At 69.1% G+C, this 56103-nt stretch carries 53 protein-coding genes, 1 tRNA gene and 1 pseudogene (2 of these 55 only partly in view); 24 read left to right on the forward strand and 31 right to left on the reverse strand.

The features are described 5' to 3' along the window. Together ACMGER_RS01465 and ACMGER_RS01470 are read left to right on the forward strand one after the other, a co-directional pair. Positions 1-935, forward strand: partial view of an ABC transporter permease gene (locus ACMGER_RS01465; RefSeq protein WP_436810350.1) — the 3' portion only. It extends 301 nt beyond the left edge of the window; 935 of the gene's 1236 nt are visible here — the last part of the coding sequence; its start codon lies beyond the left edge, outside the window; the stop codon is at positions 933-935. Positions 936-968: 33 nt separating this feature from the next. Further along, positions 969-2210, forward strand: a complete 1242-nt coding sequence (locus ACMGER_RS01470; protein ID WP_436810351.1) for a cytochrome P450 — start codon at positions 969-971, stop codon at positions 2208-2210. A gap of 651 nt (positions 2211-2861) precedes the next feature. Here ACMGER_RS01470 and ACMGER_RS01475 read toward each other — a convergent pair. After that, entirely contained in the window at positions 2862-3674 is an 813-nt protein-coding gene (locus ACMGER_RS01475) for a ThuA domain-containing protein (protein ID WP_436810352.1), read from the reverse strand. A gap of 91 nt (positions 3675-3765) precedes the next feature. On the opposite strand from ACMGER_RS01475, the gene msrB reads away from it, so the two are divergent. Then, a complete protein-coding gene (msrB, locus tag ACMGER_RS01480; RefSeq protein ID WP_436810353.1) occupies positions 3766-4245 on the forward strand; it encodes a peptide-methionine (R)-S-oxide reductase MsrB in 480 nt (159 codons plus the stop codon). A 43-nt stretch (positions 4246-4288) separates the two neighbouring features. Here the strand turns inward: msrB and ACMGER_RS01485 are convergent, their stop codons facing one another. From ACMGER_RS01485 to ACMGER_RS01495, 3 genes are all read right to left on the reverse strand, one after another. Beyond that, the gene (locus tag ACMGER_RS01485; protein WP_436810354.1) at positions 4289-5830 is read right to left on the reverse strand and encodes an asparagine synthetase B family protein; all 1542 of its coding nucleotides are present in this window, start codon (positions 5828-5830) and stop codon (positions 4289-4291) included. A gap of 35 nt (positions 5831-5865) precedes the next feature. Further along, on the reverse strand, positions 5866-6012 hold the full coding sequence (locus ACMGER_RS01490) for a hypothetical protein (RefSeq protein ID WP_436810355.1): 147 nt from the start codon (positions 6010-6012) through the stop codon (positions 5866-5868). A 185-nt stretch (positions 6013-6197) separates the two neighbouring features. Beyond that, the gene (locus ACMGER_RS01495; RefSeq protein ID WP_436810356.1) at positions 6198-6761 is read right to left on the reverse strand and encodes a CHAP domain-containing protein; all 564 of its coding nucleotides are present in this window, start codon (positions 6759-6761) and stop codon (positions 6198-6200) included. 349 nt (positions 6762-7110) lie between these two features. Here ACMGER_RS01495 and ACMGER_RS01500 point away from each other — a divergent pair, with 349 nt between their 5' ends. Beyond that, complete coding sequence (locus ACMGER_RS01500; RefSeq protein WP_436810357.1) at positions 7111-7662, forward strand: hypothetical protein; 552 nt, start codon at positions 7111-7113, stop codon at positions 7660-7662. Between the two features lie 4 nt (positions 7663-7666). Here ACMGER_RS01500 and ACMGER_RS01505 read toward each other — a convergent pair whose 3' ends face one another. From ACMGER_RS01505 to ACMGER_RS01520, 4 genes and pseudogenes are all read right to left on the reverse strand, one after another. Beyond that, positions 7667-8404, reverse strand: a complete 738-nt coding sequence (locus ACMGER_RS01505; protein WP_436810358.1) for an extensin-like domain-containing protein — start codon at positions 8402-8404, stop codon at positions 7667-7669. Beyond that, a complete protein-coding gene (locus ACMGER_RS01510; protein WP_436810359.1) occupies positions 8401-9162 on the reverse strand; it encodes an NUDIX hydrolase in 762 nt (253 codons plus the stop codon). The genes ACMGER_RS01505 and ACMGER_RS01510 overlap by 4 nt, the downstream gene beginning before the upstream one ends. 78 nt (positions 9163-9240) lie before the next feature. Further along, a pseudogene (locus tag ACMGER_RS01515) lies at positions 9241-10806 on the reverse strand (hypothetical protein); the annotation flags it as partial. Positions 10807-10925: 119 nt separating this feature from the next. Beyond that, positions 10926-11001, reverse strand: a tRNA-Ala gene (locus ACMGER_RS01520). A 239-nt stretch (positions 11002-11240) separates the two neighbouring features. On the opposite strand from ACMGER_RS01520, the gene ACMGER_RS01525 reads away from it, so the two are divergent. Both ACMGER_RS01525 and ACMGER_RS01530 read left to right on the forward strand, forming a co-directional pair. Beyond that, a complete protein-coding gene (locus ACMGER_RS01525; protein ID WP_436810360.1) occupies positions 11241-12341 on the forward strand; it encodes a DUF2171 domain-containing protein in 1101 nt (366 codons plus the stop codon). 135 nt (positions 12342-12476) lie between these two features. Then, positions 12477-13463 carry an NADP-dependent oxidoreductase gene (locus tag ACMGER_RS01530; RefSeq protein ID WP_436810361.1) on the forward strand — a complete coding sequence of 329 codons (987 nt, stop codon included), beginning with the start codon at positions 12477-12479 and terminating at the stop codon, positions 13461-13463. Positions 13464-14041: 578 nt separating this feature from the next. Here ACMGER_RS01530 and ypfJ read toward each other — a convergent pair. After that, positions 14042-14947, reverse strand: a complete 906-nt coding sequence (gene ypfJ / locus ACMGER_RS01535; RefSeq protein ID WP_436810362.1) for a KPN_02809 family neutral zinc metallopeptidase — start codon at positions 14945-14947, stop codon at positions 14042-14044. A 133-nt stretch (positions 14948-15080) separates the two neighbouring features. Between ypfJ and ACMGER_RS01540 the strand changes: the two genes are divergently transcribed. Genes ACMGER_RS01540 through ACMGER_RS01550 form a run of 3 tightly spaced genes read left to right on the forward strand, consistent with a single transcriptional unit; the run spans position 15081 to position 17714 of the window. After that, entirely contained in the window at positions 15081-16229 is a 1149-nt protein-coding gene (locus tag ACMGER_RS01540; RefSeq protein WP_436810363.1) for a patatin-like phospholipase family protein, read from the forward strand. A gap of 14 nt (positions 16230-16243) precedes the next feature. After that, on the forward strand, positions 16244-17029 hold the full coding sequence (locus tag ACMGER_RS01545; RefSeq protein WP_436810364.1) for a 3-hydroxybutyrate dehydrogenase: 786 nt from the start codon (positions 16244-16246) through the stop codon (positions 17027-17029). Between the two features lie 43 nt (positions 17030-17072). Next, positions 17073-17714, forward strand: a complete 642-nt coding sequence (locus ACMGER_RS01550) for a DUF4893 domain-containing protein (RefSeq protein ID WP_436810365.1) — start codon at positions 17073-17075, stop codon at positions 17712-17714. Positions 17715-17826: 112 nt separating this feature from the next. Here ACMGER_RS01550 and ACMGER_RS01555 read toward each other — a convergent pair whose 3' ends face one another. Both ACMGER_RS01555 and ACMGER_RS01560 read right to left on the reverse strand, forming a co-directional pair. Further along, positions 17827-18105, reverse strand: a complete 279-nt coding sequence (locus ACMGER_RS01555; protein ID WP_436810366.1) for a hypothetical protein — start codon at positions 18103-18105, stop codon at positions 17827-17829. Positions 18106-18234: 129 nt separating this feature from the next. After that, positions 18235-18963: a Bax inhibitor-1/YccA family protein gene (locus ACMGER_RS01560; RefSeq protein WP_436810367.1), complete on the reverse strand. Its 729-nt coding sequence runs from the start codon at positions 18961-18963 to the stop codon at positions 18235-18237. Positions 18964-19081: 118 nt separating this feature from the next. On the opposite strand from ACMGER_RS01560, the gene thpR reads away from it, so the two are divergent. After that, the gene (gene thpR / locus ACMGER_RS01565) at positions 19082-19618 is read left to right on the forward strand and encodes an RNA 2',3'-cyclic phosphodiesterase (protein ID WP_436810368.1); all 537 of its coding nucleotides are present in this window, start codon (positions 19082-19084) and stop codon (positions 19616-19618) included. Here thpR and ACMGER_RS01570 read toward each other — a convergent pair. The 6 genes from ACMGER_RS01570 to gspL form a co-directional block, all read right to left on the reverse strand. Next, positions 19615-20145, reverse strand: a complete 531-nt coding sequence (locus ACMGER_RS01570) for a superoxide dismutase family protein (RefSeq protein ID WP_436810369.1) — start codon at positions 20143-20145, stop codon at positions 19615-19617. The genes thpR and ACMGER_RS01570 overlap by 4 nt on opposite strands. Positions 20146-20511: 366 nt before the next feature. Continuing rightward, on the reverse strand, positions 20512-22779 hold the full coding sequence (locus ACMGER_RS01575; RefSeq protein WP_436810370.1) for an EAL domain-containing protein: 2268 nt from the start codon (positions 22777-22779) through the stop codon (positions 20512-20514). 169 nt (positions 22780-22948) lie between these two features. Then, positions 22949-24172: a type II secretion system F family protein gene (locus tag ACMGER_RS01580; RefSeq protein ID WP_436810371.1), complete on the reverse strand. Its 1224-nt coding sequence runs from the start codon at positions 24170-24172 to the stop codon at positions 22949-22951. Between the two features lie 125 nt (positions 24173-24297). After that, complete coding sequence (gene gspE, locus ACMGER_RS01585; protein WP_436810372.1) at positions 24298-25776, reverse strand: type II secretion system ATPase GspE; 1479 nt, start codon at positions 25774-25776, stop codon at positions 24298-24300. After that, positions 25773-26264: a type II secretion system protein M gene (locus ACMGER_RS01590; protein WP_436810373.1), complete on the reverse strand. Its 492-nt coding sequence runs from the start codon at positions 26262-26264 to the stop codon at positions 25773-25775. Before ACMGER_RS01590 ends, gspE begins: the two co-directional genes overlap by 4 nt. After that, a complete protein-coding gene (gene gspL, locus ACMGER_RS01595) occupies positions 26261-27412 on the reverse strand; it encodes a type II secretion system protein GspL (RefSeq protein ID WP_436810374.1) in 1152 nt (383 codons plus the stop codon). The genes ACMGER_RS01590 and gspL overlap by 4 nt, the downstream gene beginning before the upstream one ends. Before the next feature lie 10 nt (positions 27413-27422). Here gspL and gspG point away from each other — a divergent pair, with 10 nt between their 5' ends. The 5 genes from gspG to gspD are packed head-to-tail and all read left to right on the forward strand — an operon-like array spanning position 27423 to position 31642. After that, positions 27423-27911: a type II secretion system major pseudopilin GspG gene (gene gspG, locus ACMGER_RS01600; protein ID WP_436810375.1), complete on the forward strand. Its 489-nt coding sequence runs from the start codon at positions 27423-27425 to the stop codon at positions 27909-27911. 59 nt (positions 27912-27970) lie between these two features. After that, a complete protein-coding gene (locus ACMGER_RS01605; protein ID WP_436810376.1) occupies positions 27971-28402 on the forward strand; it encodes a prepilin-type N-terminal cleavage/methylation domain-containing protein in 432 nt (143 codons plus the stop codon). Next, positions 28399-28779 carry a type II secretion system minor pseudopilin GspI gene (gspI, locus tag ACMGER_RS01610; RefSeq protein WP_436810377.1) on the forward strand — a complete coding sequence of 127 codons (381 nt, stop codon included), beginning with the start codon at positions 28399-28401 and terminating at the stop codon, positions 28777-28779. Before ACMGER_RS01605 ends, gspI begins: the two co-directional genes overlap by 4 nt. Next, positions 28776-29558 (forward strand): type II secretion system protein N, encoded by a 783-nt coding sequence (locus ACMGER_RS01615; RefSeq protein WP_436810378.1) that lies wholly within the window; start codon positions 28776-28778, stop codon positions 29556-29558. The genes gspI and ACMGER_RS01615 overlap by 4 nt, the downstream gene beginning before the upstream one ends. Before the next feature lie 14 nt (positions 29559-29572). Next, positions 29573-31642: a type II secretion system secretin GspD gene (gene gspD / locus ACMGER_RS01620; protein WP_436810379.1), complete on the forward strand. Its 2070-nt coding sequence runs from the start codon at positions 29573-29575 to the stop codon at positions 31640-31642. Here the strand turns inward: gspD and ACMGER_RS01625 are convergent. The 3 genes from ACMGER_RS01625 to ACMGER_RS01635 are packed head-to-tail and all read right to left on the reverse strand — an operon-like array spanning position 31636 to position 33034. Then, positions 31636-32067 (reverse strand): hypothetical protein, encoded by a 432-nt coding sequence (locus tag ACMGER_RS01625; RefSeq protein WP_436810380.1) that lies wholly within the window; start codon positions 32065-32067, stop codon positions 31636-31638. The genes gspD and ACMGER_RS01625 overlap by 7 nt on opposite strands. Continuing rightward, complete coding sequence (locus ACMGER_RS01630) at positions 32058-32513, reverse strand: hypothetical protein (RefSeq protein ID WP_436810381.1); 456 nt, start codon at positions 32511-32513, stop codon at positions 32058-32060. Before ACMGER_RS01630 ends, ACMGER_RS01625 begins: the two co-directional genes overlap by 10 nt. Further along, positions 32510-33034 carry a hypothetical protein gene (locus ACMGER_RS01635; protein WP_436810382.1) on the reverse strand — a complete coding sequence of 175 codons (525 nt, stop codon included), beginning with the start codon at positions 33032-33034 and terminating at the stop codon, positions 32510-32512. Before ACMGER_RS01635 ends, ACMGER_RS01630 begins: the two co-directional genes overlap by 4 nt. A 181-nt stretch (positions 33035-33215) precedes the next feature. On the opposite strand from ACMGER_RS01635, the gene ACMGER_RS01640 reads away from it, so the two are divergent. Beyond that, complete coding sequence (locus ACMGER_RS01640; RefSeq protein ID WP_436810383.1) at positions 33216-35696, forward strand: PhoX family protein; 2481 nt, start codon at positions 33216-33218, stop codon at positions 35694-35696. 184 nt (positions 35697-35880) lie between these two features. Here ACMGER_RS01640 and ACMGER_RS01645 read toward each other — a convergent pair whose 3' ends face one another. From ACMGER_RS01645 to ACMGER_RS01655, 3 genes are read right to left on the reverse strand one after another with little or no spacing between them, the layout of a single operon-like run. Next, positions 35881-36252 carry a hypothetical protein gene (locus ACMGER_RS01645; RefSeq protein ID WP_436810384.1) on the reverse strand — a complete coding sequence of 124 codons (372 nt, stop codon included), beginning with the start codon at positions 36250-36252 and terminating at the stop codon, positions 35881-35883. After that, positions 36249-37034, reverse strand: a complete 786-nt coding sequence (locus ACMGER_RS01650) for a LytR/AlgR family response regulator transcription factor (protein ID WP_436810385.1) — start codon at positions 37032-37034, stop codon at positions 36249-36251. The genes ACMGER_RS01645 and ACMGER_RS01650 overlap by 4 nt, the downstream gene beginning before the upstream one ends. Then, positions 37031-38131, reverse strand: a complete 1101-nt coding sequence (locus ACMGER_RS01655) for a sensor histidine kinase (protein ID WP_436810386.1) — start codon at positions 38129-38131, stop codon at positions 37031-37033. Before ACMGER_RS01655 ends, ACMGER_RS01650 begins: the two co-directional genes overlap by 4 nt. Before the next feature lie 163 nt (positions 38132-38294). Between ACMGER_RS01655 and ACMGER_RS01660 the strand changes: the two genes are divergently transcribed. Together ACMGER_RS01660 and ACMGER_RS01665 are read left to right on the forward strand one after the other, a co-directional pair. Beyond that, positions 38295-38699, forward strand: a complete 405-nt coding sequence (locus tag ACMGER_RS01660) for a hypothetical protein (protein WP_436810387.1) — start codon at positions 38295-38297, stop codon at positions 38697-38699. 106 nt (positions 38700-38805) lie between these two features. After that, entirely contained in the window at positions 38806-41622 is a 2817-nt protein-coding gene (locus tag ACMGER_RS01665; RefSeq protein WP_436810388.1) for a TonB-dependent receptor, read from the forward strand. A 50-nt stretch (positions 41623-41672) separates the two neighbouring features. Here the strand turns inward: ACMGER_RS01665 and ACMGER_RS01670 are convergent, their stop codons facing one another. From ACMGER_RS01670 to ACMGER_RS01680, 3 genes are all read right to left on the reverse strand, one after another. Next, complete coding sequence (locus tag ACMGER_RS01670; protein WP_436810389.1) at positions 41673-43109, reverse strand: amino acid permease; 1437 nt, start codon at positions 43107-43109, stop codon at positions 41673-41675. Positions 43110-43186: 77 nt separating this feature from the next. Continuing rightward, entirely contained in the window at positions 43187-43837 is a 651-nt protein-coding gene (locus ACMGER_RS01675) for a GntR family transcriptional regulator (RefSeq protein WP_436810390.1), read from the reverse strand. Between the two features lie 12 nt (positions 43838-43849). Further along, the gene (locus ACMGER_RS01680; RefSeq protein WP_436810391.1) at positions 43850-44458 is read right to left on the reverse strand and encodes a TetR/AcrR family transcriptional regulator; all 609 of its coding nucleotides are present in this window, start codon (positions 44456-44458) and stop codon (positions 43850-43852) included. A 188-nt stretch (positions 44459-44646) separates the two neighbouring features. On the opposite strand from ACMGER_RS01680, the gene ACMGER_RS01685 reads away from it, so the two are divergent. Both ACMGER_RS01685 and ACMGER_RS01690 read left to right on the forward strand, forming a co-directional pair. After that, a complete protein-coding gene (locus tag ACMGER_RS01685; RefSeq protein WP_436810392.1) occupies positions 44647-45501 on the forward strand; it encodes a metal-dependent hydrolase in 855 nt (284 codons plus the stop codon). Next, on the forward strand, positions 45498-45917 hold the full coding sequence (locus tag ACMGER_RS01690) for a DUF2147 domain-containing protein (RefSeq protein ID WP_436810393.1): 420 nt from the start codon (positions 45498-45500) through the stop codon (positions 45915-45917). The genes ACMGER_RS01685 and ACMGER_RS01690 overlap by 4 nt, the downstream gene beginning before the upstream one ends. Before the next feature lie 122 nt (positions 45918-46039). Here ACMGER_RS01690 and ACMGER_RS01695 read toward each other — a convergent pair whose 3' ends face one another. Beyond that, a complete protein-coding gene (locus tag ACMGER_RS01695) occupies positions 46040-46963 on the reverse strand; it encodes a cation diffusion facilitator family transporter (protein WP_436810394.1) in 924 nt (307 codons plus the stop codon). Between the two features lie 181 nt (positions 46964-47144). Between ACMGER_RS01695 and paoA the strand changes: the two genes are divergently transcribed. The 4 genes from paoA (at position 47145) to dinB (ending at position 52265) form a co-directional block, all read left to right on the forward strand. Then, on the forward strand, positions 47145-47789 hold the full coding sequence (gene paoA, locus ACMGER_RS01700) for an aldehyde dehydrogenase iron-sulfur subunit PaoA (RefSeq protein WP_436810395.1): 645 nt from the start codon (positions 47145-47147) through the stop codon (positions 47787-47789). Beyond that, positions 47786-48736, forward strand: coding sequence for an FAD binding domain-containing protein (locus tag ACMGER_RS01705; protein ID WP_436810396.1), 951 nt, complete (start codon positions 47786-47788; stop codon positions 48734-48736). The genes paoA and ACMGER_RS01705 overlap by 4 nt, the downstream gene beginning before the upstream one ends. 3 nt (positions 48737-48739) lie before the next feature. After that, a complete protein-coding gene (gene paoC / locus ACMGER_RS01710) occupies positions 48740-50950 on the forward strand; it encodes an aldehyde oxidoreductase molybdenum-binding subunit PaoC (RefSeq protein ID WP_436810397.1) in 2211 nt (736 codons plus the stop codon). Between the two features lie 184 nt (positions 50951-51134). After that, entirely contained in the window at positions 51135-52265 is a 1131-nt protein-coding gene (gene dinB / locus ACMGER_RS01715; RefSeq protein ID WP_436810398.1) for a DNA polymerase IV, read from the forward strand. 49 nt (positions 52266-52314) lie between these two features. Here the strand turns inward: dinB and ACMGER_RS01720 are convergent, their stop codons facing one another. The 4 genes in view from ACMGER_RS01720 to ACMGER_RS01735 are tightly spaced (at most 1 nt apart) and all read right to left on the reverse strand, a layout consistent with a single transcriptional unit that may run on beyond the window. Continuing rightward, positions 52315-53004: a TetR/AcrR family transcriptional regulator gene (locus ACMGER_RS01720; protein ID WP_436810399.1), complete on the reverse strand. Its 690-nt coding sequence runs from the start codon at positions 53002-53004 to the stop codon at positions 52315-52317. Position 53005: 1 nt separating this feature from the next. Next, positions 53006-54139 (reverse strand): hypothetical protein, encoded by a 1134-nt coding sequence (locus ACMGER_RS01725; RefSeq protein ID WP_436810400.1) that lies wholly within the window; start codon positions 54137-54139, stop codon positions 53006-53008. Continuing rightward, the gene (locus tag ACMGER_RS01730; protein ID WP_436810401.1) at positions 54136-55278 is read right to left on the reverse strand and encodes a DSD1 family PLP-dependent enzyme; all 1143 of its coding nucleotides are present in this window, start codon (positions 55276-55278) and stop codon (positions 54136-54138) included. Before ACMGER_RS01730 ends, ACMGER_RS01725 begins: the two co-directional genes overlap by 4 nt. Further along, a protein-coding gene (locus tag ACMGER_RS01735) for a D-arabinono-1,4-lactone oxidase (protein ID WP_436810402.1) crosses the window boundary here: on the reverse strand, positions 55278-56103 show its 3' portion. It continues 428 nt past the right edge of the window; the window shows 826 of its 1254 coding nt (coding positions 429-1254); the start codon falls outside the window, past its right edge — the gene reads right to left on this strand; its stop codon occupies positions 55278-55280. The genes ACMGER_RS01730 and ACMGER_RS01735 overlap by 1 nt, the downstream gene beginning before the upstream one ends.

Here is a 56103-nt window from a genome sequence, read left to right on the forward strand (position 1 = left end):
CCGACCCGGAGGCGCAGGCGCGGGCGCTGTTCGAGCGCAAGGACATCGAAGCCTCGGCCGTGCTGTTCGGCCCGCTCGAACGTCCGATCGTGCTCTACGGCAACCGCGAGGGGCGCCGCGCCGACTATCTCGCCCGTCTGGCCGAGGAAGGCCTGCGCGATGCGCTGGTCCCCGGCAAGCTCTCCTCCGCCACCAAGCGGCCGGTGAAGCGCGTCACCGCCACCGCTTCCGGGCATGGGCAGGCGGCCTTCTTCACCGTGTTCGGCATCTTCTTCCTGACGCTGCTGCTGGCGGGTCAGGCGGTCGGCACCATGGCGGAGGAGCGGTCGAACAAGGTGATCGAGGTGCTCGCCGCGGCGGTGCCGCTTGAAAGCGTGTTCCTGGGCAAGCTGATCGGCATGTTCGGCGTCGCGGTGCTGTTCGTCGGCTTCTGGGGCACCATCCTCGGCAATCTCGCGTCGCTGCTGCCCGGCGGGATCGGCCGCGCGTTCGCGGAGATCGGCCCGGCGGTCGGCCTGCCCGCCTTCCCGCTGCTGTTCTTCGCCTATTTCACCATGTCCTACATGCTGCAGGGCGCGGTGTTCCTGAGCGTCGGCGCGCAGGCCTCGACGCCGCGGGAGATCCAGCTGCTGTCGCTGCCGATCACCATCTTCCAGGTGGCGATGTTCGGCTGGGCGCAGGCCGCCGCCTCCAACCCCGACAGCTGGATCGCGCGGGGCGCCGAGATCTTCCCCTTCAGCTCGCCGCTGGCGATGGGCGCGCGGGCAGCGAACAAGCCCGAGCTGTGGCCGCATCTGCTGGCGCTCGGCTGGCAGGCGCTGTGGGTGGCGATCACCATCTGGGTCGGCGCGCAGCTGTTCCGTCGCGGCGTGCTGCAATCGGGCAGCCCGAAGCTGTTCCGGCGACGAACCGCTGTTGACACAGGTGTCAGTTAAGGCATTCTCCGCTCCGGACTAAGGAGAGGCAGGATGGCGACGCTCGCGCAGGATGCGGTCCACACGCCGGAGGTCGATCCGCTCGACGTCAGCCGGCCCGAGCTCTACCGCGACGACGTCTGGCAGGCACCCTTTGCCGAGATCCGGCGCCGCGGCGGCATCCACAGGACCGAGCACAGCGGTTTCGGCCCCTATTGGTCGGTCGCGACCTACAAGCCGATCGTGCACATCGAGTCGCTGCCCGAGCTGTTCTCGTCGGAGGCGGGCGGGATCACCATCGCCGACTTCGATCCCAACTCGGACGTGAAGATGCCGATGTTCATCGCGCGCGACCGTCCGGTGCACACCGCGCAGCGCCGCACCGTCGCGCCGGCCTTCACGCCGTCGGAGATGGTGCGGATGACCGACGACATCCGCCGCCGAACCGCCGAGATCCTCGACGCATTGCCGATCGGCGAGACGTTCGACTGGGTCGACCGCGTGTCGATCGAGCTCACCACGCAGATGCTGGCGATCCTGTTCGATTTCCCGTGGGAGGACCGGCGCAAGCTCACCTTCTGGTCCGACTGGGCCGGCGATATCGAGATCGTCAAGAACGACGAACTCAGGCAGCAGCGGCTGCAGCACATGTTCGAATGCGGCGCCTATTTCCAGAACCTGTGGAACCAGAAGGTCGGCAAGGAGCCGACCCCCGACCTCATCAGCATGATGGTCCATTCGGACGCGATGGCACACATGGACCAATATGAGTTCATCGGGAACCTCATCCTGCTGATCGTCGGCGGCAACGACACCACGCGCAACTCGATGTCGGCCTATGCCTACGGCCTCAGCCTCTTCCCCGACGAGCGTGCCAAGCTGGAGGCCGATCCGTCGCTGATCCAGAACGCGACGCAGGAGATCATCCGCTGGCAGACCCCGCTCGCGCACATGCGGCGGACCGCGACGCAGGATGCGGAGGTCGAGGGACACAGGATCCGCGAGGGCGACAAGATCGCGCTCTGGTACATCTCCGCCAACCGCGACGAGAGCGTGTTCGGCGAGGACGCCGACCGGATCGTGGTCGACCGCCCCAACGCGCGGCGCCATCTCGCCTTCGGCCACGGCATCCACCGCTGCGTCGGCGCGCGGCTCGCGGAGCTCCAGATCAGCGTGCTGCTGGAGGAGATGGCCAAGCGACGCCTGCGCGCCAACCTGCTCGACGAGCCGGTGCGGGTCTCCGCCTGTTTCGTCCACGGCTATCGCAAGATGCCGGTGGAGCTGAGCCGCTACTGAGGCCATTGCTCCCGGCAAAGGCTGGAGCCCTGCATCAGGCAGTTCGCGAATGGCCTCGGCCTCGCCCGGAACGCCAGGACGGATCGACATTCAGCAATTTAGCCCCTCCCCTTCAGGGGAGGGGTTGGGGTGGGGGCTCGCCCCAAGCAATAGAGCCTGCCGAACTCCCCCACCCCCAACCCCTCCCCTGAAGGGGAGGGGCTACGGTAGACTCTCGCACCGCCTGATTGTCGATCCGCCCTTGGTCATGTCGTATTCGACACCGAACGACCTCGGCGTTGAACGCCGACGCCCCGCCGCCCTTGCAATGTAGGACTTCGCCTGCTTCGCTCGCGCGCTCCGATGCGCACAGGCGTCGGTGCGCTCTTTGATCCCGTTGATCCCCCCGTGCCGCGTCCATGGCGCGTCCACGCCGCGCACGTGTCGCGTCAGCGCCGCGTCCACGCCGCTTCCGTGGCGCGTTCTTGGCGCGTCCCTGTCGCATCCGTGCCGCGTCGCTGCCGCGTTCGAGCGGCCTTCCCAGCGTGCCGGCTCGCAAGCCCGCGACCTGGGTCAATTTAGTCAACTTTTCTGGTCCGCCTCGAACCGGCAAGCGCCGCGACGTGCGATCCTTTTACCGTGCCGTCGCAGAAACCTGAATGACAAGGCGATCTAGCGTTTCGCCACCCAGCGCAGCGCATTGGCGATGATGCGCCGGAAGTTCGGGTCGTCATAGGCTTCGGGCATATGCCCGAGCGCGGCATAGACGACCCGGCCCCGTCCCACCTGCCGTGCCCAGATCACCGGATGGAGCTTGCCCATCGCCTTGCCCTGGGGCGGTCGGTAGCTGCCCTCGTCGATCGTGGCGAGCAGCGTGAGGCCCGCACCGCCGGGCACGCGGTCGAACGAATACCATTCGTCGTTCGGCGTCCAGGGCAGGCGGACCCCCGCCATCACCGGATGGCCGGGTGCGAGGACCGAGATGCTTGCACGCTGGATATGGTCCGCACCGCCCGGATGGCCGGTGAAGCGCGCGCCGATCACCTCGTCGATCCACCACGGCCAGGCATGGCTGCCGTCGCCCGCCGCATGGAGCGCGACGACGCCCCCGCCGGCCTCGATCCACCGCTGGAGCGCCGCTTGCTGCGCCGGCATGGCGAAGTCCCCGCTGACGCTGTTCAGCACCACCACCGAGAAGCGCGCGAGCTGGGCGTCGTTCAGAACCGCGGCGTTCTCGGTCGCATAGCTGCGCCGGCGGGCGGCCGCGGCAAGCTCGCTCAGTACGGCGTTCGAATGCGGCAGATGCTCGAGATGGCGCCAGCCGTTGGTCTTGGACAGGATCAGCACGCCGTCGCGAAGCCCGCGCGGCAGTTCGGGCGGCACGCTGTCGACGACGGGTGCAGGCAGGTGCGGATCGCGCGGCTGCTGCGCCGCTCCCACCACCATCAGTCCTGCGAGCAGCATCGCCAGCTTGCCAATCGCCATAGCCCCTCTCCATATTGGTTGCGGTCCCATATGGACCGGACCGGCGCTTCAGGCGAGCCCTCGCCTGCTTGCGTCCTGCTGGAGAGTTCCGATGCACACCGATCGGCGGACCTTCTTCGTCGGCCTGACCGGCCTCACCGCCGCCGCCCTGTGGCCGGGAAGCGCGGTCGCGGCCTATGAGGTTCAGCTCTCCGACGCCGAATGGCGCAAGCGGCTGTCGCCCCAAGCCTACGCCGTGCTGCGCAAGGCGAGCACCGAATATCCCTTCACCAGCCCGCTCAACGAGGAGCACCGCTCCGGCGTCTTCTCCTGCGGCGGCTGCAAGCTGCCGCTGTTCACCTCCAAGACCAAGTTCGACAGCGGCACCGGCTGGCCGAGCTTCTGGGCGCCGCTCCGGGGCGCCGTAGCGCTGAGCCGCGACACCACGCTCGGCATGGTGCGCACCGAAGTCCATTGCCGCCGCTGCGGCGGTCATCTGGGGCATGTGTTCGACGACGGGCCGAAGCCGACCGGCAAGCGCTATTGCATGAACGGTGCGGCGCTGGTCTTCACATTGCGGAACTTCGGGTGAGAGCGACGCCGGATCGACGACGCTCCAGGCTCCAATCGGCCGCCTATTGGAAGAAACAGAAGACCTTGAGAACGCGGAACAGCGCGTTGAAGCTGTCGTGGTCCAGCACGCCGATGTCACCAGCCAGCGCCGCCAGGATGGCTTCGTCCCGGATTTCCGGATGGCGTGACAGCGACGATCGCCTGACGAGATCGATGAGATAGTCCCGGTTCTCGCTTATCCCGCGCCGCGCTACCGGATCGAATCTCTCCTTGACGTAATCCGTCTCAAAGACCGGCTCTCCGAGCACCCGGGTCAGCGTCTTCCGAAGCAGCTGGCGATCGCGCCGATAGCTGCGCGGCAGCCGGGAGATGAAACGAGCCAGCGCGATGTTGTGATAGGGATAGATCGGCCACAACCCATATCGCAGCAATCGCTGCGATTGGCTGGCGGCACTCTGCCAGCATGTCTCCTGCAGCCACGCACGCGGGTACGAGAGACCAGCCGCGCCGGCCAACTCCAGCCCCTTGGCGGTGAGAAAAGGGCATGGAGTCGCGCCACCCCCGGCCACCCCGCCATCCTCTCCTTCATAGGTCAGGTAGAGCTCGTCTCCGCCGAAGCCGGAAACCAGCGCATCGATCCCCGCCGCCCGCAACATCCCGAAGATCGCTTCGAATATCTCGGGATAGTTCTCATCCTCCGGCCAGACGCCGTACCGGACGCGGCGCAGGCTCGTGGGCGAGAACGGAGCGAATCGTTCAGCGGGGACCGACAGATCGTCGAAGCCGCCCCGATCGCGAAGCAGCCGCCGGCGCGCTCGCTGAGCCTCACCCATCGTGCCGTCGAATTGCGCGCCAATGCTCATCAACCCGGGCCCGGTCACGGCTGCGGCGGCCATCGAGACAAGGCCCGAATCCATGCCCCCGCTCAACTCGAGCGCCGTGCGAGATCGGTCGAGCGGGCGCACCTCGATCAGCGACTTGACCGTTTCGAACAACCTTGCCTGGATATCCGTCTCCGGCAATATCTCATGTGGGCCATCGTGCGTTATGGCTTCGGGCAGCTCGACCTCGACGCCTTGCGCCGTCACGGTGAGCGTCGCTCCGGCAGTGGCACGATGGACGCCGGCGACCACTGTCGCCGGCCCGTAAGTCGGTACGCCGGCGATCTGCGCCAAGGCGATGTCCCAGACGATCTCGGCCGTGCGGCCGTCGAGCAGCCGAGCATAGTCCCAGTCGATCGAGACACCGTCACCGTCTGCAATCAGATAAACCGGGACGGATATGACGGGCGACGCGCGATACCGCACCGCCCGGTTTCGGCGATCGACCGTCAGGACCGCGAAATCCAAGAGATGCCGTTCGAACGCGTCGAGCTCGGTCTGGAGCGCGGAGTCGGAAAGCTCCACCTCGACATGCACGCCCGACGGCTCATCCGAAAACCGTTCGTACGATATGATCGCCACGCGCTCGTCGCTTTCGAGCACGATCGTGCGAAGCAGCCGGTGCCGAACGGGAAAAATCGACGATCGGCCAAAAAAAATCCCCCCATCGACCACGTCGGTGGGGGTATCGAGATCATCGAATGTCAGTTCGCTTTGGAACAAGGCGATTTTCCGGTTCGCCTATGCCCGCAGCTGCATCAGTTGAAACCAAAAACCCTGTCGTCGCCCTCGTTCACCTTTATGGTGAGGGGACGGGCGTCGCCATGTGAGGTTCCGGGAACCAGCACCGAGTCGAGCTCCTCGAGCCGCAACCGCAACCGCTTCGATTTGGCTGATTTGGTCATGTCACTCTCCTGATGCTGACGATGCCTGCCAGCTATCGATAGCTCGCTAGTCGTCAGTGCGAAGACGCTAACCCGATCGGGGTATCAGCGCAACGGTATCGGATGGATACGGGCGGAAATAGGGGACGGATCGCCGCATCGCGCCGCGGAGCATCGGCGCCACCGTCGGAATCGGGCGGAGAAGTTCAGTTCGCCGGCGTAAGCGTCGCGACGCTTTCGAGCTTGAACGCAGCCGCTGCCGCCGCGGCGGTCATCACCGGCGCCTGGTCGCCGATAGGCTGCTCGATCTCAGGCTCACGGTCCGGATAGATGAAGCCGTGGGTCGGATAGGTGGAGGTGCCGAGCCCGCCGTTCGGCGCGTACCACACCTTGACGCGGCTCCAGTCGCCGGCTTCGGACACGTCGACCGCGCGGACATCGGTCTCGACACCGCCGCGGCGCGACCAATTGGCGTGCGTCAGCAGCACCTCGCGATCGCTCACCACCTTGGAGACGGTGGCGACATGGCCGAGCCGCATCCGCCTGGTCGGCGCGAAGGCGAGCACCGCACCTTTCTTCGGCGCCGAACCACGCTCGTAGCGGCCTGCGGCCTGGTTCCACCAAGTGAGCGCGTTGCCATGGATGTTCACGCCGGAGATCATGCGGGCGTAGGGAACACACTGCCAGAACTTGGCCTGGGCCGGAGCGGCGGTCATCAGCAGGCCGGCAGCCACGAGCGCGACACGCGCCGCAATACCGCGAATGTGCATGAAGACCCCCCGGCCTGAAACGATCCCAACTGAGGGGTAGTATGCAGGCGCGGACGGGCGCGGGAACCCCGTCGGCGTCGAACCGGTGAGATGGCGGGACGAATTGAGTGGAACTTTCGCCTCACTCCAATCTCGCCGCGCCCGCATCTCTCACAAGGGGCCACATGTTGTTGCCTTCGTGCATCACTCCACGAAATCCTGTGGATAGCCGACTCGGTTCGTCGCAGCTTTGTTGCAGTGCAACGGCGTTCATGTTTCCATAGGTGAACGGCGGACGACGAATGGTTAAGGGGTTGGTTAACCGTCCGGGTGCATCGTCCTGTCGTGTTTGGCGGGTGGGGTGACGACGATGACTTCCAAGATGAAACCGGCCGAAGGCGCGATGACGCTGGCGGAGATGAAGGAGTTCGCTGGGTTCAGCGCGGCGACGCAGCGTTACATCCGGCGTGCGCTCGACATTGGGCTCGATCGCGAGGACGCGCTGGCGCGCTGGTCGCGCGACGTGGTCGAGGCGGCGAGTATCCGGGCGCAGGCGCGGATGTACGATCGGCTTCCGGAAATCCGCGCGCTGATGCCCGACGACAGCGGGCTCGAGGCGATCGAGCCGTTCCTGGCGCCGCTGATCACGGTGTCCGCATTCGATCTGGGACAAGGGCGGCTGCCGACCTTCTCGGCCTACCGCTTCCTCTACGAGCGGCTGATCGGCGCCGAGGTGCGGCCGTGGCTGCCGGCGGCGTTCTGCGCCGCGTCGGCGCTGCCGACGCTGCACCCGGACCTTCGCCGCAAGCTGCTCCAGTCGATCAGCGAGGCGGCGGCGACGGCGTCGGGCTGGTCGACCCGCAAGCCGGCCTTCTTCCCCTATTGGGTCGAGAAGGTCGACACGGCGGCGCTGCCGAACTGAGCGGCTAGCGGCACGCCCGTCGCCCCATCGCGCCGCGCCTCGCCTGGTCGAGGTGGAGATGGTCGCGATGGGCGGCGTTGTAGTCGGGCGACAGCACTGTCGCGAACAGCTCGCACGCCCCGTCGCGAACCTCGTGCAGGAATCGAGATTTCTCTCCCCCGCCCGCCCAGTCCTTCAGCACGCTGACTCGCGTGCCGTCGGCGAGCACGAAGCCGGCAACGTCGAGCGCGTTGGCGCGGGCGTGCTCGCTCCAGTCGCCGGTGCTGCGGCCGTACATGCGGCGGCAGTTGTAGCTGCCGAGATGCTCAATCCGCACCACGCGCGACTGGAAACGGCGCTGTGCGGCGGGCTGAAGCACGTTCCATTCGAACATCGCCAGCCCCGCCGCCACCGGACAGGACACGCCGAGCCGCTCGGGCGAGAAGGCGATCTGCTGCGATCCGCCGTCCGGCCGAACGCCGTCGCTGTAGCCGCACTCCCCGTCCGCTATCGGCGCCAGCGGCGTGAAGCGCACGCCGGCCTTGTCGAGCAGCGCCCGGCATTCGGCGAAATCGTCGCCGAGCGCGGCCAGCTTGTCTCCGGTGAAGATGCCCGGCGTCTCCGCAAGGTCGAGCTTCGTCCAGGGCAGGTCCTGCGGACGCGCCCTCATCAGCGCGTAAAGCGCGAACACGAGGACAAGCAGCACGGAGGCATTCTTGACCGTCCACCACAGCTTCCACAGCGGCTTCCGGAACTTGTTCATGCGCGCCGGGCGCGGGTCAGCCGCTCGGCGGTGACCGGATAGCCGAGATCGTCCGGGATGCAGAGATGCTCGGCGCCGTCCCGTACCTCGACGTGCGGGGTGATCGTCCGCACCGGATGCGCACGGGCATCGGCGACCGCATCGTCGAAGCTGCCGAACAGCGCGAGCCGCTCGAGGTTGCGGCGGGTAGGGAAGATGATCGTCGCGCCGCCGGCGTCGGCGTCCTCCAGCACATCGCGAGCCGTGGCCCAGAACAGGCGGGTGTTCTCGGTCGCGTCGACGCTCGGCTCCGCGCCCTCGGGCGCGCGGGCCAGATAGAAGCGCGTGTCGAAGATGCGATGCGTGACGCCGAGCGGCAGCCATCGCGCGAACGGCACCAGCCGCTCGAGCGCGAGCCCTGCTCCTGCCCTTTCGAGCACCTCGCCGAAAGCCGTCCCGCCGTGAAGCGCCGTTCGCATCTCCAGCAGCGCAGCTCCGTCCGGCACCGGTTCGAGCGCCGGCGCGATCCCCGCTTCCTCGATCGCCTCGCGCACCGCCGCGATCCGTGCCGCGGCGTCTTCGGGATCATCGGCACCGACGACCTCCGCCAGCGCCCGGTCGCCGGGGTCGACCCGTCCGCCCGGAAATACCAGCGCCCCGCCGGCGAAGGACATCGCCGCCGACCGCTCCAGCATCAGCAGCTCGGGCGCGCCGTCGCGGCGGTCGCGCATCACGACGACGGTGGCGGCGGGGATGATCGTTTCGGGCTGATCGGCCATGCCCCTCGATCTAGGGCGGCCATCGACCAGCGGCAATCAGCGCACCGGTGGTGCCGGCGCGACCACCGGCTCGGCCGGCGCGGCCTCCGCCTGGACCGGCAACGGCACCTTCACGGGCGCGGCCGTACCGAACTGCCTGATCTCGATCGCAACCTCTCCGCCCGGATTTTCGCGCAACGGAAGCGTCATCGCGATGCGGCCGTCGTCCGCCGTCGTCCAGGCGATCGACAGCGGCGGCGAACCGCCCGACCGCAGGGCAATGCTCTCGACGCAGGCAGGAGCAGGCCCGCTCAGCATCACCTTGTTGTCGCGCCCCACCACCAGCGGCGCGCCGTCTCCGGCGCTCCATCCGGTGTCGCCGGGGAATTGAAGATCGAATTGCGGCCCGTCGAACGAATCGAACCCCCAGAAGCCGTGAAGGCTGGCAGTGACCGCGCCCTTCGGCGCGCCGGCAGGAATCGCCTTTGCCCAGACATAGCCGCCGAGGTCCGGACGCGCCTTGACCGGTAGATCGACGGTGCGGCCCGAAGCGGCGGCGAACCGCACCTTCATGTCGCGCGCATAGCCGGTCGAATAGATCAGCGGCGCGCCTTCGACGGGAAGGACCATGTTCGGCCGGGTGGCGCAGATCGGACGTTCGGCCGCGTTGTGCAGCTGCGGCGGGCGATCCGGCCCGATCGCGGGCATCGAGACGACCATCACCGACTTGGGCTTGGCGAACGACGGCGCCGCGTTGAGGAGCAGCGAGACGCGATCGCCCTGCCGCAGGCTCAGCGTCGGGAGATAGCCGAACTGCGGATTGCTGAACGCGCCGAACACCCGGGCGATGTCGCGGACGACGCCGATGTAGGGGCTGTAATAGCCGAGACCGCCCTCGCGCGTGTAGCTGAGCTGCAGGGCGAGATCGGTCGGCGCGCCGACCAGCGTCTCGCTCAGCGAGCTGGTGTGGACGTCGGCGAGGATCAGCGAATCGCGGTTTTCCAACAGGCAGGCCGCCTGCTGCTCGATCACCTGGGCGAGGCAGTCGGCGTTGAGCTTCATCGACAGGCTGCGCGCGAGCCTGGGAGCGATGCTCCTCAGATATTCGGGATGCGTATCCTCCTGCGCGCGGATCGCCGCCATGAAGACGTTGAGGCGCGAGCGGTCGAGCGACGCCTGGTTGAGGTCCTGCGTCGCCCGGACGAACTCGCCGGGTCGTCCGCGCACCGCATCGGTGATGGTGTCGGATGCTCCACCGGTCTCCGGGACCAGGAACAGGACCAGCTGCCTCGCCCCCTCCGGCACCGTCAGGGCAAGCCGCTTGTCCCTGGCCTTGCGCTTCCAGGTCTCGGCGGTGTCGATCCAGCCCTTGGGCGGCGGATTGGTCGCGCCGCTGAGAAAGGCGGACAGCAGCAGGAAGCGGGCGCGCTGGTCCTCCGGCAGGTCGGCGGCGATCGTCAGCTTGTCCCCTTCCGCCAGGCTAGGCACCTCCCCGATCGGCAGCGTGACGCCGTCGCGTGTGACGGAAATGCTGAGCGCCGGCCCCGGCAGGTCGAACGGTGCCGGGTCCGCGGCGGGCAACGGCGACAGGGCAAGAGGCGCCAACAGCAACGCGGCGGTGATGGCGAAGCCCTTGGGCATCGACCGTCTTCTACGCAAAACCATGCAGTTTTAATGCTCGATCGCCGCTCAGGATCAAGCCCGCCGTGCCCAGACGTGCCGATGCGCGGTCGGGAGCGGGTCAGATGGCAGGGATAAAATCGTGGAAATTCAATCGGGAGCGATGGTGGAGCTGAGGGGAATCGAACCCCTGACCTCTGCAGTGCGATTGCAGCGCTCTCCCATCTGAGCTACAGCCCCGCACTCCCGGCCCCGCCCGGCCGCGGGCCGTCGGGAGGCGCTCCCTTAGCGGCATGGTTCGGGCGATGCAACGCCCATCATTCACGCTTTTCTCGACGCCCTCCCGCCCCGTTTCGTCGACCCGCACGCTCCCGAAGGCGGAACATTCGCTTCCGTCGTTCTTTGATTCCGACGGAGGAGCGGCCGCCTCGTGCGCGGCGCGCATCCCAAGGCACCGGTTCCAAGGAAGGATGCAGGACATGGTGGACGATCGTTTCCGCAACGACGATTTCACGAGGGGCTACAATCGCCGCGAAGACCAGGATTACGGCCGCGACTACGGCTCCGGCCGCGACTACAGCTATTCCAGCGCGCGCAATTACGAGGCTGCCGGCATGATCGGCGACGACCGCAACTTCCGCAGCGGCGGCACCGGCTATGGCGGCGGCTATAGCGCGCCTTACGAACGGCCGAGCAATTATGGCGGGCGCGAGAGCTATGGCCGCGACTATGGCGGGCGGGACTATTATGGCGGTCGCGACGTCGGCGGCGGCTGGGACCTTGGCTATCGCGGCCAGGGCTATGGCCAGCAGAGCTTCGGCGGCGACTATCGCGGCAGCTACGCCCACGACGGTCGTCGCTTCGCCGAAACCGGGCGCGGCTATGAGCGCGACGATCGCGGTTCCCGCGGGGATCGGGACGATTGGCGTCGCCGGGGCTATCGCGACTCACCCGAGGGCTACAACTACGACGACCGCGGCTTCATGGCGCGTGCCGGCGACGAGATCCGCTCCTGGTTCGGCGACGAGGATGCCGAACGCCGGCGCGAGCTCGACCAGCGGTACGACGAGCGCATGGGCTATGGTATGCGCGGGCAGAATTGGGGGAGCTACGGCCATCCCGACCGCGACTATCATAGCTGGCGTCGCTCGCAGATCGATGCGCTCGACCGCGACTATGACGAATATCGCCGGGAGAACGCGCGCCGGTTCGAGAGCGAGTTCGGCACCTGGCGCTCACGGCGGCAAACGCAGCGCAGCGCGTTGCAGCGGGTCGAGGAGCATATGGAGGTGGTCGGCTCCGACGGCGAGCATGTCGGCACCGTGGACCGCGTCCGCGGCGATCGCATCATCCTGACCAAGAGCGATGCCGATGCAGGCGGCCGCCACCACTCGATCCCGTCGAGCTGGATCCAGTCGGTCGACGACAAGGTGACGATCATCAAGTCCGCGGAGGAAGCGAAGACGCAATGGCGCGACGAGGAACGATCGAGCGCCTTCTTCGGATCGGAGCGCGAGCGCGATCGTGACAGCGACGAGGGCAAGACCGACCTCAACCGGAGCTTCTCCGGCACCTATTGAGCCGGCCGGGCGTCCGCCCGACGGTGCGATCGAAACGCCCGGGCCGTGGCGCCCGGGCGTTTTCGCATCAAGGGCTTGCAGAGCAAGCGCGTCGATCATACCCATACTTCGAAAAAATTGAATGGGAGAGTGACGATGCCCCGTGCCTGGACCCTCGAACGCCGCCCTCAGGGTCTGCCGCAAGCCGGCGACTTCGCGCTCAGGGAGATCGATCCGCCTGCACTCGGTGAGGGCGAGATCCGCGTGCGCAACCTGTGGCTGTCGGTCGACCCGTACATGCGCGGCCGGATGAGCGACGCGAAGAGCTATGCCGCGCCCTATGCGCTCGGCGAACCGATGACCGGCGGCGCGGTCGGCGAGATAGTCGAGAGCCGCGCCGAAGGCTTCGCGCCGGGCGATCTCGTCCAGCACATGCGCGGCTGGCGCGAGGAGGCGGCGCTGCCCGCGGGCGAAGCGCAGAAGCTGCCGACGCTCGACGTGCCGCCGCAGGCGTTCCTCGGGCAGCTCGGGATGCCGGGCATGACCGCCTATTTCGGCCTGCTCGACGTGGCGGACGCCAAGCCGGGCGAGACGGTGTTCGTCTCCGCCGCGGCGGGCGCAGTCGGATCGACCGTCGTCCAGATCGCCAAGGCCAAGGGGATGACGGTGATCGGCTCGGCGGGCGGGGCGGAGAAATGCGACTGGGTGCGCTCGCTCGGCGCCGACCAGGTGATCGACTACAAGGCCGGGCCGGTGCTGGACGGGCTGCGCGCGGCGGCGAGCGACGGCATCGACGTCTATTTCGACAATGTCGGCGCGGACCATCTCGATGCCGCGCTCGCCGCCGCGCGGCTCCATGCCCGCTTCGCGATCTGCGGGATGATCGATATCTACAACAGCGCCGAGCCGACGAGGCTGCGCCACCTCGCCCGCGTGATCGCCGCGCGCATCCGCATCGCCGGCTTCCTGGTCTTCGACCATATGCACCGCGCGGACGAGTTCTACCGCGACATGGGAGCGATGCTCGCCACCGGACAGCTCAAGCGCGAGGAGACGGTGGTGGACGGGATCGAGGCGATGCCCGGTGCCTTCCTCGGCCTGTTCAGCGGTGCCAACACCGGCAAGATGCTGGTGCGCCTCTGAGAGGCGACGACAGGCGACGGAAACCCGCGGAAATCCGTCGAAGGTCACGAAAGTCACGGGTAGATCGGCCGCGATCCGGACGGGCGGCTCCGGTATCGGATCGCCCGAAAATGTTGACTAAATTGACTCGGGGCAGTGTTTGCGAGCCCGACGCTCGGAAAGCGGCGCGGACGCGGCAGGTAGGCGACGCCGATGCAGCGGGGACGCGGCAGTGACGCGACAGCGGCGCGCCAGGGATGCGGCAGCGGTGTGACGCGGGATGGAATCGACGGGATCAAAGAGCGGACCGGCGCCTTGCGCGGCTCGGGCCAGACGAGCCAAGCAGGCGAAATCCTACATTGCAAGAGAGCGAGAGGCGGCCATCCGGGTTCCGGATCAAGCCTGGCGTATCGAGCGCGCCGTCTAGCGGCCCAAGTTACGGGAACAAAGCTCCTCCCCGGCACGGAGAGGGGGACCAAGACGAGTAGCGGCTTGGTGGAGGGGGCCCTCGTCCTGGCGATTCGCTTGCGGCCCGCCCCCTCCACCACTGCCTTCGGCAGCGGTCCCCCTCCCCGTACCGGGGAGGAGCTTTGTTCCCCCTAGTCGATCGACCCGCTGAACGTGTCGCACTGTGCCGGGTCGCCGGTCTCCAGCCCGTGGCGGAGCCAGCGCATACGTTCGTCCGAGCTGCCGTGAGTGAAGCTGTCGGGCACCACCGTCCCCTGCGCCTGCCGCTGGAGCGTGTCGTCGCCGATCGCGCGGGCGGCGGTCATGCCCTCCTCGATGTCGCCGGGCTCCAGGCGGCCGCTCTGCTTGGCCCAGACGCCGGCGTAGCAATCCGCCTGCAGCTCGAGCCGCACCGAGAGCTGGTTGCCCTGCACGCGCCCGGCACGCTGCTGCGCCTGCTGCACCTGCTGCGAGGTGCCCGTCAGCGTCTGGATGTGATGACCGACCTCGTGCGCGATCACATAGGCCTCGGCGAAATCGCCCTTGGCGCCGAAGCGGTTCTGGAGCTCGTCGAAGAAGCTGGTGTCGAGGTACACGCCCTGATCGGGCGGGCAGTAGAAGGGACCCGCCGCCGAGCTTGCCGCTCCGCAACCCGACTGGGTTCCGCCCTGATAGAAATTGAGCGTCGGCGGCTGGTAGCGCTGCCCGCTCGCGGCGAAGAGCTTGCCCCACACCTGCTCGGTGCTGGCGAGCACGCGGCAGGAGAACAGCCGCTCGGCCGTATTGCAGACCTTGGCGCCGGTACCGCCTGCGGTCGACGGGCCCTGCTGCGTCGGTGCGAGCGAGCTTCCGCCACCGCTGAGCAAGCCGCCGCCTCCCCCGCTCATCATCAGATAGACGACGCCGACGACCACCAGCAGGCCGATCGTGCCGCAGCCCATGCGCCGTCCCAGCAGCAACGGCAGCAGGCCGAGGAGCGGAAAGCCGCCGCCTCCGCCCCTGCCGCCGGACCCCAGATCACGGACGTTTTCGCTAGGATCGAGATCGTCGAGCCGCATCGCCCGGCCTCCCCTGATTGCCTGTGGCCAATGAATGCGCCGGGATGGCCGCGGTTGCAATCGCTTCCCTTCGCCGCAAACGCGACCGGATTTCATTTGCCCCGACTCGCTGCACTGCGGCATGAGGATGGCGATGGCCGATGCCGAGTCCCAGGCGAAACGCCCGACCCGCTCGCGGGCGGCGCTGCCGTTGCCGGAATGCGTGGCACTGGTGCTCCAGGGCGGCGGCGCGCTCGGCAGCTATCAGGCCGGCGTGATCGAGGCGCTGGGCGAGGCCGACGTCGAGATCGACTGGGTCGCCGGCATCTCGATCGGCGCGGTCAACGCCGCGATCGTCGCCGGCAATCCGCCCGAGCGGCGGCTCGAGCGCCTCCAGGCCTTTTGGGACACCGCGACCTCGGCGTTGCCGAGCTTCCCCATCTATCCGCAGGACCAGGTCCGCGAGTTCGTCCACGAATGGTCGGCGGGCGCGGTGATGCTGATGGGCGTGCCGGGCTTCTTCGCGCCGCGCCCCGTCCCGCCGATGTTCGCGACGCCAGGCACACCGGAGGCGCTCAGCTTCTACGATTCGGCGCCGCTCGCGAAGACGCTCGACGCGCTGGTCGACTGGGACCTGCTCAACACCGGGCCGGTGCGGCTGTCGGTCGGCGCCGTCGACGTCGAGAGCGGCAACTTCCGCTATTTCGACACCACCACCGACCGCATCGACGCGCGCCATGTCATGGCATCCGGCGCGCTGCCGCCGGGCCTGCCGCCGGTCGAGATCGACGGGCGCTGGTATTGGGACGGCGGACTGGTCTCCAACACGCCGCTGACGCATGTGCTGGACCACCAGAGCTGCGACACGCTGGTGTTCCAGGTCGACCTGTTCTCCGCGACGGCGGAGATGCCGCGCACCATCCTCGACGTCGCGGCGCGCGAGAAGGAGATCCGCTTCTCCAGCCGCACCCGCGCCATTTCCGACGAGCGGCTGAAGCTGCGCAAGGAGCGCGAGGCGATCCGCAAGATGCTCGCCAAGCTGCCCCCGGACCTGTGCGAGATGCCGGAGATCCGCAGGCTCGCCGACGAGGCCGACGAATGGCCGGTCAACGTCGTCCACCTGATCTACCGCGCCAATGCCTGGGAAGGCGGCGCGCGCGATTTCGAATTCTCGGCGCGAACGATGCGCGAGCATTGGACCGCCGGCCGCGCCGCGGTGAACGAGTCGATCGCCAACGCGCAGTTGGTCGCCAGCAACATCCTCGACGGCAGGACCGCCGCTTTCGACCTCACCCGCCGCTAAGCCAGGAGTATCGCATGTTCCTCAAGGGCAAGACCGCTCTCGTCACCGGTTCCACCTCGGGCATCGGCCTCGCCTATGCCAAGGCGTTCGCGGCGGAGGGCGCGGCGGTGGTGATCAACGGCTTCGGCGACGCCGCGGCGATCGAGGCCGAACGCGCCAAGCTCGCCGAGGCGAGCGGCGCGGGCGCGCTCTACGACGCCGCCGACATGACCCAGCCCGACCAGATCGCGGCGATGGTCCGGCGCTGCCACGACGAGCTCGGCGGCCCCGACATCGTCGTGATCAACGCCGGCATCCAGCACGTCTCGCCGATCGAGGACTTCCCGATCGACAAATGGGATGCGATCATCGCGATCAACCTGTCCTCCGCCTTCCACGTCATGCGCGCCGCGGTGCCGCACATGAAGGAGCGGAAATGGGGCCGCATCATCTCGACCGCCTCGGCGCACAGCCTGGTCGCCAGCCCCAACAAGTCGGCCTATGTCGCCGCCAAGCACGGCATCGCCGGCCTCACCAAGACAGTGGCGCTGGAGACGGCGACGTTCGGGATCACGGTCAACGCGATCTCGCCGGGCTATGTCTGGACCCCGCTGGTCGAGAACCAGATCCCCGACACGATGAAGACGCGCGGCCTGACGCGCGAGCAGGTGATCAAAGACGTGCTGCTCGAGGCGCAGCCGACCAAGGAGTTCGTCCAGCCCGATCAGGTCGCCGCGCTCGCGCTGTTCCTGTGCCGCGACGAGGCGGCGCAGATCACCGGCGCCAACCTCACCGTCGACGGCGGCTGGACCGCCGAATAGAGGCGCTTGGCAGCGGCGCCGCGGACGGGCACAGTCGCTCCCGATGCGCAGCCTCCCCGCCCTGCTCGCCTGTTCGCTGCTCGCCGCCTGCGCGGGCAAGGCGGAGGAGGTCTGCACGACCGCCGAGCCGATCCATGCGAACTGGCGCACGGTCGCCACCGATGCCGACCGCGACCGGCTGCGGCGCTGGCGCGATGCGTGGATCGAGGCGCTCGCCAAGGTCCGCGGCGCCGGCAAGGGTGCGGAGATCGCCGCCGGCGGCGCGCTGTTCGAGCCCGACCTGGCGCTCACCGGGGCGATGCCGCCGGCAGGGGACTATCGATGCCGCACGTTCAAGCTTGGCGCCAGGGCCGGATCCGCTGCCGCGGAATTCACGGCCTATCCCTGGTCGCAATGCCGGATCGAGGCGGAGGGCGAAGTTCTGAGCTTCCGCAAGAGCGACGGTCCGCAGCGCCCGATCGGCCGCATCTATCGCGACGGCAACGCGCGCGCGATCTTCCTCGGTACGCTGATGCTTGGCGACGAAACGGTGCAAATCCAATATGGCCGCGACGATGCACGCGACATGGTTGGTGTGGTCGAGCGCATCGGCGACCGCCGCTGGCGGGTCGCCCTGCCCTATCCGGCTTATGAATCGATCCTGGACGTCGTGGAGCTGGTGCCAGCCAGGTTAGGTTCGGATTGAAGCAGTCGCGCTCCTGCGAAGGCAGGAGCTCAGGCCGCAGGAGTGGCGAATCCCTGCCATCACATGATGACAGTGGAAGGGGGCGGCGGACCTTGCCGCCCCGGAGATTGCGTCAGGCATCCTCCTGCCGCGCCTGCTCTTCCTCTTCGCTGTAGCCCGACGACTTGGGCGGTTCGTGGCTATGGATCGGCTGGGTCGAGGCGGGCGGATCGCTCGCGTCCATCGACTCGTCGAGCGCGCGGTCAAGCCGTGCCTCGCGGCTGTCGGGACGGCGTCGGAGCCGCTCCTCGATCGACTCGTCATGGCCGGCGTCCCGCTTCTGCCCCGGCGCCTTGGCGGCGTCCGGCGCTGCCGACGTCTTCTTGTCGAGCTTGTCCTTCACCTCGTTCACGGCCTCTCTCCTGGCGTTTCAGAAGAGAAACGAACGGCGGCGGCGGCGCGTTCCGACGCCCGGCCGCGGAAATGAAAAGGCCCGGCGAGTTTCCCCGCCGGGCCGAAGGTGGTTCCGTTCCCGTTTCCGTCAGTTGCGGCTGCTGCCGAACAGGCGGAGGATGAACAGGAACATGTTGATGAAGTCGAGGTAGAGGTTGAGCGCGCCGAGGATCGCGGTCTTGCCGGCCATCTCGGTGCCCTGCACCTGGAAGTAGAGGCTCTTGATCTTCTGCGTGTCATAGGCGGTGAGGCCCGCGAACAGCAGCACGCCGATCGCGCTGATCACCAGTCCCATCGTGCCCGACTGCAGGAACAGGTTCACCAGGCTCGCCACGATCAGGCCGACCAGGCCCATGATCAGGAAGGTCCCGAACGGCGCCAGGTCGCGCTTGGTCGTGTAGCCGTAGAGGCTGAGGCCGGCGAACGCCGCCGCGGTCGCGAAGAAGGCGCCCGCGATCGAGGTGTTGGTATAGGCCAGGAACACCGTCGACAGCGACAGGCCCATCACCACCGCGAAGGCCCAGAACAGCAGGCTCATCGTGCTCGTCGCCATGCGGTTCGCGCCGAAGCTCAGCGCGAACACGAAGCCGAGCGGCGCCAGCATGATCACCCAGGCGAGCGGGGTCGCCATCACCGTGGCGGCCGCGCCCGAATAGGCGAAGACCAGCGCGACGATGCCCGTCAGCAGCACGCCCGAGGCCATGCGGTTGTAAACCGACAGCATGTAGGACCGGAGCCCCTCGTCATACGCGCCGGCGCGCGCGGCGGCCGGCGCGAAGTTCGCGGCGCCCATCCGGGGGTCAGACCAGTTTGCCATTTTCAAACAGCTCCTTTGCCCGGCAATGTGCCGGATGCGCTGAATATCGCCCTTGGCGGGGCCGCTTTCAAGCGAAACCGGGATCGCTTCCGCGCTTGGCAACATTTAGACACAAATCATGCATCGGCTTTTCGTCGGATTGAGGCCGCCCGGGACGGTGCGCGACAGGCTGCTCCGGGCGATGGGCGGCATCCCCGGCGCGCGCTGGCAGGAGGACGATCAGCTCCACATCACCTTGCGCTTCATCGGCGAGGTCGACCGGCCGCAGGCGGACGATATCGCCACGGCGCTGGGTACGATTCATGCGCCGCCGCTGGACCTGACGGTCTCCGGGGTCGGCGCGTTCGACAGGCGCGGACGGATCAACGCGCTGTGGGCGGGTATCCGGCCGCACGAGGCGATCACCGCGCTTCATCACAAGGTCGACGCGGCGCTGGTCCGCGCCGGCTGCGCGCCCGAGCGCCGCGCCTATCTGCCGCACGTCACGCTGGCGCGGCTGAACGTCCAGCGCGAGGCGGTCGAGCGCTTCCTCGGCGATCAGGCAGGCCTCGCCGGCCCGCCCTTTACCCTAGACCATTTCCTGCTGTTCGAAAGCCACCTCGGCCGCAGCCGGGCTGCCTACGAGCCGGTCGCACGCTACCCGCTCGCGGGTTAGGCGCGGCGGAACACGCCGCAGGCGAGGCGCGCGCCGCTGTTGCCCGACGGATCGGTCTTGAGATCGTCCGCCGCGGCATGGATCACCAGCGCCGCGCCGTCGGCATCGAGCATCCCGTCGAGCGTTCCCGACGGCAGCATGATCGTCAGGCTGCCGCGGCCATCCGCCCCGACCGTCAGGTTCGGCATGTCGCCCGCATGAGGCCCCTGCGGATTTTCGGTGCCGTGCATCTTGCCCGCCGGATTCCAGTGCGCGCCGGCGGTGGTGAAATCGGGCGGATCGCAACGGCCGACGGTGTGGACGTGGATGCCGTGCACGCCGGGCGGCAGCGCGCGCGCCTCGACGCTGAGGTGGATCATGCCGCCGTGCTCGGTGGCGACCGCGCGTCCGACCGGCGTACCCTTCGCATCGGCGAGATCCGCGACCGCCGAACCGGCCGCAGGCGCCGCGGCTTCGGCCGACGTCGTCCCCTGGTTTGCGCATCCCGCCGCGATCAGCAACGCGGCCGCCGCCAGCATCCTGGTCATCGCCATCTCTCCCTTGTTCCACCGCAGAAATGGTCCGGCAGGACGGAGGTTCCGGCCGGATGCCGGCTTCTGTGCCGGCACGGGACGCCTGGCAAGAAAAAAAGCCCCGACCGGAGCCGGGGCTTCTGTCCTTTAACGGATAGCGTGAGGCTTAGCCGTTCACGCCGGTACCGCCGTCGTTGCCGCCCCAATGGCCGACCGAAAGCCAGTCCCACACACCGCGCGCCGGGCGCTGCATCTTCTTCATCGCTCAGCTCCCTGAAGAGTCTTTCTGTGCCGTCACGGGACGACACGCAAGGGAGCTTCTACCAAAGCGGCGACTTGTTTACAATATATTTACCATTTCCGGAATCTTAATTTGGGACATCAGCCGGCATTTGATTTGCGGTCCTCCAACAGCAGTTTGGTCAAATTCATTAGTTTCATCGGCCGTCCGATCAGATAGCCTTGCGCGCGGTCGCAGCCGAGTTTCGTCAGCGCGGCGAGAACTTCATGGTTCTCAACCCCTTCCGCAACGACGCTCCTACCCAATGAGTGCGCCAGTTCGATCGTCGAGCGCACCATCACGCGGTCGCTGGCATTGCGGTCCAGCGCCGCGATGAAGCTGCGGTCGATCTTCACCTCGGTGGCGGGAATCCGCTTGAAATACTCGAGCGTCGAGAAGCCCGTGCCATAATCGTCGATCGACACGTTGATTCCGAGCGAGCCGATTTCCTCCAACGTGCGAATCGACGCGCGGCCGCTCGCCATGGCGGCCGATTCCGTCACTTCCAGCGTCAGGCGCTCCGGAGCGAGATGCGATTCGCCGAGCAGCCTGCGGACGAGCGCTACCAATCCCGGCTTTTCGAGCAATCGCGCCGAGACGTTGACGGCGACATCGAGCTCCACGCCGCGCACTGCGAACGAGGCTGCGGTCTTGATCGCGTCGGACAGGACGAACTCGGTGAGCTTGTCGATGCGATGGTGCTGCTCGGCGGCGAGCACGAATTCCTGCGGACTGACCTCGCCCTTTTCCGGATGCGACCAGCGCACCAGCGCCTCGACCCCCACGATCCGTCCTGTCGAAAGATCGAGCTGCGGCTGATAGGCGACCCAGATCTCGCCGCTGTCGATCGCAGCATCGAGCCGCCCGAGCAGCGACAGCTTCCATTCGGCGTCGGCGAGTTTCGCAGGATCGTAAGCCTTCCAGCGCAACCCTTCGGCCGCCGCCTCATCCGCCGCGACGAGCGTGGCGGCGATTCGATTGGCTAGGCTACGGTCATTCCCTGCGTCAACGCCGAAAGTGACGGCGAGGTCGACTGCACGGCCATCGAGCAGAGCCGGGCTGCGGAACAGCGCGTGAAGCGCGTCCAACTGGTCGGCGCCGGCGATTTCAGCGTTGGAAACCCAGACGAAGATCCCCTCGTCCCCCTGGTAGATGCGCGCGCCCCTGGCCCCGAGCGCTAATCGCGCGACAATCTGATTGATCAGCGCACGCTCGCTCTCGGGCGGAAGAGCCGAGCTGATTTCAGCGTAGTTGCGCACCCGCGCGGCAACCAGCACCGCGCTGCCCGGCACGTTCTCCCCGCGCAGCGCATTAAGATTCGGAAGACCGGATAGAGCATTGATGTTTCCGCGAACTTTGTACGAATTGCGAAATCTCGCCCAAGCCTGGCTTACCACGACGATCCCGATCAGCAGGGCGGCCGGGATGACTTGCAGGAAGATCAGATTGCTCTCTGCCACGTAGGGCACGACAGTGATGCCGAGCACTGCAGCGGCCAGTGCGCAGCGGCCGATCCAACGCCGTCGGGCAAACAAATAGGTCGCGATGAAGAGGGCGCTACCGCCAAGTGGCAGCAACCAGCCGAGATCGATCGGACGCCCCTCTTTGAGCGTTTCCCCGCCGAGGGCCTGGATGAAACCGCCGTTCACCTGTCCCTTGCCGGGGACATAATAGACATCTCCCATCTCCTGGGATGCAATGGCGATGAGGACCTCCTTGCCGCGGAGTCTCGAAAGCGCTGGCGAGCCGGTCAAGATTTCGGCGGCGCTGACAGTCGGGATAAGGTTGAGATCGATCGCATAATCGATCGGGAACTGGACATCCGGACTGCCCTGCACGTCTGCGATGGCCGCAGCGATCGAAGGCGTCTCGCTGCCTTGCAGATAGCTGGCGTACGGCAGTGTCGGAATCGACATTATGCCGGTGTAGCGGGCGTTGGCACTGACGACCCTGCTCACCGTACGGAACAGCGGGATCGGCAGCTTCTCCGTAACGCCGCCGACACGCTTTTTTGCGCCTAACGCAGCGAGATAAACATTGCCCGAGCGCTTCATCGCATCGGCGAAAACGCGATCCTCGACCGAATCGCCCGGTGCATTGAAGAAGACATCGAAGAATATCCGCTTTGCGCCCGCGGCGTTCAGTCGATCCACCAATTCAGCATGACGCGTCCGCGGCCAAGGCCATCTTCCCACCTGCTCGAGGCTACGATCGTCGATCGTAACGACCACGATATCCCCCGACGGGGGATGCGTTCGCGCGGCATTGCGAGCCATCCGATAGTATTCCTCGAGCGGCAAGCCGAGGCCGAGGATGCCGGTGATCAGGCCCGCAAGAGCAGCCCACAGCAGGATTTTCGCTGGGTTCAACGAGTGCGCCGGCCCCCTCCCAGGGACAGCCAAACGGCTCCGCGGCTTCGCAAGCGGCAAGATGCGGCCAAAGATCACCCAACGGAGCTAGCGCACTTTGGTTAACAAAGCTTGCCCGCCGGTCCGACAACAGGAGGAATCAGCGCATCGAGGACAGGTGCTATTCGGCCTAGAGCGTCACCAGATTGTTGAGGTTGATGATCGGCAGCAGGATCGCGAGCACCATCAGCAGCACCATGCCGCCCATCAGCAGCAGCACCATCGGTTCCACCAGCGCGACCAGCGTCGACACCAGCGCGTCGAGTTCGCGTTCGAGTTCCGAGGAGGCGCGGCCGAGCGCCGGGGCGAGCTTGCCCGAACTCTCGCCGCTCGCGACCAGCGCGGTCAGCATCGTCGGGAAGACATTGGCCTCGCTCATCGCCGCGCGGAGGCTGAGGCCCTCGCGCACCCGCATCGCGACGTTGAACGCACGCGCGCGCACCCAGCGGTTGGGGGTGACCGCGGCGGCCGCCTGGAGCGCCTCGACCAGCGGCACCGCGCTTTCGACCAACGTCGCCAGGCTGCCGGCGAAGCGCGCGGCATTGTGCTGGCGCACGAAACGGCGGAACGGACGGCGCTCGACGAAGAAGCGGTCGAGCTTCAGGCGGTTGGCGGGAACGCTCGCCCAGCGGCCGAACACGAGCGCCGCGATCAGGATCGCGAGGCCGAGCCACAAGCCGTAATGCTGGAGGAAGCTGGAGATCGCGATCAGCGCGCGGGTCAGGAACGGCAGGTCGGCGCCGCGCGAGACGAACACGCGGACGATGTCCGGCACGACATAGATCATCAGCATTACGATCACGCCGACCGACACCACCGCGAGCAAGGCCGGATAGAGCAGCGCGAGCTGGAGCTTCTGTCCATTGGCCTGACGCGTCTCGACGAAGTTGGCGAGGTGGTTGAGGACGTGCGCGAGCCGTCCCGAGCTTTCGCCCGCCGCGACCGAGGCGCGGTAGAATTCCGGAAATGCCCTGGGGTGATTGCCGAGCGCCGACGCGAAGCTGCGCCCGTCGAGGATGGCGCCGCGCACGTCGAGCAGCAGCGAGCTCACCGCGCCCGATTCGGACTGGGTGGCGACGAGGCGGAGCGCCTCCTCGATGGGGATATCCGAGCCGACCAGCGTCGCGATCTGGCGGGTGAGCGTGGCGAGCTGGCGCGATGTGATGCCCCTGCGCAGCCGCGGCAGGCGGAGCTCGCCGAAACTCGCGCGACGTTGCGCGGCGGGCTCGACCGACAGCGGCAGCAACGCCTGCTCGCGCAGCAGCGCGCGGGCGGCGACGGGGGACGAGGCTTCGACGATGCCCTTGCGGGTGGTGCCCCTGCGGTCGGCGGCCTTGTAGGCGTAGGCGGGCATCGGTCAGCCCCTGCCCCCGGCGTCACCCCGGACTTGTTCCGGGGTCCACCGCGCCACCGCATACCGTCCTCCACGAGGAGGGGTGGATGCCGGAACAAGTCCGGCATGACGGTTAGGAGCGGACATTACCCCTCCTCGCGCGTCACCCGCGCGACCTCCTCGACCGTGGTGACGCCGGCGCGGACCTTGGCGACGCCGTCGTCGAGCAGCGACGGGTTCTTCCTGCGCGCCTCCTTCTCGAGCTTGGCTTCGGAGGCGCCGTCGTGGATCATCGCCTGCAGCGTCTCGTCGACCGCCACCACCTCGTAGATGCCGGCGCGGCCGCGATAACCCTCGCCGTGGCAATGGTCGCAGCCGCCCGCGCGCCAGATCGGCTTGCCGGGCTTGAGCTCGCCGCCGAGCAGGCGCGAGTCGGCCTCGGTCGCGACGTCCTGCCAGCGGCAGTCGGGGCACAGCCGCCGCACCAGCCGCTGCGCCGCCAGCCCCACCAGCATCGGCGCGAGCAGGTAGCGCTCGACGCCCATGTCGATCAGGCGCGTGACCGACCCGATCGCGCTGTTGGTGTGCAGCGTCGACAGCACGAAATGGCCGGTCATCGCCGATCGCACCGCGACCTCCGCGGTCTCGTGGTCGCGGATCTCGCCGACCATGATCACGTCGGGGTCCTGGCGCAGGATCGCGCGCAGGCCGCGGGCGAAGGTCATGTCGGTGCGCGGGTTGACCTGGGTCTGGGCGACGCCGGGCAGCTCGTATTCGATCGGATCCTCGACCGTCATGATGTTGCGCTTGCGGTCGTTGAGGCGGGTGAGCGCGGCGTAGAGCGTCGTCGTCTTGCCCGATCCGGTCGGGCCGGTGACGAGCAGGATGCCGTGCGGCCGGTCGAGCAGGCGGGTGAACACCTGCTGGTCGCGCTCGCTCATGCCGAGCCCGGCGAGGTCGAGCTTGAGCGAGCCCTTCTCGAGCAGGCGCATCACCACCCGCTCGCCATGCTGGGTCGGGATGGTCGACACGCGCGCGTCGACGTCGTGGCCGCCGATGCGCAGGGTCACGCGGCCGTCCTGCGGCACGCGCTTCTCGGCGATGTCGAGCTTGGCCATCACCTTGATGCGGCTGACCAGCAGCGGCGCCAGCGCGCGCTGCGGCTCGACGATGTCGCGCAGCACGCCGTCGATGCGGAAGCGGACCACCAGCCGCTTCTCGGTGGTCTCGACATGGACGTCGGAGGCGCCTTCCTTGATCGCCTCCAGCAGCAGCGCGTTGATCAGGCGGATGACCGGCGAATCGTCGCGGGAGTCGAGCAGGTCGTCGACCGCGGCGGCCGAATCGGCGAGCGCGGCGAGGTCGGTCGCGTCCATCTCGAACTCGGCGGCCTGCGCGGCGCCCTCGCCGTAGGTGCGCGACAGCTCGGCGGCGAACGCCTCCTCCGTGACGGGGACGAAATCGGTCCAGGGGGCGATGCGCTGCACCTCCAGGATCGCGTCGAGCGAGGCGTCGGGGCGGTGGAGGCACACCATGCCGCCCGGATCGGCCTGAAGCAGCACGCCGTTGCGGCGCGCGAAGGCGTAGGGGAGCCGCGGCGGTGCGGCGACCAGCGTGTCGGTCATCCGCGGAACTCCACCGTCGCACTGACCATGCCGGGCGCAGGGCGCTTGCGGATGTCGACGCGCGTGACCGACAGGTTGCTGGTGCGGGCGATGTCGGCGAGCCAGTTCATCACCGCATCATAGCCGCCCTCCGCGACCGTCGCACGCACGCCGCCCGGCATGGGCTCGATCTGCGCGGTCAGGTTGAAGCTGTTCGCCGATGCGGTGACGACGTTTGCAGGCGGGCCGATGCGCGGCGGCGGGCCGGGATTGGAGTTGAGCGCGCCGGCGGCGCGGATGCGCGCCTTGAGCGTGTCATAGGTGCGGATGTCGGCCAGCGCCTGGGCGCGGGCGGCCTGCAAGGGCTTCACCACGCCGTAGATCAGGACCAGCAGCGCCAGCACGATGCCGAGCCCGCCGACCATGATCCGCTCGCGTCGGCTGAGGCCGGCCCACCAGCCGGCCAAGCGCGCGGCGATCGGCGATTCGGCGAGGCGCAACGCGGTCATGCCGCCTCCGCGGTGATACGGATACCGTCCCCCTGCGTCGCGACCTTCGCCTCGACGCCTGCCTCGCGCAACGCGGCGTTGATGCGGGTGGCAAGCGCAGGATCGGTCGAGTCGATCGCCATGATGAAGACACCGTCGGCCAGGCTCATCGCCTTGACCGGGACCGTGCCGCCGAGCGGGGCCAGTGCGGTCGAGATGCGCGCCGCCACCGGCAGGAAGGGATCGGCGCCCCCTGCCCCCGCGCCGGCCGGCGGCAGCATGTCGGCGACGGTGCCGGCAAGGTCGTCGCCGGCGAGGTTCGCGCCCGGCGCCGTGGCGGCGACAAGCGTCTTGAGGTCGTCGGCACGGCGGTCGGCGATGCGCTGGAGCATCAGCGTGTCGGCGGCGGCGATCCCGGTGTGCGCAACCAGACCGAGCCCGAGGATCATCGCCAGACGCCGACCGAAGCCCGGCACCGTGCCGCGGCGGCGGGCGTAGGGACCCTGCCGGAGATCGAGCGCGGGATCGAGCACGCGGCGCGCGAGCGGCTCGGCAGGAATGCCGCCGGTGCCGCCCGCCATCTCCTCCGGCAGCGGCGCACCATAAGCCATCGCGCGGGGGCGCCCGGCCGCCTCCCAGGCGGTGCGCAGCATCGGAGCCGGAATGGCGAAGCCGGTGCCGTCGCCCGCGCGCACCACCGCCCGGATGGTGCCGAGATCGACCGCCCATTCGCCGTCGCCCGGCCGCGGCAGCGCGAGCGCGTCGGGCACCAGCGCGGCATGATCGAGCCGGGCGTCCTCGAGTCGCGCGATCCACTCCGCCATGCGGTCGTGCCGGACCACGCCGACCAGGAAGCGCTTCGGCGCGATTTCCGCACCCAACGCCAGATGCACGCTTTCGATCGGTTCGGCGATCAGGTCCTCGACGGCAAAGGGCAGCGCCGCCAGCCGCCTGGCGCGTCCGGCGACCGGCAGGTCGACGGCGACCAGCCGCACCGCCTCGGTCGGGACTAGCACGGTGGCGGGTCCGTCCTCGTCGGCGGCGGTCAGCGCATCGCCGTCGAGCGTCCAGACTCCGGCGGGTCCGCCGCCCCTGTCGGACGAGCGCGCGCGGGCGCTGGCGTTTTCCCACGCTTCCGCTGTAATGGATGTGTCACGGGCGAGGGCCATGGGACCGCGAATGCGCATTGTTTTCCGACAGTTTCGTGACACCGTGGCAGCGCTTGCCGCCGCCCGCAAGGTGCGAGTGCCCCGCGAGGGCGAGGCGGGCGTGACCCTGGTCGAGATGATCGTGGTGCTGGTGATCATCGCGCTGATCGCCGCGCTGATCGTCCCCAACGTCATCAACCGGCCCGACCAGGCCCGCGTCACCACCGCGACCACGGACCTGCGCACCATCGCCGCCGCGCTCAAGATGTACCGGCTCGACAACGGTGACTATCCGACCACCGCGCAGGGGCTGAAGGCGCTGGCGGAGAAGCCGGTCACCCCGCCGCTCCCGCAGGCCTGGTCGCCCGAGGGCTATCTGCCCGAGGTGCCGGTCGATCCCTGGGGGCATCCCTATGTCTATGAGTCGCCCGCGCCCGGCGGATTCCGGCTGATGTCGCTCGGCAAGGACGGCAAGCCGGGCGGCGAGGGGCTCGACGCGGATATCGTGGGGAAGAAGTGAGGTTGGGTGTCTCCAGTTCCTCCTATTCCTCCCCGAGCGAGCTCGGGGAGGAATTGGGCATGACCCTCGTCGAGGTGCTGATCGTCCTCGTGATCATCGGCATCGCGGCGAGTGCCGTGTCGCTGAGCGTCGGCGCCGCCACCCGTGCCCCTTCGGTCGAGAGCGAGGCACGGCGGTTCGCGCTCCGGCTGCAGGCGGCGGCGGACGACGCGATGCTGGGAGACCGCATGGTCGCGCTCACCGCCGACAAGGGCGGCTACGGCTTCGCCAAGGTCGACGCCGACGGCGCCATCCCCGGCGGCCGGCCGGAGATCGACCCGCACCGGCTGCCCGGCGGCATCACCATGACGCTCTCCGCCGCGCCGCCGCTGGTGCTGGGGCTCGACGGCGCGGCCAAGCCGCTGGTCGCCACCGTCACCAGCGGACGGCAGCGCTGGATCGTCCGCTATGACGGCCTCACCGCCGTCGCCATGCCGGCGGCGCCCTCATGACGCGCGCGGGGGGGACCGGCGACGAAGGCTTCTCGCTGATCGAGGCGCTGGTCGCGCTCGTGGTGCTCGCGATCGCCGCGGTGGGGCTGATCGGCGCGGTCGAGCAGCATATCGATTCGACCCGCGCGATGGAGCGCCGCGCCGCCGCCATGTGGGTGGCGGAGAACCGGATGGCCGAGCTGGCGCTCGGCGTCACCGGCGGCGACCAGGTGGCGATGCTGGGACGGAACTGGCAGGTCGGCGTGACGCGCACCGCCACCGACGATCCCGAGATCGCCAAGGTGCGGGTGCAGGTGCTCGCTGCTGGCGAGAAGGCTCCGTCGGCGGTGCTGGACGGCTTCCTCGACCTAGGGCCGCGGGAGGCGCGGCGCTCATGATTCCGGGCCGCTTTCAGCTCACCCCCTATCGCGTCAAGCTCGCGCTCGACGTACTGACGGGGCTGGTGATCGTCTCGGTAGCCTTCGCGCTGGCCGGCCTCACCTGGCGGCTCGCCGGCCACGCCGGGACCGGCGCGGTGAGCGTGCCGGTGACCGCCCGCCTCGCCCCGCCGCCGCCCGACCTTGCGCTGGCGCTCGCGTTCGCGCCGTTCGGCCGCGGCGCTCCCGGCGACGGAGCGGTGCCGACGACGCTCCAGATCGAGCTCAAGGGGCTGGTGTTCGCACGGCCGGCCGAGCTCGCCAGCGCCTTCATCGCCGCCGGCAGCGAGACCAAGGCGTATCGCGTCGGCGAGAACGTTGCCGGAGCCGTCATCGAAACGATCGAGCCCAAGCGCGTGCTGCTGCGCAACAACGGCCGGCTCGAATCGCTCGCCTTTCCCGATCCGCTGGCCCAGGCGAGTCCGACGCCGGCGCCCTCGTCCCCAGTCCCCGGCGGGGCGCCGCTGGCCGCGACTCCCGCACCGCCGCCCGCCCCGCCTTCCGCCGCGTCGCTGATGCAGCGGCTCGACGCGCGGCCGGTCTCCGGCGGCTATCAGATCGGCGAGGGCGCCCCGCCCGGACTCCAGGCCGGCGACGTCGTCCAGCTCGTCAACGGCACGCCGCTCGCCAATCCCGACACCGCCCGCGACGCCTTCCTGAAGGCGCAGCAGGAGGGCACCGCCCAGATCCAGGTCCTTCGCGACGGCAAGCGGCTGACGCTCACCGTCCCCATCCGTTAGGAAGCATCCCCGCCGTGGCCCATCCGATTCGCCTTTCCATGCTCGCGCTGATGCTGGCGAGCCCGGTGCTGAGCGCGCAGACCGTTCCGCCCGAGCCGCAGGGCGCGCCGAACGACATCGTCGTCAACATGCGCGGCGTCGAGATCGCCGACGTCGCCGAGCAGATCAGCCGGCTGACCGGGCGGACGCTGATCCTCGATCCGGCGGTGAAGGGCGTCGTCACCGTCACCTCCGCGACCCCGCTCAGCCAGGACGGGGTCTGGGAGCTGTTCCAGTCGGTGCTGCGCGCCAACGGCTTCGCGGCGGTGCGATCGGGCCGCGCCTGGCGGATCGTGCCGGCGGCCACTGCGGTGCGCGACGGCGGCGTGCCGAGCCGCGGTGCCGGGGGGCAGGAGCTGGTGACGCGGATGATCCGCCTCGCCAATGTTCCCTCGGCCGACGCGGCGCGGATCGTGCGGCCGCTGGTCGCGACCTTCGGCTCGGTCGAGCCGCTCACCCAGCCCAACGCGATCGTCGTCACCGACTATGCCGACAACGTCCGCCGCATCGAGGCGCTGGCGCGCTCGCTCGACGGCGGCGGGGGATCGACCTTCACCACCATCGTGCTCAAGAACGGCAATGCCGCCGACATCGCCCAGTCGCTGCAGACGGTGCTGGGCGAAGGCACGCGCGTGGCGGGCGATGCGCGCAGCAACAGCATCGTCGTGCGCGGCACGCCGGCTGCGGTCACCGAAGCGCGGCGGATGGCGCAGGCGCTCGACGCGCCGGGCGGGGCGACGCCGGTGACGCGCGTGTTCCGCCTCAACTATGCCGACGCCGAATCGGTCACCGACGTGCTGCGCGGCATCCTGGGCGAGCAGGGCGCCGTCACCAATCCGGTGGCGCGCAGCCTCTCGCAGCGCCGATCGGCGAGCGGGACGAGCCCGACCGCGCAGCTCGGCAACCTGATCGCGCAGAATGCGTCGAACCAGGCCAATGCCGCCGCCGCGCTGACGGGCGGGACCGGCCAGGGCACGACGGGCAGCATCTCCACCGTCGGCCAGAACCAGCCGGAGGCGACGCCGCAGGGCTTCTCCACCCCCGACATCACCGTCCAGCCCGCGCCCGACATCAACGCCATCGTCGTGCGCGGCACGCCGAGCGCGGTCGGCAACATCGAGCGGCTGATTCCCGACCTCGACGTGCGCCGGCCACAGGTGCTGATCGAGGCCGCGATCGCCGAGATCATCGGCGACGACGCCGAGTCGCTGGCGGTGCAACTCGGCACCGCTGGCGCGGCACTCGATCAGGTCGAGGGCGCGGGCACCTCGTTCGGTTCGCCGGGACCGGCGCTCGGCGGTATCGGCGGAATCCTCGATCTGCTCGGCGTTCCCATCGGCAGGGTGCTCGGGGAAGGTTTCACCGGCAACATCGCGATCGGCGACGACTTCTCGATCCTGGTGCGCGCGCTCGGCACCTCGACCAAGTCGAACCTGCTGTCGACGCCGCAGATCACCACGCTCGACAACAAGGTCGGCGAGATCGTGGTGGCGCAGGAAGTGCCCTTCCTCACCGGATCGATCATCACCAACAACGGCAACGCCGATCCCTACAACACCATCGAGCGCAAGGACGTCGGCATCACCCTGCGCGTCCTGCCGCGGATCAACGCCGGCGACACGATCCGGTTGGAGATCAGCCAGGAGGCGTCCGCGATCTCGTCGACGCAGCTGTCGACCGCCGCCGACATCATCACCCAGAAGCGCGCGATCAACACCACCGTGCTCGCCGACGACGGCCAGACGATCGTGCTCGGCGGCCTCATCTCCGACGACCGGCAGCAGACGAAGAGCCAGGTGCCGCTGCTCGGCGACATCCCCGTGCTCGGCGAGCTGTTCAAGTCGCGGCGCGAAGGCCAGACCAAGCGCACGCTGTTCATCTTCCTGAAGCCGACCATCCTGCGCGACGGTGTGGCGGCAAAGGCGGCGACCGACGAACGCTACGCCAAGCTGCGCGGCCACGAGGCGACCGTGCGCGACAAGCGCAGCCTGCTGCTCAACCCGCCGGGGCCGCGGCTGACGCTGGAGGTCAACGGGATCTACTGAGGCGCGGTCTCGTCGCCGGCCGGCAGCGGCACCCGCAGCCGCTGCCCGCCGCGGGTGAAGAAGGCGGCGTCGATCGCGAGCGACTCGAGCGTCCAGCCGTCGATGCCTTCCCCCGGCTGGAGCGTGCGGCTGGCGCTATCGGCGCCGCGCACCATCGCCACGGCATCGCTGCCGATCCGTCCGACGATACCGACGAGCTGGGGTGCGTCCGGCGGCAGCGGCGCCTCCGCCTCAGGTAACGCCGCACCGAACAGGGATCGGGAGAAGACGGCGGTCAGCGGCGGCGGCAGGGGCGGTGCGGCAAGTGGCGCTGCCGATCCGGCGGGCGCCACCGCCCGATCCGGCTGGAGCAGCCAGAGCGGCATCGCCGCCGCGATTCCCCCCGCCAGCGCCAGCGCGGCCGTCTCGATGCGGTTCAGCGCCATGGCGCGACCAATTCGCCCTGGAGGCGGACCGCGCCGCCGCTCGCTTCCATCCGCCAATGGGCGAAGCGGGCGAGTGGCGGCGTGCGCTCGATCGTGTCGGCGAGCGCGATCACCGCATCCTCGGAGCCCGACAAGCGCACCCTGATCCGCGCCAGCCCGGCCGGATCGGCGGCAGGGGCGGCGTCCTCGACCAGCACCGCGCCGCGCCCGGCGAGCAGACGGACGCGCGCCGCGAGCAGCCGGTTGGCCGCATCGCGATCCGCCGCCGGCATGGCGATGCTGTCCTCGACCACCGATCGCGGAACCTCGTTCCTCATCGCCGCGGCGAGCCGATCGCGCTCGGCCCGCGCCGCCGCGAGGTCGCCGAGCGCATCGCGTCCGAACGGCGCCAGCAGGATCGCGGCGACCAGGCCGAGCGCCGCGCCCCAGACGAGCGGCGGCTTCATGCGCCTTCCTCGAACGTCACGACGATCGCTGCGTCGCCGCGCTGCTGGCCGGTATCACGCAGCCGCCCCGTCACCGGATCGCGCCGCAGCGCCGAGCGCAGCTTGTCCGGATCCGGCGCTGCTGCATCGAGGGCGAGCCGGCCGTCATCGCCGCGCTGGACCCGAACCAGCATCGCCTCTGCCGGCAATGCCCGCGCGATCCCCTCCAGCGTCGCGCCGACCCCCGGACGGATCAGCAGCGGCGCGAGCTCCGCCTGGCCCGCGCTGCGCCTCTGCTCGGCCGCCAATCGCGGCGCGGCGGCGGGACGAAGCGCGGCGGCTTCGCTCCGCACGCGATCCTCCATCAGCCGGGCGCCGAGCAACGTCGCCAGCGGTCCCGCCGCGAGCAGCACGGCAAGGGCAACGCCCGCGCGCCGATCGCCGCGCAGATCGACGGCGGGTCGCGACCGCGCCAGCCTTTCCCGCACGCGATCGGCGAGGCTCGGCGTCGGCGGCAGGGGATCAGGCGGCGGTCGATCCATGGCATCGCCCACTAGGCGACTCCGAGGAGCGCGAACAGTCCACCCTAATCCTTGACGAAAGCCTTGGCGCGCTTTCACAAAAGTGTCACCGCAGCTTCACCGATCCGTCAGGGACTCGCGTCATCGACGTAGAACCAGACACCGCCTCAAGTCCGGGGCCGGACAGCATACGGGGGATGCAATGACCGAGATTATCCGTACCGACATCGGCTATGACGACGGCGACGTCGACACCAACCGCAGCACCGGCCCCAGCCTCAACGACCTGATCGACCAGCGCTACTCGCGGCGCGACACGCTGCGCAGCGGCGTCGGCGCGATGGCGATGGCGGTGTTCGGCAGCACCGTGCTCGCCGCCTGCGACGACGACGACGATGCCGACACGGGCAACCCCGCGCCGACCGTCACCGCCACCGCCTCTCCCACGACCGCGACGGCCGGCACTCTGGTGACCGTCACCGGCACCGCCACCGATGACGGTTCCGTCACCGCCACCACCTTCACGCAGGTGAGCGGCCCCATCGTAACGCTGAGCGCGACCACCGGCACCACCACCAGCTTCGTCGCGCCGGCGGCGGGGGGAGCGACCTCGGTCGCGATCCGCTTCGCCGCGACCGACAATTCGGGCAACACCTCCAGCGCCGACGCGATCGTCAGCATCTCCCCGGCCGTGCTCAGCTTCACCGCCGTCCCGCACAGCAAGGACGACGTGGTGAAGGTGCCGAGCGGCTACACCGTCGGCGTGCTCTACCGCACCGGCGACCCGATCACCGCCGACACCCCGGCGTACAGGAACGACGGCACCGACACCAATTTCGCCAACCGCGCGGGCGACCATCACGACGCGATGCACTGGTTCGGCCTCGCCAGCGACGGAACGCGCGACGACCAGAGCTCGACCCGCGGCCTGCTGGCGACGAACCACGAGAACATCAACCAGGACTATCTCCATGTGAACGGCGCGACCGCGCCCGGCGGCGTCCGCCCGGAAAGCGAGGCGATCAAGGAGATCGAGGCGCACGGCGTCAGCGTCGTCGAGGTCACGCAGACCTCGGCCGGCTGGGGCTATGTCCAGGCGAGCAGCTTCAACTTCCGCGTCACGCCCAACACGCCGATGGCGATCAACGGGCCGGCCAGGGGCTCGACCCTGCTCCAGACCGCCTTCTCGGCCGACGGGACACAGGGCCGCGGCACCCTCAACAACTGCGCCAACGGCTATACCCAGTGGGGCACGCTGCTCACCTGCGAGGAGAATTGGGCCGGCTATTTCCGCCGCCCGGCCGCGGCCGACAATCCGCGCCGCAGCGCCAAGGAAGTGACCGCGCTCACCCGCTACGGCGTCACCAGCAGCAGCGGCAATTTCGGCTGGGCGACCGTGACGCCGGCGGATTCCAGCAGCACTCTCTACCGCCGCTTCGACGCGCAGGCGACGGGCGGCTCGGCCACGGCGGACTATCGCAATGAACCCAACCAGTTCGGCTGGGTGGTCGAGATCGATCCCTATGACAAGACCAGAACGCCGCGCAAGCGTACCGCGCTCGGCCGCATGAACCACGAGGGCTGCTGGCCCTCGCCGTTCGTCGCCGGGGTCAAGCCCGCCTTCTACATGGGCGACGACGCGAGGAACGAATATCTCTACAAGTTCGTCTCGGCGACCGCCTGGGTCGCCGCCGATGCGAGCAACGCCGACCGGCTGTCGATCGGCGACAAATACCTCGACACCGGCACGCTCTATGTCGCGCAGTTCAAGGCGGACGGCACCGGCACCTGGCTGCCGCTGACCCACGGCACCGCGCCGCTGACCAGCGCCAACACCACCTATCCGTTCGCCGATCAGGCCGACGTGCTGACGCACGCCCGCCTCGCCGGCGACGCGCTCGCCGCGACCAAGATGGACCGGCCGGAGTGGACCGCGGTCAATCCGGTGACCGGCGAGGTCTATCTGACCCTCACCAACAACTCGGCGCGTACCCCCGCGAACGCCGACGCGGCCAACCCGCGCGCCTATCTCGATCCGCCCAATTCGAGGCTCGGCAACCATAACGGCCACATCGTCCGCCTGCGCGAGACCAACAGCAGCTCGGAAGCGACCACCTTCACCTGGGACATCTACCTGTTCGGCGCGGGACAGGACCTCGATCCGGCCAACATCAACGTCTCCGGCCTCACCTCCGACAACGATTTCTCGAGCCCCGACGGCTGCTGGTTCTCGCGCAACGCCAATGTCGCCGGCCAGATCACGCCGCTGCTGTGGATCCAGACCGACGACGGCGCCTATACCGACGTCACCAACTGCATGATGCTGGCGGCGATCCCGGGCATCGTCGGCGACGGTGGCGACGCGGCCAACAAGACCATCGTCAACACCAACACCGACGGCACAACCGTCAGCATCGCGACCAAGGTCGGCAAGGCGCCGGGCACCAGCCTCAAGCGCTTCCTCGTCGGCCCGCTCGAGGCCGAGATCACCGGCGTCGACACCACGCCCGACGGCCGCACGATGTTCGTCAACATCCAGCATCCCGGCGAGGAGGGTAACCCGTCAGACATCACCAGCCACTGGCCGGCGACCCAGGCGACCGGCACCGACGCGACCAACTCGCGCCCGCGCTCGGCGACGATCGTCATCCAGCGCACCGACGGCGGCATCATCGGGCTCTGACGATCAGCTCGGCGTGAAACGGAAAGGGCCGCTTCGGCGGCCCTTTCTTGCATATCGTCACCCCGGCCGGCGAAGGCCGGGGTCGACCGTGCTGCATGTGCGGGACAAGGAGCTCAGGCGCCTGAACGGGAGGCTTGGTGGGACCCCGGCCTTCGCCGGGGTGACGGAAATGGCGATGTCAGCCTCAGCGATCCCCGCGCGTCACCACCTGGGCGGTGCCGTCGCGACCGAGCAGGATACCGTAATATTTCTTGTCGTTGCATTGCGCGACGTAGAGCGGCTCGCCCTTCAGCCCCTCCCCCTGACGGTGCGATTCAACCACGCCCTGACAGTTGAAGCCGGCATCACGGATCGCCCGGATGAACACGCCCTTGCGCTGACCCTCGGGCAGCGCGGCGACCTGGTTCTGGAAGGCGCTCGGCGGCTCCGCCGTGGGCTCGGCGGTCGGCTGGCTGGGCGTGCCGCCGCAACCGGCGAGCAGCAGGACGGGCAGGAGACTCAGGCGTCGCATCGGCGGCATTGTCGCGCCGTCGAGCGCGAACGGCAAGCGCTTCACCCTTCGCTCCGCCCCACCAGGTCGCGCACCACCGCGCGATAGTTGCGCCCGACCGGCAGCTGTTCGCCGTCGACGGTGACGATCGTATAGCCCCCCGCCGGCCGCCGCCGGATCGACGCCACCCGGTCGCGGTTGACGATGTGCGAGCGATGGATGCGCAGGAACCGCGCGGGATCGAAGCGCTCGATCAGGCTGCTGATCGGCTCGCGGTGCAGATAGGACACGGCGCCATGATACAGGCGGACATATTCGCCCTCGGCCTGGACGCGGTCGACTTCGCCCAGCGCGATCCGCACGCTTTCGCCGCGGCGCTGGACCCATAGGTAGCCGCTCTCGCCGCTGTCGCTATGCCGCTCGGCCCGCAGCACCTCGAGCTGGCGGGCGAGGTCGACGAGGCGCGCCGCGGCGCTGCGGTCCTCGATCGCACGGCGCACCCGCTCGATCGCCGTCTCGAGGCGGGCGAGCCGCACCGGTTTGGTCAGGAAATCGATCGCGCCGCTGTCGAAGGCATGGGCAGCGAACTGCGGATAGGCGGTGACGAACACGATCAGCGGCGACGGCCCGCCGGCGAGCGCCAGCGCCTCGACCACGTCGAAGCCGTCGAGCGCAGGCATCTCGACATCGAGCATCGCGACGTCTGGCGCAAGCTCGGCGATGGCGTCGAGCGCTGCGCGCCCGTTGCTGGCGACTCCCACTACCTCGACGTCGGGAATGCGCGCGGCGAGATCGCGCAGCCGCTCGATCGCGAGCGGCTCGTCGTCGCAGAGCAGCAGCCGGATCATAGGCCCCGCGCCTCCAGCGGGATCGAGAAGCGGACGGCGAAGCCGCCGTCGGGCTCCGGACCGGCGGCGAAGGCGCAGTCCTCGCCATAGCGCGCCGCCAGCCGTTCCGCGACGTTGCGCAGGCCGACGCCGGTTCCTTCCAGCTTCGCCCGGCCGGCAGCGCCGTTGCCGCCGCTGTCGCGCACGCAGAGATTGACGCGCCCGCCTTCGACCCGCGCCTGGATGTGCAGCGTCACGGGCGTGGTCGAGGCTGCGACCGCGTGGCGCACGGCGTTCTCGACGATCGGTTGGATGATGAGGCTCGGCACCAGCGCCTTGCGCGCCTCGGGCGGCACGTCGATCGCGACCCTGAGCCGATCGGGGAAACGCTCGGCCTCGATCGCGAGATAGAGCGACTGGAGCTCGATCTCGCGCGCGAGCGGGATATCCTCGTTGGGATCGATCGCCAAGCCCGCGCGGAGGAAGTCCGACAGGTTCTCGACCATCCGCTCGGCCGGTTCGACCGCGCTTGTCGAGATCAGCGAGGCGATCGAGTTCAACGTATTGAACATGAAGTGCGGATTGAGCTGGTAGCGCAACGCCCGAAGGTGCGCCGTATGCGCCTCGCGCTCGAGCTGCGCCGCGCGCCGCTCATATTCGCGCATCTCGGCCGAATAGACCACCGACAGCAGGAGGCCCGACAGCGCCGCATAAGCCCAGAACCACTGCAGCACCGCCAGCGCATAGCTGGCGACGCTCGCGTCCTGCCAGTTGCGGATCGGCATGAACAGATGGAAGATCAGGAAGTTGGCGACCGCGTGCAACACCGAGCACACCAGCGCCGCCACCACCGCCAGCGCCAGCCGGCGCGACAGGGCGGCGCCGCGCGTGCGGCGATGGAAGTCCGCGATTCCGAACGACAGCGCGATGCCGATCACGGTGACGATCGCGCGCGGCGGCAGGAAGCTGGCGTCGTCGTCGGTCCCGGTCATCAGGCGGCCGGCGGTCATCACGCCGAACTGCGCCGCCCAGAACAGCAGGATCGTGGCGGCGGTGATGCGTCGCGTGAGCTGCGCGGAGAATTGCAGCTGCGACGCCGGTTGCGCGACGGCATTCATGAGGAAGGTGCTATTACGCCCGCCGTCTCGCTGCCAAGCGTGAACCGTGCCGTTGGTGGGACGAGCTGTGCGGTTCGTGGCGCGGCGGGCCTTTCGTCGCAGTGCAGCCGGCATTGGCAACATTCGGCTGCCGGCTGCCGACGCAGCGCCATAGCGTGGCGCCATGTTCATCGCGTCCCACTCCGACAGCTTCCTGTTCTCCTCCGGCGAGCGGAGGCCGCTCGTCAAGCGCGGCGCGGTGACGATGTCGGTCGACCCGATCGAGATCCATTGGAATGCCGAGCGAATCCCGCTGTCCCCGATCGAGGCGACGCTGCTCGGCGCCCTGGTCCGTCGCAGCCGGATGCGCTGGGACGACGTGCATATGCTGCTCGCCGACCATGGCTGCAGCGCGGACAGCCGCGACGTGCTGATCCACCGCGTCCGCCGCAAGTTCGAGACGGTCGGCGCCGCCGATCCGATCGAGACGCTGCGCGGCTGGGGCATCCGCTTCCGCGCCGAGGCGGATGCGGAGGGATCGACCGCCTTCTGGATCGGCGTGCGCGAAGGCGATCCGCTGCCGGCCTGAGCGGCCGCGCACGTCCGCTCCCATCTGCCAATCTTTTGCGACAAATCGCTGCTAGACCGCGACCGGTGGAGCCGGGACACGCCCGGACGTGACCTGGGCGGTGTCGATGCGCTTGAGCGGGGTGTTGTTGCTTGGAACGATGATGGCATGGCCGGCGGCGGCGCAGGTCGCGCCGGACAGCCCGGCCCAATCTGCCGAGGATATCGATGCCGGCGGCCCTGACGACGAAGATCTCGGCCCCGACATCACCGTCACCGGCCAGCGCGAGCGCGGCGCGGTGCCGGGCGACATCAAGCCCGACATCCAGCTCAGCCCGGCCGACATCCGCTCCTATGGCGTGAGCTCGATCGACGAGCTGCTGACCGAGCTCGGCCCGCAGGTGCGCAGCGACCAGGGGCCGGGCGGGGCACCGGTGGTGCTGCTCAACGGCCGGCGCATCTCCAGCTTCCGCGAGATCCGCGACATCCCGACCGAGGCGATCGAGCGCGTCGACATCCTGCCGGAGGAAGCGGCGCTCGGCCTCGGCTACCGCCCCGACCAGCGCGTCGTGAACATCGTGCTGCGCCGCCGCTTCCGCGCCTATACCGGCGAGCTCAGGGGCGGCGGCACCACGGAAGGCGGCCGCTATACCGCCCAGGCCGATGCCAACCGGCTGCGGATCAACCGCGACGAGCGCTTCAACCTCAACCTCCACTACGAGGGCGCGACCCCGCTCTACGAGAGCGACCGCGACATCATCCCGACCGAGCCGTCCCGGCCCTACAGCATCGTCGGCAACGTGACGCCCACCGTGGGCGCGGACGAGATCGACCCCGCACTGAGCGCGCTCGCCGGGCAGACGGTGACGGTCGCCGGCGTGCCGCTCGGTGCGAGCGGCCGGCCGGCGCTCGGCGATTTTCTGCTGCCGCCCAATCCCAGCAGCGTCGCCAACTACCGCACGCTGAGCGCCGCGACGCGCGAGCTGTCCGCCAACGCCACCTACAGCCGCACCATCTTCGGCGACGTCACCGCCTCGTTGAACGGCAGCTTCGAGGCGACGGTGAGCGACTCGCGCCTCGGGCTCGGCAGCGGCAGCCTGGACGTGCCGGCGGGCAATCCCTTCTCGCCCTTCACCACGCCGGTCACGGTCAACCGCTATTTCGTCGAGGCGGGCGCGCGCCAGCGCCAGGTCGACGGCAACGTCGGCCATCTCGGCGCGACGCTGGGCGGCGATGTCGGCAAGTGGCGCTGGTCGTTCACCGCCAATGCCGACCGCACCTTCTCCCGCACCTTGAGCGACAATGCGCTCGACCTCGTGGCAGTGCAGGCGCGTATCGACGCGGGCGATCCGGCGGTCAATCCGTTCAGCCTGCTCGATCCGGCGCTGCTCGGCGGCTATCGGCGCGATTATGCGCGCTCCGTCACCACCTCCGCCGATGCCGAGGCGACCGCGAGCGGTCCGCTGCTGAAGCTGCCGGGCGGCAACCTGGTCGCCTCGTTCAAGTCGGGGTTCGAGACCAACGCCTTCGACGCGCGCGCGATCCGAGGCGGCCTCGCCAGCGACCCGAGCAACCTCGACCGCCAGATCGGCAACGTCCAGGCGAGCTTCGACGTGCCGCTGACCAGCCGGCGCACCGGCTTCCTCGACGCGATCGGCAACCTGTCGCTCAACGCCAACGCCGCGCTCGATCATCTGTCGGATTTCGGCGACCTCAAGACCACCGGCTATGGCGCGCGCTGGTCGCCGATCGACGCGATCCGGGTGATTTTCTCGGTGACCGAGACCGAGGGCGCGCCGTCCATGGCCCAGCTCGGCAATCCGATGGTGGTGACGCCCGACACGCGCGTGTTCGACTATGTCCGCGGCGAGAGCGTCGACGTCACCAGCGTCACCGGCGGCAATCCGGCGCTGCTGGCACAGAACCGGCGCGTGACCAAGCTGGGCCTGACGCTGAAGCCGCTCGACAGCGGTGATCTCACGCTCACCGCCAATTATCTCAAGAAGCGAACGCGCGATCCGATCGCAAGCTTCCCCAGCCCCACCGCAGCGATCGAAGACGCCTTTCCCGACCGCTTCACCCGCGACGCCGACGACCGGCTGATCCGGATCGACACCCGCCCGATCAATTTCGCGCGGGAGGACAGCGAGGAACTGCGCTGGGGCCTCAACTTCTCGAAGCGGATCGGACCTGCCCCGCCTCCGCGCCCGGCCGGTGGTTTCGGCGCCGTCCGCCGCCGCCAGCGGGAAGCCGCGGCGGCGGCTGCCGAAACGACGGCGCAGCCGGAAGCGACAGACCGGGGCCGCGAGCCGTCTGCCCCCGGCACGGGCCAGCCGGCGGCCGGCGAAGGCCGGTCTGCCGCTAGCGGCCCGGGGGAGCGCCCCGGCGGAGGCTTCGGCCGCGGATCCGGCGGCAGGGGCGGGTTCGGCGGCTTCCGCGGGCGCGGCGGCGGCCGTGGCGGGCGGCTGCAGTTCGCCTTGTATCACACCTGGCATTTCCAGGACCGCGTCGTGATCCGGCCCGGCGTTCCGGTCATCGATCTGCTCGACGGCGGCGCGACGGGCAACCAGGGCGGTCAACCCCGCCACGAGCTGGAACTGCAGGCCGGCGGCACGCTGTCCGGCTATGGAATCCGCCTGTCGGGCAACTGGCAGTCGGGAACGACGGTTCAGGGCGGGACCGCGGCCACGCCGACCGATCTGCGCTTCTCCCCGCTCGCGACCTTCAACCTGAGGCTGTTCACCAATTTTCAGCCCAGCATGAAGCTGGCGCGCGAGCACCGCTGGCTGATCGGCACGCGCGTGACGCTGAGCATCACCAACCTGTTCGACGCCAAGCTCAAGGTGACCGACGCGACCGGTACGACGCCGGTCAACTACCAGCCCGACCTGCTCGACCCGACCGGCCGCGCGATCCGGATCAGCATCCGCAAGCTGTTCTTTTAGAATCTGTCCCGTTCAACTCCGTGCTCCTGCGAAGGCAGGAGCACGATGAATCAGGTTTGAGGATCACCCTCACCTCTCCCCGCCAGACTGCGCGCGCGGCCGTAGAGGAAATAAAAGGCGAGCCCGATCGCGTTCCAGCCGAGGAAGCGGGTCAGCGTGTGCAGCGGCAGGCTCGACATCAGGTAGAGACAGCCGAGGATCGCCAGCGACCCCACCAGATAGGGCGCCGGACAGCGGAATACGCGCGGCAGGTCGGGCCGGGTGCGGCGCAGGATCATCATGCACGCGGCGACCGCGATGAAGGCGAGCAGCGTGCCGGCGTTGGCGAGCTCGGCGATCTCGTCGAGGCGGAAGAAGCCCGCGACCGATGCCACGAAGACGCCGGTGACGGCGGTAATCAGCGCCGGCGTGCCCGTCCTTGCCGACACGCGGCTGAGCGCGCGCGGCAGCAGGCCATCGCGCGCCATCACGAAGAAGACGCGGCTCTGGCCGTACATCATCACCAGGATCACCGAGGGCAGCGCGATCAGCGCGGCGAGCCCGATCGCCCAGGCGGCCGCCGGATGCTGGAGCGTGCGCAGCACATGCGCGAGCGGCTCGGCCGACTTGCCGAGATCGGCATAGCCGACCGCCCCCACCGCCGCCAGCGCGACCGCCATGTAGATCAGCGCGCACGCCGCCATCGAGCCGACGATGCCGATGGTGAGGTCGCGGCCCGGGTCCTTGGCCTCCTCGGCCGATGTCGCGACGGTGTCGAAGCCGTAGAAGGCGAAGAACACGATCGCCGCCGCCGCCATAACCCCGCGCTTGACCCCGTCGGGTCCGACCCCGCTGCCGAAGCCATAGGGCATGAACGGCTCGAAGTTGCTGCCGGTGAAGGCGGGCAGCGCCAGCGCGACGAACAGCGCGAGCGCGGTCATCTTGATGACGACGAGGACGATGTTGAACGTCGCGCTTTCCCGCGTGCCCGCGATCAGCATCCCCGCGATCGCCAGCGCGACCAGCACCGCGGGCAGGTTGATGATCCCGCCCCCGTGCGGGCCCGACAGCAGCTCGGGCGGCAGGTGGACGCCCAGTTGCTCGATCCAGCCGACCAGATAGGCCGACCAGCCGACCGCGACCGTGCTGCTCGCCAGCGAATATTCGAGGATCAGGCTCCACCCCACTACCCAGGCGAGCGTCTCGCCGATCACCGAATAGGTGTAGGTATAGGCACTGCCGGCGGTCGGGATCAGCGTCGCCATCTCGGCATAGGCGAGCGCGGCGAAGGCGCAGACCGCGCCGGCGATGGCGAAGGACAGGATCACCGCCGGCCCGGCGCGATCGGCGCCGACGCCGGTCAGCGTGTAGATGCCCGTTCCCACGATCGCGCCGATCCCCAGCGCGATCAGATGCGGCCAGCTCAGCGTCTTGCGCAGCTTGCGGTCGGGCTCGGCCACCACATCGGTATCGAGCGGCTTGAGCGGCCCCAATATTCCCCGCGCCAAATGCTATCCCCCCTGTTTCTCGTCGATCCGGACATCCGTAGCGATTGCCCGGCGCCGGATCGAGAGGGGATCGCGGATCAGGCCGCGGCGGCGAGCTGCCGCCGGAGATCGCCCAGCGTGTTCCGGATATGGGCGGCGGCGAGCTCCCGCAGCCGCTCGCCGTCGCGCGCGAGCCACGCGTCGAGCATCGCGCGATGCTCGTCGACCGCACGCTCGTCGCGGCCGAACGGCTCGAGATGCTTGCGGACATAGCGTTCCGACAGCGTGTGCAGCCGCTCGAGGATGCCGACCGCGACCGGTCGCGCGCTCGGCCGCAGCAAGGCGAGGTGGAAGGCGCGGTTGAATCCGCCCGCCCCGTCTCCGCCGGCGCCGATCACCTGCTCGAGCGAGGCCAGCCTTTCGCGGGCGGTCAGGCGGTCCTCCTCGGCCGCGTTCAGCGCCGCGGCGACGGTGACGTCAGGCTCGAGCATGAGGCGCAGGTCATAGACCTCCTCGGCTTCGGCAGCGCTGAGCGCGCGCACGAAGAAGCCGCGGTTGGCGTGCGATTGCACCAGCCCCTCCTGCTCGAGCCTGGCCAGCGCCTCGCGCAGCGGGATCTTGCTGACGCCGAACTCGCTCGCCAGCGCATCCTGGCGGATCGGGCTGCCGGGCGATGCCCCACCCGAGAGGATGCGGTCGCGGACCAGGTCGACGAGCTGGTCGGAGAGGTTGCGCACGGTCAGGCTCACGCGGGTCTCCCGTCAGAGCGGTGGAATGAGGAAGAGCTGGAGCAGCTTCGCGGTGAGGCTGCGCATCTCCTCGTCGTCCTGGCCGAGCATGGCGCGCAGATGCGGCCCGATCACCGCGTCGCCGAACGCGCAGACCGCGATCATCAGCACCGCCGAACGGATGCGGGCCTCGGCGCCGGCATCGACGAACTTGTCGCTGAGCGCCCCGACCAGCGAGTTGACCGCCTCGCGGATCGGCTCCAGGTGCCGGAAGTCGCGCGACAGCGCGATCCATGCCGCGAGCTGGCCCGCACCGCCTTCGTCGAATGCATCGAACACCTGGTCGACCAGCGAACGCGGCGCCGCGGCATCGCTGCGCAGATGATCGACCGCCTCGTCGAGCGCGCCGATGAGGTCGCGGATCATCGACCCCATCAGCGCCGACTGCAGCCCCGCCGCCGATCCGAAATGATGGAGGACGTTCGCGTGCGACATGCCGATCTCGCGCCCGACATTGGCGAGCGTGACCGCCGCAGGTCCTTGGGCGAGCAGCAGCTTGCGGGCGGCGGCCAATCCTTCCTCCCGCGCCTCGTCGCCCTGCCGCTTGCGCCGCCGCACGCGCACCGGCCCCGCCTCGGTCATCTCGATAGGTCCCTCTCAGTCGTACACGCCCCGATTGGACATCGGTGTAGATACATTGCGTCGGCCATCATAGTCCAATTCCGCTTCATCCACCGCCTCTCTCGGATACGGTTGCACGGGAACTTGCGCCGGCTCGTCGCGTTTGATATTAACATCAATGTTAATTTGAGTCGCGAAGGAGCGATCGGATGAGCGAGACCACCCCCCGGACCCCGGCCGACCTGGCCATCAACAAGCGTGACTGGAAATTCGGCCGCGATGCGCCGCCGCCGCGCTGGTGGCACGGCGGCGATCCCGGCCGCACCGCCTTCTTCAACGCGCTGTCGTCGACCTTCCCGCTCGGCGAGAAGTTCTTCATGACCTCGATCAAGCCCTATCGCGACGGCACGCCGGAGCCGCTGCGCAGCCAGATCGACGATTTCATGTACCAGGAATCGATGCATTCGCGCGAGCATGTCGTCTTCAACCGCCAGGCCGAGGACGCCGGCTACGACATCGCGCCGCTCGAGGAGCGCACGCGCCGCACGATCAACTGGGCGAAGCGGCGCAAGCCGATCGCGCAGCTCGCCGCCACCTGCGCGCTCGAGCATTATACCGCGGCGCTGGCGCACGGCGCGCTGGCCGATCCCGCCCATCTCGCCGGCGCAACCCCCGAGGCCAAGCGGCTGTGGCGCTGGCACGCGATCGAGGAGATCGAGCACAAGGCGGTCGCCTTCGACACCTGGAACCACGCGACCCGCGACATGTCGCGGCTGCGTCGCTGGGCGCTGCGCAGCGCGGTGATGGTGGCGGCGACGATCCGCTTCCACCGCGTGATCTTCGCCAACATCGCCGACCTGCTGCGGCAGGACGGGCGCAATAACCTCGGCACTTGGCTCCGCCTGCTCGGCTATCTCTATGGCCGGCCGGGGCCGATGCGGCGGCTGATGCAGAGCATCCTCGGCTATTTTCGGCCCGGCTTCCATCCCTGGCAGATTGACGACCGTGCGCTGCTGCGCGAGGCTATCGCGACGCTGACTCCGCCACAGGCCGCTGCCGCATGAAGCTCCTCCTTGCCGTCACTGCCTCCGCCGCGATGCTCGCCGCCGCCGCGCCTGCCCCGGCGGACATCACCGGCCTGTGGGCGACCGGGAGCAACGATGGCCGCGTCCAGATCTATCGCTGCGGCGCGGCGCTGTGCGGCCGCGTCGTCGACGCCGCGCCGCTGCGTGCCGATCCCGACCGCCGCGACATCCGCAACTCCGACCCGAAGCTGCGCGAGCGGCGGCTCAAAGGGCTGGTGGTGCTGCACGGCTTCACCGGCGGCCCGACCGAATGGAAGGGCGGCCCGGTCTATGATCCCGAGACCGGGAGCGGCGCGAGCAAGGGCTATCTCAAGCTCCGCTCCGACGGGAAGCTCGAGATCAAGGGCTGCGTCGCCTTCTTCTGCCGCACGAAGGTCTGGACCCGGGCGGGCTGAGCGGGGAGACCTCTTCCATCGTCATTCCCGTGAAGGCGGGAATCCATTGTCGCGGAAGGCAGTGATACTCACGACAGCCAGCCAGAATGGATTCCCGCCTTCGCGGGAATGACGGTAGGAGTTTATTTGGGCGAACCGCTGTCCGCCGCGCGTTCCGGCCGGATGTAGACCGCCGAGATGCGCGGCCAGCGCGCCGTCAGCGTGTCCTCGATGCGCTCGATCAGCCGCTCCAGTTCGCCCGCCGTCACCGAATCGACGAAATCGACGCTCATCGCGATGAAAATCCTGTCGGGCGCGGTGTGGATGGTACGGACGTGATTGACCCGCGTGACCTCCGTCAGGTCGGCGACATAGGCGCGCACCGCCGCGGTGAGCGCGGGGTCGGCACGCTCGCCGATCAGCAGGCCCTTCGATTCGCGCGCGAGCAGGATCGCGACCACCGCCAGCACCGCGCCGATCGCGATCGAGGCGATGCCGTCCCACGCCGGATCGCCGGTCGCATGGCTGAGGTAGACGCCGAGCGCCGCGATGACGATTCCCGCCAACGCCGCCGTATCCTCGAACAGCACGATGAAGCTCGGCGGGTCCTTCGAGCTGTGGATCGCCCGCCACCAGCCGAGCTCGCCCTTGGCGCGGCCGAAGGTGCGCACGGCGAGCCACCAGGAGGCGCCTTCCAGCACCAGCGCGACCGCGAGCACGATGTAGTTGATCAGCGGGTCGCGCAGCGGCTCGGGATATTGGAGGTGGACGATGCCCTCGTACATCGACAGACCGGCGCCGGTCGCGAAGATCAGGATCGCGACCACGAAGCTCCAGAAATACAGCTCGCGGCCGTAGCCGAACGGGTGGATCTCGTCGGGCGGCCGCTCGGCGCGGCGCTTGCCGTAGAGCAGGAGCAGCTGGTTGCCGCTGTCCACGACCGAATGGAACCCCTCGGTCAGCATCGCCGACGAGCCGGAGATCGCCGCCGCCACGAACTTGGCGACCGCGATGCCGAGATTGGCGGCCAGCGCCGCATAGAGGACGAGGTTCGACTTCCCTTCCACGGCGCCTTTCCCCACTGGCTGACCGGGGCATAACCCGTCAGGCGCCGCACGTTTCCCGCCGTTGCCCTTGCCCGAATGCCGGCAGCGGTGCAGAATGCGCGACGAAGACCTGAGGGATGCGGAACCCGGCCGCATCCGACCGATTTGACCTCTGACCGGGGAAGACGATCGGAGCATCGAGATGAGCGGGTCCCATGACTTCGACGTGTCGCGCCGCGGCGTCCTGATCGGCGGCGCGGCGTCGGCGGCGGTCACCGCCGTACCCGGCGCGGCAACAGTCCAGCGCGGAGCGAGCGGCATGGAAGAACGGCCCGTGACGGCCCCCGTCACGTTCGAGGTCAACGGCAGGAAGCACGAGCTGGAGCTCGACACGCGTACTACGCTGCTCGACGCGCTGCGCGAGCATCTCCGCCTCACCGGCACCAAGAAGGGCTGCGATCACGGCCAGTGCGGCGCCTGCACGGTGATCGTCGACGGCCGCCGGATCAACTCGTGCCTTACCCTCGCCGTGATGCATGAGGGCGACAGCATCACCACCATCGAGGGACTCGGCACACCCGACAAGCTGCACCCGATGCAGGCCGCCTTCGTCAAGCACGACGGCTATCAGTGCGGCTATTGCACGCCCGGGCAGATCTGCTCGGCGGTGGCGGTGCTCGACGAGATCAAGGCCGGCATCCCCAGCCACGTTACCGAGAACCTCAACACGCTGCCCAACTTCAGCGTCGTCGAGGTGCAGGAGCGGATGAGCGGCAACATCTGCCGCTGCGGCGCCTATTCCAACATCATCGAGGCGATCACCGAGGTCGCGGGAGCCAAGGCATGAAGGCGTTCAGCTATCAACGCGCGACCTCTCCCGCGGAAGCGGCGGCGATGGTCGCCCGCACGCCCGGCGCGCGATTCATCGCCGGCGGCACCAACCTGCTCGATCTCATGAAGCTGGAGATCGAAACGCCGACGCACCTCGTCGACGTCAACGGCCTGGCGCTCGACAAGATCGAGGAAACCCCGGAAGGCGGCCTGCGGATCGGCGCGCTGGTGCGCAACACCGATCTCGCCGCCGACAGGCGCGTGCGCCGCGACTATGGCGTGCTCACCCGCGCGCTGGTCGCTGGCGCCTCGGGGCAGCTGCGCAACAAGGCGACCACGGCGGGCAACCTGCTCCAGCGCACCCGCTGCCCCTATTTCTACGACACCAACCAGCCCTGCAACAAACGCAAGCCCGGCAGCGGCTGCGGCGCAATCGGCGGGTTCAGCCGCCAGCACGCGGTGATCGGCACCAGCGAGGCCTGCATCGCGACGCACCCCAGCGACATGGCGGTGGCGATGCGTGCGCTCGACGCCACCGTGGAGACGGTGAAGCCCGACGGCGCCACCCGCACCGTCCCGATCGCCGAGTTCCATCGCCTGCCCGGCGACACCCCGCACGTCGAGACGGTGCTCGCGCCGGGCGAGCTGATCACCGCGGTCACGCTGCCCAAGCCGATCGGCGGCACGCAGCTCTACCACAAGGTCCGCGACCGCGCGTCCTACGCCTTCGCGCTGGTCTCGGTCGCCGCGATCGTGCAGCGCGACGGCAGCGGCCGGGTGGCGGTGGGCGGCGTCGCGCACAAGCCGTGGCGCGTCGAGGCGGCCGAGGCGGCGATGCCGCGCGGCGCCAAGGCCGTCACCACGCAGCTGCTCGCCGGCGCCGAGCCGACGCACGAGAATGCCTTCAAGCTGCCGCTGGTCGAGCGCACGCTCGGCGCGGTGCTGGCCGAAGCGAGGGCCTGAGCCATGAAGTTCGACACGCCCGCCGGAACCAATCCGATCGACCAGCTCAAGGTGATCGGCAAGCCCACCGACCGCATCGACGGTCCGCTCAAGACCACCGGCACCGCGCCCTATGCCTATGAGCGGCACGACGTGGTGGCGAACCAGGCCTATGGCTATGTCGTGGGCGCGGCGATCGCCAAGGGCAGCATCGCCTCGATCGACCTCGCCGACGCCAAGGCCGCCCCCGGCGTGCTCGCGATCGTCACCGCGGAGAATGCCGGCACGCTGGGCAAGGGCAATTTCAACACCGCCAAGCTGCTCGCCGGCCCCGAGATCGACCACTATCATCAGGCGATCGCCGTGGTGGTCGCCGAGACGTTCGAGCAGGCGCGCGCGGCCGCCGGCCTGATCCGCGTCGACTATGCCCGCGGCAAGGGCCGCTTCGACCTCGCGGCCGTGAAGGATTCGGCCCCCCCGCCCCCGCCGAGCGAGTTCGGCGGCAAGCCCGACACCCATGTCGGCGACTTCGCCGCCGCCTTCGCCGCCGCGCCGGTCAAGCTCGATGCCACCTACACCACGCCGGACCAGTCGCACGCGATGATGGAGCCGCACGCCAGCATCGCGCTGTGGGAAGGCGACAAGGTGACGATCTACACCTCCAACCAGATGATCAACTGGGGCAAGGGCGACGTCGCCAAGACGCTCGGCATTCCCAGGGAGAACGTCCGGCTGGTCTCGCCCTATCTCGGCGGCGGGTTCGGCGGGAAGCTGTTCGTGCGCACCGATGCGATCATGGCGGCGCTGGGCGCGAAGGCGGTGAAGCGCCCGGTCAAGGTCGCGCTCCCGCGGCCGCTGATGGCCAACAACACCACCCATCGTCCGGCGACGATCCAGCGCATCCGGATCGGCGCGACGCGCGACGGCAAGATCACCGCGATCGGCCATGAGGGCTGGTCGGGCGACCTCCCCGGCGGCGGGCCCGAGACGGCGGTCAACCAGACCCGCCTGCTCTACGCCGGCGCCAACCGCATGACCGCGACGCGGCTCGCGGTGCTCGACCTGCCCGAGGGCAACGCGATGCGCGCGCCCGGAGAGGCGCCCGGGCTGATGGCGCTCGAGGTCGCGATGGACGAGATGGCCGAGAAGCTCGGCATCGATCCCGTGGAGTTCCGCATCCTCAACGATACGCAGGTCGATCCCGAGGCGCCGACGCGCCGCTATTCGCAGCGCCGGCTGGTCGAGTGCCTCAGGACGGGCGCCGAACGCTTCGGCTGGGGCAAGCGCAACGCCAGGCCCGGCAGTGTGCGCGACGGGCGCTGGCTGGTCGGCATGGGCGTCGCCGCCGCGTTCCGCAACAACCTGCTGACCAAGTCGGCTGCGCGCGTGCGGCTCGACGGCCAAGGCGTGGTGACGGTCGAGACCGACATGACCGACATCGGTACCGGCACCTACACCATCATCGCCCAGACCGCGGCCGAAACGATGGGCGTGCCGCTCGACAAGGTGGTGGTGCGGCTGGGTGATTCGGACTTCCCTGTGTCGTGCGGCTCGGGCGGGCAATGGGGCGCGAACAACTCGACCGCCGGCGTCTATGCCGCCTGCATGAAGCTGCGCGAGGCGGTGGCGCAGAAGCTCGGCTTCAACACCACCGACGCGACGTTCGCCGACGGTCAGGTCCGCTCGGGCAACCGCAGCGTCCCGCTCGGCGACGCCGCGCGGAGCGGCGAGTTGGTCGCCGAGGACTTCATCGAATACGGCGACCTCGACAAGCAGTATCAGCAATCAACCTTCGGCAGTCATTTCGTCGAGGCTGCGGTCGACGCCTACACCGGCGAGATCCGCGTGCGCCGGATGCTCGCGGTGTGCGCCGCGGGGCGCATCCTCAATCCGAAGGCGGCGCGCAGCCAGGTGATCGGCGCGATGGTGATGGGCACCGGCGCCGCGCTGATGGAGGAGCTGGCGGTCGACAAGCGCTTCGGCTTCTTCGTCAACCACGACCTCGCCGGCTATGAGGTGCCGGTCCACGCCGACATCCCGCACCAGGAGGTGATCTTCCTCGAGGAGACCGACCCGATGTCCTCGCCGATGAAGGCGAAGGGCGTCGGCGAGCTCGGCATCTGCGGCGTCGGCGCGGCGGTGGCGAATGCGGTCTACAATGCGACGGGCGTGCGTGTGCGCGACTATCCGATCACGCTCGACAAGTTCCTCGACCGGCTGCCGGCGGTGGCTTGAGCCGTTTCCTCGTCACCCCGGACTTGTTCCGGGGTCCACCAGGCCGCTTGCACCGCGCTTAGAGCCTCGTGCGGCAACATCTGCCGCCCGGTGGACCCCGACAAGTCCGGGGCGACGATAGTGGCGAGTCGTATCACCCAGTCCAACGTTCACAATTTGTTCGGCGCACGCTAGACAGGGCGACGTGACCGCGCCACCGATCCGCAAGATCATCCACATCGACATGGATGCCTTCTACGCGTCGGTCGAGCAGCGCGACGACCCTTCCCTGCGCGGCCGGCCGGTGGCGGTCGGCTATGCCGCCGCACGCGGCGTGGTGGCGGCGGCGAGCTACGAGGCGCGGCGGTTCGGCGTGCGCTCGGCAATGCCCTCGGTCACGGCGCTGAAGCGCTGCCCGGAGCTGGTGTTCGTCAAGCCGCGCTTCGACATCTACCGCGCGGTCTCGCGGCAGATCCATGCGATCTTCGCCGATTACACCGATCTCATCCAGCCGCTGTCGCTCGACGAGGCCTATCTCGACGTGACCGAGAACCGCCGCGGCCTCGCCACCGCCTGGACGACCGCGAAGGAGATCCGCGCGCGCATCCTGGCGGAGACCGGCCTCACCGCCTCCGCCGGCATCTCGTACAACAAGTTCCTCGCCAAGCTCGCCTCGGATCACCGCAAGCCCAACGGCCAGTTCGCCGTGACGCCGGAGATGGGCGCGTCCTGGGTCGAGGCGCTGCCGGTGGCACGCTTCCACGGCGTCGGCCCGGTGACCGCGGCCAAGATGACGCGGCTCGGCATCGAGACGGGCGCGGACCTGCGCGCCAAGCCGCTCGCGTTCCTGCGCGAGCATTTCGGCAGCGCCGCCGAATGGTATCACGCGATCGCGCGCGGCGAGGACGACCGCCCGGTCGATCCGTCGCGCGAGCGCAAGTCGTCGGGCTCCGAGACCACCTTCGACCGCGACCTCACCGATCCCGCCGAGATCGAAGCCGGCGTGCTGCGCATGGCCGACGACGTCTGGACGTGGTGCGAGAAGGCACAGGCGTTCGGCCGCACCGTGACGGTGAAGGTCAAGTTCCAGGACTTCCGTATCGTCACCCGCAGCCGCAGCCATCGTGCGGCGGTGGCGACGCACGAGATGCTGCGGCAGGCGAGCCTCGACCTCGTCCGCACGCTGTTCCCGCCCGAGAAGGGGATCAGGCTGGTCGGAGTGACCGTCTCGAACTTCGATGCGCTTGGCAGGGACGGCGCGATGCTGCCGCTGTTCGAGGATGAGGAGGCTGAAACCTACCCCGTTCGCCCTGAGCTTGTCGAAGGGCGCCCGTAGATTTCAACACGCGATGCCGGTGGAAGGCGCGGGCCGCCCTTCGACAAGCTCAGGGCGAACGGAGGTGGCGGGTGAGATCGATGTGACCCTCGCGGTCAGCCTGCCCGCCGTCCGCCAGCGTCTGCGCCATCTGCACGCGCAGCATCTGCGCGACGCTGCGGAACACCATCTCCGCCGACACCCGCGTCTCCTCGTACAGCATCTCGTCGGCGGCGAAGCCGAGCTCGATGCCGAGCCGCAGCCGCTGCCACAGGGCGTCGCGGTCGATGTCGGGCAGGTGTCGGACATAGGCCTCGGTGAGCTTGTCGGTGACATAGCGGTGCGATTCCAGCCGGACATGCACCAGCCGCGGCGTCGCATGGAGCGCGCGCAGGATCCATACCGCGCCCGGCTCGGCGCGGGTCACCGCGGCATTCTCCTCCATCAGTTCCTCGACATGCTCGCTCATCGCCGCGATGCCGCCGTCGACGTGGCGCGCGATCCACGCCTCCAGCACCGCGTTCTGCCGATCCATCAGCCGTCGTCCGAGCGCCTCCAGCACGGCGTACTTGTCGTGGAAGTACCGGTAGAGCGCGGGCGGTGTGAGCCCGGCCCGGGCGCAGATCATGTTGGTCGAGATGCGCTCGATCCCCACCTCCGCCAGCAATTCCCCCGCGACGTCGAGCAGCAGCTCATAGGTCTGCTGCGCCCGCTCCTGCTTGGGACGCGACTTGAGGGTACGCTTCGGAACTCCGGCCACTTCAACTCTCTTGTCCAGGAACGCTCGTTCGACCGGCGCCGATCAGCGCCGCCACGCCCATAGCCGCGCAGGCGCCACCGAACCAGAGCACCGGCGAGACGTCGGCGTCGCCGACCAGCAGCGCGGCCAAGAACGGGCCGAGGCTGGAGCCGGTGAGCTGGGCCCCACCGATCAGCATCGCCGCGCGGCGGCTGGGATCGGCGGCGATCACGATCGGGATCTGGAACGGCATGACGAACAGCCACAGGAAGCCGAACACCGCCACTGCCGCGACGAACGCCGCATCGGAGGGCGGCGCGCCGATCAGGCCGAGCAGCCCGAGATTGGCGATGCCGACGAGAACGATCGTGAGCCGAGGAGGGACGCGACCGGCCAGCCCGGTCGCGGCCGCCGCGCCCAATACCTGCATGGCGAGCGCGAGCGGCGGCGCCGTCGCGATCGCCGCGGCTCCGATATGCTCCTGGCGTGCGAGCGGCTCGATATAGACCCAGACGGCGACGATGAAGGCGAGGTAGAACACCACCCCACCGAGCGCGACGAGGCCACGCGGCGAGGGCCGGCCGCCGACCGCCTCCTCATGCGCCGCATAGCCGCGCGGCAGCCATGGCAATGCGAGGAGCCCCGCGACGGTGACGGCGCCGAGCAGCGTAAAGCCCCATCCGGCGCCAGCACCGACCACGCCGATCAGCGTGGCAAGCGCGAACTGGGCGAGCGTCTGGACGGCGAGATAGATGCCCGCCCATCGCTCCGGCCGGCGGCTGCGCACGATGAAGCCGATCGCGATCCAGACCAGTACGCCCTCCGCCAGCCCCGCCGCGATCCGGGCCGGGAAGATCGCGCCGGCGCTCAGGCCCGGCGTCGCGGCGTCGAGCACGCCGGTCATCACCAGCGCCACACCGGCGATCTCGCGCAACCGGCGCGATGGCAACACGAACCCCGTCCCGCCCGCGGCCAGACCCATCGCCAGCAGCTCGACGGTGGCGAGCACGCCGAGCGCGGTGGCGCTCAGCGTCCCTTCGGCGGCGAGCGCGCCGAGCAGCTGCGGCTGGAGACCGGGAATCAGCACCCCGACCACCCCGACGGCGAGAATCGCGACGATGCGGTCCGGCCCCAGCCTGGCGCCGGCCTCGCTCACCGGGCGCGGCCTCGGGCGCTCACCGGCCAAAGGTCGATCAGCGTGTCGCCACGCACGACATGATAGAAATCATAGAGGTTCACCGTCGGGTCGCAGTGCGGCACCGTCAGGCTGACCGCATCGCCCGGCCGCAGCCGCGCGGCGATGTCGGGGCCGATCAGCGCGGCGTGCTCGTCGCCCATGAACATGAACATCGTCTCGGCGGGCGCGCCGCGCTGCACCACCGCCGAGCCGCCGTCGGTCGACAGCGACTTGTAGCCCGCATCGATCGTGACCAGCGCCGGATGGTTGGCGCTGACCACCCGCGCGTCGACCGCCAGCGAGGTCTCGAACGGCGGCTCGGGCGCGTCGGCGAGGTCGCAGTCGAGATACTGCTTGTCCATGAACACGTAGGAGCCGGCCTGCAGCTCGGTGAACGCGCCGAGCTCAAGGTCGATGCGATGGGTGCCGGTGCCCGATCCGGTGACGATGCCCGGCGCGAAGCCGGCCTCGCTCAGTGCGGCGATCACCTGTCTGAGATAATCGGTGCGCTCGATGATGGCGGCGCGGCGCTCGGCATAGCTTTCGATGTGCTGCTGCGATCCGCAGTAGAACTGGACGCCGCGCCAGGCGAGCTTCGGCAGGCCGGCGATCGCCCGCGCCAGCGCCACCGCATCCTCGGCGGAGGCGACGCCGGTGCGGCGGATGCCCGGATCGATGTCGATGATCACGTCGAGCCGCGTCCCGGCGGCGGCGAGCGCATGGTCGATGCGCGCGGCGACGTCGGGATGGTCGACCACCGCCATCAGCCCCTCGGCCCGCCCGGCGAGCGCGGCGAGGCGCTCGATCGCCCCCGGCGCGGTCACCGGCGAGGTGATCAGGATGCCGGCGATCCCCGCGTCCGCCATCACCTCCGCCTCGCCGATCTTGGCGCAGCACAGGCCCAGCGCCCCGGCGGCGAGCTGGCGCTTGCCGATGTCGGCGCTCTTGTGGGTCTTGGCATGGGGACGCAGGCCCACGCCCCGCTCCGCCGTCAGCGCCGCCATCTTCGCGATATTGCGGTCGAGCGCATCGACGTCGAGCACCAGCACCGGCGTGTTGAGCTCGCCGCGCGATCCCTGCCGGCCGATCAGATGGGTGTGCAGCTCGCGGTCGTCCATCAGGAAAACAACGCCTCCAGATGCGGGTTGAGGAACTTGTCCTCGGGATCGGCCGCGCGGCGCACCTCGCGATAGCGCCCGGCCATCGGATAGAGCGCATCGACGTCGGCGCGGGTCAAGCGGTGGCGCTTGGCCCAGTGCGGCCGCCCGCCGTTCGCGCGCAAGATCGTCTCGGCTTCGGCGAACAGCGCCTGCCACGGCATCCGCGCATATTGATGCATCGAGATGGCGGCGACCGGCCCCGCGTTCATCGGGCTCATCCAGATGTCGTCGCCCGCGACCACGCGGAACTCGAATGGAAAGGTCACCGGCAACCGCTTGCGGCGGATCCAGCGCACCACCTCGTCGAGCGTGTCGAGCCCCGCCGCGCGCGCCATCTCATATTCCATCTCCTCGAACCGGATCGTGCGATCGGACGGGAAGATGGTGTGCGCTGGCCCGCGCCGCCGGCTCTTGAAGCGCGTCCGCATCATGCCGCGCTGGAGCAGCGGCGTCAGGAACGGCGCGCGCCGGCCGATCTCCAGCACGCGGCGGAAAGCGGTCTCCTCCATGTCGGTGGTGGAGCGCGGCGGGTCACAGGGGTCGGTCGGCTCCAGCGTCTTCAGGATCACGCTGTCGGCATAGGGGAACAGCCAGAACTCGACATGGCGATGCCGCTCGACCAGCGTGTCGAAGGTCGCGCGCACCTCGTCCCAACGCCGCTTCTCGATCCGCTCGGCGAGATGATAGGCCGGGACCACCGCGACCTCGATCTCGGTGGCGATGCCGAACATGCCGAGCGACAGCCGCTGCGCCTGGAACAGCTCGGGCTCGGTCGCGGCGTCG

It is taken from the genome of Sphingomonas astragali, assembly GCF_051400615.1.
GTDB lineage: Bacteria > Pseudomonadota > Alphaproteobacteria > Sphingomonadales > Sphingomonadaceae > Sphingomonas.

Bases quoted from the DNA above. Each gene is read 5' to 3' on its own strand.
- ACMGER_RS01470 (WP_436810351.1), top strand. From the start codon at position 969: ATGGCGACGCTCGCGCAGGATGCGGTCCACACGCCGGAGGTCGATCCG.
- ACMGER_RS01475 (WP_436810352.1), bottom strand. From the start codon at position 3,674: ATGGCGATTGGCAAGCTGGCGATGCTGCTCGCAGGACTGATGGTGGTG.
- msrB (WP_436810353.1), top strand. From the start codon at position 3,766: ATGCACACCGATCGGCGGACCTTCTTCGTCGGCCTGACCGGCCTCACC.
- ACMGER_RS01490 (WP_436810355.1), bottom strand. From the start codon at position 6,012: ATGACCAAATCAGCCAAATCGAAGCGGTTGCGGTTGCGGCTCGAGGAG.
- ACMGER_RS01495 (WP_436810356.1), bottom strand. From the start codon at position 6,761: ATGCACATTCGCGGTATTGCGGCGCGTGTCGCGCTCGTGGCTGCCGGC.
- ACMGER_RS01500 (WP_436810357.1), top strand. From the start codon at position 7,111: ATGACTTCCAAGATGAAACCGGCCGAAGGCGCGATGACGCTGGCGGAG.
- ACMGER_RS01505 (WP_436810358.1), bottom strand. From the start codon at position 8,404: ATGAACAAGTTCCGGAAGCCGCTGTGGAAGCTGTGGTGGACGGTCAAG.
- ACMGER_RS01510 (WP_436810359.1), bottom strand. From the start codon at position 9,162: ATGGCCGATCAGCCCGAAACGATCATCCCCGCCGCCACCGTCGTCGTG.
- ACMGER_RS01525 (WP_436810360.1), top strand. From the start codon at position 11,241: ATGGTGGACGATCGTTTCCGCAACGACGATTTCACGAGGGGCTACAAT.
- ACMGER_RS01530 (WP_436810361.1), top strand. From the start codon at position 12,477: ATGCCCCGTGCCTGGACCCTCGAACGCCGCCCTCAGGGTCTGCCGCAA.
- ypfJ (WP_436810362.1), bottom strand. From the start codon at position 14,947: ATGCGGCTCGACGATCTCGATCCTAGCGAAAACGTCCGTGATCTGGGG.
- ACMGER_RS01540 (WP_436810363.1), top strand. From the start codon at position 15,081: ATGGCCGATGCCGAGTCCCAGGCGAAACGCCCGACCCGCTCGCGGGCG.
- ACMGER_RS01545 (WP_436810364.1), top strand. From the start codon at position 16,244: ATGTTCCTCAAGGGCAAGACCGCTCTCGTCACCGGTTCCACCTCGGGC.
- ACMGER_RS01550 (WP_436810365.1), top strand. From the start codon at position 17,073: ATGCGCAGCCTCCCCGCCCTGCTCGCCTGTTCGCTGCTCGCCGCCTGC.
- ACMGER_RS01560 (WP_436810367.1), bottom strand. From the start codon at position 18,963: ATGGCAAACTGGTCTGACCCCCGGATGGGCGCCGCGAACTTCGCGCCG.
- thpR (WP_436810368.1), top strand. From the start codon at position 19,082: ATGCATCGGCTTTTCGTCGGATTGAGGCCGCCCGGGACGGTGCGCGAC.
- ACMGER_RS01570 (WP_436810369.1), bottom strand. From the start codon at position 20,145: ATGACCAGGATGCTGGCGGCGGCCGCGTTGCTGATCGCGGCGGGATGC.
- ACMGER_RS01580 (WP_436810371.1), bottom strand. From the start codon at position 24,172: ATGCCCGCCTACGCCTACAAGGCCGCCGACCGCAGGGGCACCACCCGC.
- gspE (WP_436810372.1), bottom strand. From the start codon at position 25,776: ATGACCGACACGCTGGTCGCCGCACCGCCGCGGCTCCCCTACGCCTTC.
- ACMGER_RS01590 (WP_436810373.1), bottom strand. From the start codon at position 26,264: ATGACCGCGTTGCGCCTCGCCGAATCGCCGATCGCCGCGCGCTTGGCC.
- gspL (WP_436810374.1), bottom strand. From the start codon at position 27,412: ATGGCCCTCGCCCGTGACACATCCATTACAGCGGAAGCGTGGGAAAAC.
- gspG (WP_436810375.1), top strand. From the start codon at position 27,423: ATGCGCATTGTTTTCCGACAGTTTCGTGACACCGTGGCAGCGCTTGCC.
- ACMGER_RS01605 (WP_436810376.1), top strand. From the start codon at position 27,971: ATGACCCTCGTCGAGGTGCTGATCGTCCTCGTGATCATCGGCATCGCG.
- gspI (WP_436810377.1), top strand. From the start codon at position 28,399: ATGACGCGCGCGGGGGGGACCGGCGACGAAGGCTTCTCGCTGATCGAG.
- ACMGER_RS01615 (WP_436810378.1), top strand. From the start codon at position 28,776: ATGATTCCGGGCCGCTTTCAGCTCACCCCCTATCGCGTCAAGCTCGCG.
- ACMGER_RS01625 (WP_436810380.1), bottom strand. From the start codon at position 32,067: ATGGCGCTGAACCGCATCGAGACGGCCGCGCTGGCGCTGGCGGGGGGA.
- ACMGER_RS01630 (WP_436810381.1), bottom strand. From the start codon at position 32,513: ATGAAGCCGCCGCTCGTCTGGGGCGCGGCGCTCGGCCTGGTCGCCGCG.
- ACMGER_RS01635 (WP_436810382.1), bottom strand. From the start codon at position 33,034: ATGGATCGACCGCCGCCTGATCCCCTGCCGCCGACGCCGAGCCTCGCC.
- ACMGER_RS01640 (WP_436810383.1), top strand. From the start codon at position 33,216: ATGACCGAGATTATCCGTACCGACATCGGCTATGACGACGGCGACGTC.
- ACMGER_RS01650 (WP_436810385.1), bottom strand. From the start codon at position 37,034: ATGATCCGGCTGCTGCTCTGCGACGACGAGCCGCTCGCGATCGAGCGG.
- ACMGER_RS01655 (WP_436810386.1), bottom strand. From the start codon at position 38,131: ATGAATGCCGTCGCGCAACCGGCGTCGCAGCTGCAATTCTCCGCGCAG.
- ACMGER_RS01660 (WP_436810387.1), top strand. From the start codon at position 38,295: ATGTTCATCGCGTCCCACTCCGACAGCTTCCTGTTCTCCTCCGGCGAG.
- ACMGER_RS01665 (WP_436810388.1), top strand. From the start codon at position 38,806: ATGCGCTTGAGCGGGGTGTTGTTGCTTGGAACGATGATGGCATGGCCG.
- ACMGER_RS01680 (WP_436810391.1), bottom strand. From the start codon at position 44,458: ATGACCGAGGCGGGGCCGGTGCGCGTGCGGCGGCGCAAGCGGCAGGGC.
- ACMGER_RS01685 (WP_436810392.1), top strand. From the start codon at position 44,647: ATGAGCGAGACCACCCCCCGGACCCCGGCCGACCTGGCCATCAACAAG.
- ACMGER_RS01690 (WP_436810393.1), top strand. From the start codon at position 45,498: ATGAAGCTCCTCCTTGCCGTCACTGCCTCCGCCGCGATGCTCGCCGCC.
- paoA (WP_436810395.1), top strand. From the start codon at position 47,145: ATGAGCGGGTCCCATGACTTCGACGTGTCGCGCCGCGGCGTCCTGATC.
- ACMGER_RS01705 (WP_436810396.1), top strand. From the start codon at position 47,786: ATGAAGGCGTTCAGCTATCAACGCGCGACCTCTCCCGCGGAAGCGGCG.
- paoC (WP_436810397.1), top strand. From the start codon at position 48,740: ATGAAGTTCGACACGCCCGCCGGAACCAATCCGATCGACCAGCTCAAG.
- ACMGER_RS01730 (WP_436810401.1), bottom strand. From the start codon at position 55,278: ATGGACGACCGCGAGCTGCACACCCATCTGATCGGCCGGCAGGGATCG.